General features: G+C 64.8%; 44 protein-coding genes and 1 tRNA gene (1 of these 45 running past the window's edge). 21 read left to right on the forward strand and 24 right to left on the reverse strand.

The window, feature by feature from the left end; translation table 11 throughout:
- Nucleotides 1-186: 186 nt before the first annotated feature.
- Nucleotides 187-1,281: an IS1249 family transposase gene (locus BPSG_RS08475; RefSeq protein WP_155266379.1), complete on the reverse strand. Its 1,095-nt coding sequence runs from the start codon at nt 1,279-1,281 to the stop codon at nt 187-189.
- 344 nt (nt 1,282-1,625) lie between these two features.
- Entirely contained in the window at nt 1,626-2,132 is a 507-nt protein-coding gene (gene mscL / locus BPSG_RS06440; protein WP_026643880.1) for a large conductance mechanosensitive channel protein MscL, read from the reverse strand.
- Nucleotides 2,133-2,407: 275 nt separating this feature from the next.
- On the opposite strand from mscL, the gene BPSG_RS06445 reads away from it, so the two are divergent.
- From BPSG_RS06445 to trhA, 3 genes are all read left to right on the forward strand, one after another.
- Entirely contained in the window at nt 2,408-3,688 is a 1,281-nt protein-coding gene (locus BPSG_RS06445; RefSeq protein WP_080699266.1) for an MFS transporter, read from the forward strand.
- A gap of 132 nt (nt 3,689-3,820) precedes the next feature.
- Complete coding sequence (gene gdhA, locus BPSG_RS06450) at nt 3,821-5,167, forward strand: NADP-specific glutamate dehydrogenase (protein WP_026643882.1); 1,347 nt, start codon at nt 3,821-3,823, stop codon at nt 5,165-5,167.
- Between the two features lie 109 nt (nt 5,168-5,276).
- Complete coding sequence (trhA, locus tag BPSG_RS06455; RefSeq protein ID WP_051592074.1) at nt 5,277-6,089, forward strand: PAQR family membrane homeostasis protein TrhA; 813 nt, start codon at nt 5,277-5,279, stop codon at nt 6,087-6,089.
- Here trhA and BPSG_RS06460 read toward each other — a convergent pair.
- The gene (locus BPSG_RS06460; RefSeq protein ID WP_157928607.1) at nt 6,064-7,155 is read right to left on the reverse strand and encodes a VanZ family protein; all 1,092 of its coding nucleotides are present in this window, start codon (nt 7,153-7,155) and stop codon (nt 6,064-6,066) included. The two genes, trhA and BPSG_RS06460, sit on opposite strands and share 26 nt — an antisense overlap.
- 153 nt (nt 7,156-7,308) lie before the next feature.
- Between BPSG_RS06460 and BPSG_RS06465 the strand changes: the two genes are divergently transcribed.
- A complete protein-coding gene (locus tag BPSG_RS06465; protein ID WP_157928608.1) occupies nt 7,309-8,319 on the forward strand; it encodes a hypothetical protein in 1,011 nt (336 codons plus the stop codon).
- Between the two features lie 368 nt (nt 8,320-8,687).
- On the opposite strand, the gene BPSG_RS06470 is transcribed toward BPSG_RS06465, so the two are convergent.
- From BPSG_RS06470 to dnaA, 7 genes are all read right to left on the reverse strand, one after another.
- A complete protein-coding gene (locus tag BPSG_RS06470) occupies nt 8,688-9,188 on the reverse strand; it encodes a DUF3566 domain-containing protein (RefSeq protein WP_051592079.1) in 501 nt (166 codons plus the stop codon).
- Nucleotides 9,189-9,316: 128 nt separating this feature from the next.
- Nucleotides 9,317-12,082, reverse strand: a complete 2,766-nt coding sequence (gene gyrA, locus BPSG_RS06475) for a DNA gyrase subunit A (protein ID WP_026643886.1) — start codon at nt 12,080-12,082, stop codon at nt 9,317-9,319.
- A 47-nt stretch (nt 12,083-12,129) separates the two neighbouring features.
- Complete coding sequence (gene gyrB, locus BPSG_RS06480; RefSeq protein ID WP_051592080.1) at nt 12,130-14,193, reverse strand: DNA topoisomerase (ATP-hydrolyzing) subunit B; 2,064 nt, start codon at nt 14,191-14,193, stop codon at nt 12,130-12,132.
- A 200-nt stretch (nt 14,194-14,393) separates the two neighbouring features.
- A complete protein-coding gene (locus tag BPSG_RS06485; RefSeq protein WP_026643888.1) occupies nt 14,394-14,900 on the reverse strand; it encodes a DciA family protein in 507 nt (168 codons plus the stop codon).
- Entirely contained in the window at nt 14,897-16,045 is a 1,149-nt protein-coding gene (gene recF, locus BPSG_RS06490; protein WP_033502326.1) for a DNA replication/repair protein RecF, read from the reverse strand. The genes BPSG_RS06485 and recF overlap by 4 nt, the downstream gene beginning before the upstream one ends.
- Before the next feature lie 8 nt (nt 16,046-16,053).
- Complete coding sequence (dnaN, locus tag BPSG_RS06495) at nt 16,054-17,178, reverse strand: DNA polymerase III subunit beta (protein WP_026643889.1); 1,125 nt, start codon at nt 17,176-17,178, stop codon at nt 16,054-16,056.
- Between the two features lie 498 nt (nt 17,179-17,676).
- On the reverse strand, nt 17,677-19,254 hold the full coding sequence (gene dnaA, locus BPSG_RS06500) for a chromosomal replication initiator protein DnaA (RefSeq protein WP_026643890.1): 1,578 nt from the start codon (nt 19,252-19,254) through the stop codon (nt 17,677-17,679).
- A gap of 328 nt (nt 19,255-19,582) precedes the next feature.
- Between dnaA and rpmH the strand changes: the two genes are divergently transcribed.
- The 9 genes from rpmH to BPSG_RS06540 all read left to right on the forward strand — a co-directional run bounded on the left by rpmH (nt 19,583) and on the right by BPSG_RS06540 (nt 26,721).
- Nucleotides 19,583-19,717: a 50S ribosomal protein L34 gene (gene rpmH, locus BPSG_RS06505; RefSeq protein WP_026643891.1), complete on the forward strand. Its 135-nt coding sequence runs from the start codon at nt 19,583-19,585 to the stop codon at nt 19,715-19,717.
- Between the two features lie 17 nt (nt 19,718-19,734).
- A complete protein-coding gene (gene rnpA / locus BPSG_RS06510; RefSeq protein ID WP_026643892.1) occupies nt 19,735-20,109 on the forward strand; it encodes a ribonuclease P protein component in 375 nt (124 codons plus the stop codon).
- Between the two features lie 20 nt (nt 20,110-20,129).
- A complete protein-coding gene (yidD, locus tag BPSG_RS08480; protein WP_054321385.1) occupies nt 20,130-20,414 on the forward strand; it encodes a membrane protein insertion efficiency factor YidD in 285 nt (94 codons plus the stop codon).
- Nucleotides 20,415-20,424: 10 nt separating this feature from the next.
- Entirely contained in the window at nt 20,425-21,429 is a 1,005-nt protein-coding gene (gene yidC / locus BPSG_RS06515) for a membrane protein insertase YidC (protein WP_026643893.1), read from the forward strand.
- Between the two features lie 196 nt (nt 21,430-21,625).
- Nucleotides 21,626-22,171 carry a Jag family protein gene (locus BPSG_RS06520; protein WP_026643894.1) on the forward strand — a complete coding sequence of 182 codons (546 nt, stop codon included), beginning with the start codon at nt 21,626-21,628 and terminating at the stop codon, nt 22,169-22,171.
- Between the two features lie 99 nt (nt 22,172-22,270).
- On the forward strand, nt 22,271-23,005 hold the full coding sequence (gene rsmG / locus BPSG_RS06525; RefSeq protein WP_026643895.1) for a 16S rRNA (guanine(527)-N(7))-methyltransferase RsmG: 735 nt from the start codon (nt 22,271-22,273) through the stop codon (nt 23,003-23,005).
- Nucleotides 23,006-23,324: 319 nt separating this feature from the next.
- A complete protein-coding gene (locus BPSG_RS06530) occupies nt 23,325-24,269 on the forward strand; it encodes a ParA family protein (protein WP_022857851.1) in 945 nt (314 codons plus the stop codon).
- A 2-nt stretch (nt 24,270-24,271) separates the two neighbouring features.
- Nucleotides 24,272-25,627, forward strand: coding sequence for a ParB/RepB/Spo0J family partition protein (locus BPSG_RS06535; RefSeq protein WP_026643897.1), 1,356 nt, complete (start codon nt 24,272-24,274; stop codon nt 25,625-25,627).
- Nucleotides 25,628-25,650: 23 nt separating this feature from the next.
- Complete coding sequence (locus tag BPSG_RS06540) at nt 25,651-26,721, forward strand: YdcF family protein (protein WP_033502325.1); 1,071 nt, start codon at nt 25,651-25,653, stop codon at nt 26,719-26,721.
- Between the two features lie 18 nt (nt 26,722-26,739).
- Here the strand turns inward: BPSG_RS06540 and trxB are convergent, their stop codons facing one another.
- A complete protein-coding gene (trxB, locus tag BPSG_RS06545) occupies nt 26,740-27,693 on the reverse strand; it encodes a thioredoxin-disulfide reductase (protein WP_026643899.1) in 954 nt (317 codons plus the stop codon).
- 113 nt (nt 27,694-27,806) lie between these two features.
- Between trxB and BPSG_RS06550 the strand changes: the two genes are divergently transcribed.
- From BPSG_RS06550 to BPSG_RS06565, 4 genes are all read left to right on the forward strand, one after another.
- Nucleotides 27,807-28,844 (forward strand): LacI family DNA-binding transcriptional regulator, encoded by a 1,038-nt coding sequence (locus BPSG_RS06550; protein ID WP_026643900.1) that lies wholly within the window; start codon nt 27,807-27,809, stop codon nt 28,842-28,844.
- Nucleotides 28,845-29,020: 176 nt separating this feature from the next.
- Nucleotides 29,021-29,977, forward strand: coding sequence for a nucleoside hydrolase (locus BPSG_RS06555; protein WP_026643901.1), 957 nt, complete (start codon nt 29,021-29,023; stop codon nt 29,975-29,977).
- Nucleotides 29,978-29,989: 12 nt separating this feature from the next.
- Complete coding sequence (locus tag BPSG_RS06560) at nt 29,990-31,438, forward strand: MFS transporter (protein WP_026643902.1); 1,449 nt, start codon at nt 29,990-29,992, stop codon at nt 31,436-31,438.
- A 98-nt stretch (nt 31,439-31,536) separates the two neighbouring features.
- Nucleotides 31,537-32,517, forward strand: a complete 981-nt coding sequence (locus BPSG_RS06565; RefSeq protein WP_026643903.1) for a ribokinase — start codon at nt 31,537-31,539, stop codon at nt 32,515-32,517.
- On the opposite strand, the gene BPSG_RS06570 is transcribed toward BPSG_RS06565, so the two are convergent.
- From BPSG_RS06570 to BPSG_RS06580, 3 genes are read right to left on the reverse strand one after another with little or no spacing between them, the layout of a single operon-like run.
- Complete coding sequence (locus tag BPSG_RS06570; RefSeq protein ID WP_026643904.1) at nt 32,514-36,419, reverse strand: murein biosynthesis integral membrane protein MurJ; 3,906 nt, start codon at nt 36,417-36,419, stop codon at nt 32,514-32,516. The genes BPSG_RS06565 and BPSG_RS06570 overlap by 4 nt on opposite strands.
- Nucleotides 36,416-38,686, reverse strand: coding sequence for a DUF6049 family protein (locus tag BPSG_RS06575; protein WP_026643905.1), 2,271 nt, complete (start codon nt 38,684-38,686; stop codon nt 36,416-36,418). The genes BPSG_RS06570 and BPSG_RS06575 overlap by 4 nt, the downstream gene beginning before the upstream one ends.
- The gene (locus tag BPSG_RS06580; RefSeq protein WP_026643906.1) at nt 38,650-39,411 is read right to left on the reverse strand and encodes an NUDIX hydrolase; all 762 of its coding nucleotides are present in this window, start codon (nt 39,409-39,411) and stop codon (nt 38,650-38,652) included. Before BPSG_RS06580 ends, BPSG_RS06575 begins: the two co-directional genes overlap by 37 nt.
- Nucleotides 39,412-39,518: 107 nt before the next feature.
- On the opposite strand from BPSG_RS06580, the gene BPSG_RS06585 reads away from it, so the two are divergent.
- Nucleotides 39,519-40,937 carry a CCA tRNA nucleotidyltransferase gene (locus BPSG_RS06585; protein WP_026643907.1) on the forward strand — a complete coding sequence of 473 codons (1,419 nt, stop codon included), beginning with the start codon at nt 39,519-39,521 and terminating at the stop codon, nt 40,935-40,937.
- A 16-nt stretch (nt 40,938-40,953) separates the two neighbouring features.
- Here the strand turns inward: BPSG_RS06585 and BPSG_RS06590 are convergent, their stop codons facing one another.
- The 8 genes from BPSG_RS06590 to BPSG_RS06625 form a co-directional block, all read right to left on the reverse strand.
- Entirely contained in the window at nt 40,954-41,580 is a 627-nt protein-coding gene (locus BPSG_RS06590; RefSeq protein WP_026643908.1) for a LytR C-terminal domain-containing protein, read from the reverse strand.
- Between the two features lie 103 nt (nt 41,581-41,683).
- A complete protein-coding gene (locus BPSG_RS06595; protein ID WP_026643909.1) occupies nt 41,684-42,571 on the reverse strand; it encodes a 4-(cytidine 5'-diphospho)-2-C-methyl-D-erythritol kinase in 888 nt (295 codons plus the stop codon).
- A complete protein-coding gene (rsmA, locus tag BPSG_RS06600; protein ID WP_026643910.1) occupies nt 42,568-43,473 on the reverse strand; it encodes a 16S rRNA (adenine(1518)-N(6)/adenine(1519)-N(6))-dimethyltransferase RsmA in 906 nt (301 codons plus the stop codon). Before rsmA ends, BPSG_RS06595 begins: the two co-directional genes overlap by 4 nt.
- Nucleotides 43,474-43,521: 48 nt before the next feature.
- Entirely contained in the window at nt 43,522-45,006 is a 1,485-nt protein-coding gene (locus BPSG_RS06605; protein WP_026643911.1) for an aggregation-promoting factor C-terminal-like domain-containing protein, read from the reverse strand.
- Nucleotides 45,007-45,442: 436 nt separating this feature from the next.
- Nucleotides 45,443-45,516 (reverse strand) — tRNA-Thr (locus BPSG_RS06610).
- A gap of 125 nt (nt 45,517-45,641) precedes the next feature.
- Nucleotides 45,642-46,601, reverse strand: a complete 960-nt coding sequence (locus BPSG_RS06615) for a DsbA family protein (RefSeq protein ID WP_026643912.1) — start codon at nt 46,599-46,601, stop codon at nt 45,642-45,644.
- An 84-nt stretch (nt 46,602-46,685) separates the two neighbouring features.
- On the reverse strand, nt 46,686-48,623 hold the full coding sequence (locus BPSG_RS06620; protein WP_026643913.1) for a serine/threonine-protein kinase: 1,938 nt from the start codon (nt 48,621-48,623) through the stop codon (nt 46,686-46,688).
- A 54-nt stretch (nt 48,624-48,677) separates the two neighbouring features.
- Nucleotides 48,678-49,580, reverse strand: coding sequence for a potassium channel family protein (locus BPSG_RS06625; RefSeq protein WP_080699269.1), 903 nt, complete (start codon nt 49,578-49,580; stop codon nt 48,678-48,680).
- Between the two features lie 255 nt (nt 49,581-49,835).
- Between BPSG_RS06625 and BPSG_RS06630 the strand changes: the two genes are divergently transcribed.
- Both BPSG_RS06630 and BPSG_RS06635 read left to right on the forward strand, forming a co-directional pair.
- Entirely contained in the window at nt 49,836-50,966 is a 1,131-nt protein-coding gene (locus BPSG_RS06630) for an ABC transporter ATP-binding protein (protein WP_026643914.1), read from the forward strand.
- Between the two features lie 173 nt (nt 50,967-51,139).
- Complete coding sequence (locus tag BPSG_RS06635) at nt 51,140-52,561, forward strand: DUF4032 domain-containing protein (protein WP_026643915.1); 1,422 nt, start codon at nt 51,140-51,142, stop codon at nt 52,559-52,561.
- 74 nt (nt 52,562-52,635) lie between these two features.
- Here the strand turns inward: BPSG_RS06635 and rlmB are convergent, their stop codons facing one another.
- A complete protein-coding gene (rlmB, locus tag BPSG_RS06640; protein WP_026643916.1) occupies nt 52,636-53,628 on the reverse strand; it encodes a 23S rRNA (guanosine(2251)-2'-O)-methyltransferase RlmB in 993 nt (330 codons plus the stop codon).
- 253 nt (nt 53,629-53,881) lie between these two features.
- Here rlmB and BPSG_RS06645 point away from each other — a divergent pair, with 253 nt between their 5' ends.
- Nucleotides 53,882-56,869, forward strand: coding sequence for a cation-translocating P-type ATPase (locus BPSG_RS06645; protein WP_026643917.1), 2,988 nt, complete (start codon nt 53,882-53,884; stop codon nt 56,867-56,869).
- Between the two features lie 215 nt (nt 56,870-57,084).
- Here the strand turns inward: BPSG_RS06645 and BPSG_RS06650 are convergent, their stop codons facing one another.
- Nucleotides 57,085-57,671, reverse strand: partial view of an alpha/beta hydrolase gene (locus BPSG_RS06650; RefSeq protein WP_026643918.1) — the 3' portion only. It continues 184 nt past the right edge of the window; the window shows 587 of its 771 coding nt (coding positions 185-771); the start codon falls outside the window, past its right edge — the gene reads right to left on this strand; its stop codon occupies nt 57,085-57,087.

Consider the following 57,671-nt stretch of genomic DNA (forward strand, 5'->3'; position numbering starts at 1 on the left):
CACGCCCAGACGCTTCGCGATCCGGGTTCGGGACACTCCCTGACGGTCGAGTCTTCTGATATCTTGCTGGATGGGCATCGGAATCGCCACTGTCCTTTCCTTCCCGAGAAGGGTCCGGCAGCCACCGGACCGGAAAACGTCGTTGCAACCCGGGAATCTACAGGCAGTGCGAACCGGTGCCTTTCCTCATCTCACATCACTGACTGCATGATGACGAGACCGGGGAAAACCATCCGCCCACACTGCGGAAAAATACTGATGAGCCTGCTGAAAAGACATTGAAGCAAAACACATGCCGCGGTGGTTGAGCAGCATGCGTTCGGGCGCGGCGTTGAGGCCGCCTTCGATCCGGTTGCTGTCACGCGGCATGGGGCCGAGGGCTGTGGGTCCGGGTTCAAGGAAACAGAACAGCGTGCCGTCTTGGAAGAGGCGTTCAAGCCTGAAGTAGGCACGGCGCAACGGCAGGTGGGTCCACCACCATCCGCCCTTGGAGGTGGCGGCCCTGGGGTCGTCAGGGTTGTCCTTGGCGTAGGTGCGTTCGGCCAGCATGCGCTTCCAGCGTTCGTGCCACGCGTCGGGTGCTTCGCCCCATCCGGTGGCGGCTTCGGCGTCGTGGATGCGGGTGAGCATATCAGCGAGTTTCTTGAGTTCCCTGCCGGCCTGCAGGCGTGGTTTGGAGGTCGGGTCGGCCCTGGTGTCGCGTTGCACGTGGATCAGGCAGCGTTGGACCCGGGTGTTCGGCCAGATTTGCGCGCATGCCTTGAGGATGCCTTTCATGCCGTCGCATACGAGCACGTCGGGCGGCGCGATTTGTTCGAACAGGGCCCGGTAGGCGGCGGTGCTCTCGCGGTTGCACCACTGCCAGGCGAGCACTTCGCCGTTTTGCCCGTCGACCGCGGCCAGCAGGCACCAGCCGTTCACCCAGGTGCCGTCGGCCATGACCACGCGGTGCACCACGCCGTCGGGTTCGATGCGAGGTTCGAGTTGCCAGCACCATGCGCTGCGTCGCCGGAAGGTGCGCGCATCGCAATCCAGCCGGCGCTGCGGGGCGGCCTCGAGCAGCCGGTCCAGAAAGGCGCGCAGTGTGGACGCGTGGCTTCTTGACGCGACGGTGGCGGCCGTCGTTGCGTTGCAGGCGTCGCATTGCCAGCGTTGCCGGCCGTTTCGGTCGTGCCCGTTCTTGCGCATCGGCCGGTTGCAGATGGGGCATTTGCGGGCCCGTTTCAATCGTGTTCTCATGGCCACAATCCAACGGCCCGGACCGGCACGAAACGCTGTCATTTACGGGAAAACCGTAAATAACACCCCGACACGCTTGCCGCCGCAACGGATAACCGCCAACTTAATCAACACATTTTGACCTATACGCCTTGAATTCCCATGTATCTCGGCTGGGGAGAGGGCTTTTCTTGCCCGATGCCACCTATGAGACGAGCATTCAAGCCCCTGATATCTGGGACCGGCCAAGAAAAAGCCCCCTCCCAGCCAGAATGCCCGAAGAACCACCACAGAAGCCATGCGGCCCACCCATTGCATGGCTTGCACAGCATGCAAAAGGCGCCCGGTTTCCCGGACGCCTTGCGCACGACCATGTGGTTTTCACATCACCAGTGCCAGAGCAGCAATCACTTGTTCTCCGTTGTCGAGGTCACGGCAGGAGCCGCAGTGGTTGCTGGTGCTGTGGCGGCCGCTTGCTGGGCTGCGAGCGAATTGCGGATGTCCTGCAGCAGGATGACCGTCTGCTCTTCCGGGCTCAGATCCGGCTCGGATGCGGCGACATCCTCATTGCCTTCCTTCTTGAGCTTCGCCATCGCCTTTTCGCTCATATCGCGCAGCTTGTTGATCGGCACGACGATGCAGAAGTAAACGGCGATCGCGATGATGAGGAAGTTGAGCAGCGCATTGAGCAGGGAGCCGAAGGAGATGACCGAGTTCTCCCCCGCCCAGTTCGTGATCGTCCAGTTCCAGGTCTTGCTCAGGTCCGGCTTGCCGAAGATCGCCGCGATGAGCGGGTTGATGATGCTGTCGACGAGTGCGTTGACGATGCCGGTGACGGCCGCGCCCATGACGACGCCGACCGCCATATCGACCATATTGCCGCGCGCAATGAATTTCTTGAATCCGTCCAACATGTTCCGACTCCTTTTCGATGTTTCCGACGGTGTTGCATTGCTGCCCGCTGCCCTGCCCCTGCCGTATTGAGCAACGCGCCTGGCCAACGAACATGTATTGCCATAATAAACGCATCGAACATGTGCAGATGGCCAAACAGGTGTTTTCCCGGGCACTTTCCACAACGCGCGCAACAATCGCCCGCCCGCATGCGTTCGCTCACGGCATCAGCACGCCCCACTCGCAATAGGGCCAGCCATACAATGGTCGCGGCCGCTAAGCGCACCAATCCCCCATGCCCGAAATCAGGAAGGAAAACGCCGTGCAACCGATGACCCGTGACGCGATCACACCGAAGGATTCATCGGAAGGCGGCGGGCCCAGACGCTCTCATGACCGGCTCATCACGCGCGACATCGCGCTCATCATGGCAGGCACATTCTTCTATATGACGAGCAGCATGATGGGCACGCCGATCATCGCCGGCTTCTCGCAATCGCTCGGCGCGAACGGCGCGATCATGGGCTTCATCGCGGGCGCGCTTTCGCTCAGCTCACTCGTATGCCGCCCGATCGCAGGCAATCTTTCGGACCGCACGAGCAAACGGCGGCTCGCGATCCTCGGCGCATCACTCTTCCTCATCGCGAACCTGTGGTATTACTTCGTGCCGAACACCGGCTGGCTGCTGTGCGCGCGCATCCTCAACGGCATCGGCTTCGCGTGCATCTCCGTGTGCATGTCCACGTGGCTGTCGATGCTGCTGCCGATTTCGCGCATGGGCGCGGGCATGGGCCTCTACGGCACGATGAACGCCCTCGCGCAGGCGGTCGGCCCCGACCTCGGCATCCGCGCCTCGCGCGCAATCGGCTACCGGCACACGTTCCTCATCGCCGCCGGGCTCGCCGCGTGCATCATCGTGTGCGTCCTGCTGATCAAGGACGGCGGCGTGCCGGTGCGCGAGCGCCTGGGCGCGCATGCAGGCGGCGGCAGGCACCGCCTCCACCTCGACTCGCTTTTCGAGCCGAAGGTCATTCCGCTCGCACTGATCTTCATGCTGTTCGCGATCCCGTACTTCGCGAACCAGGCGTTCATCGTCGAATACGCGGCGGCGAAGCACGCGCACGTGATCGTCTCGCTGTTCTTCCCGTGTTATGCACTCACGCTGCTCGTCTCGCGCATCCTCCTGCGCAATTGGTTCGACACGAAGAGCTTCCTGTTCTTCATGATCACGGGAACGGTGTGCCAGGTACTCATGCTCGGTTCGCTCGCCGCGATGGCGAACAACTGGTTCATCGTGTTCGCGGGCATCGCGACGGTGGGCGCATACGGCATGATGAGCTCCATCACGCAGGCGAAGGCGGTCGTGATCGCGGGCAAGGCGCGCAGTGGCATGGCGAACACCACGTATTACGCGGGCATCGACCTTGGCATGTTCCTGGGGCCGCTCATCGGCGGTTTCCTGTACGGCGGACTGCCAATCAGCTGGTTCTACCCGGCCTTGCTCGTCACGATGCCGCTCGCATGGGCTGTCTACATCCCATTCCACCGCATGCACGGCGCGCGAAAAGACATCTGACGCGACCAGTCGGCTGGCGCAAGGACAGCGTTGGCGAAAAGACCATCCACAAAATGAGTATGTGCTTGTGCGGGTGTTTTCGCTGTCTTTAGAATGATGCTGTTTTGTCCACACACACCAGAAAGAGGAACAATGCTCACCGATGAGTATGTGAAGCGCGTGTACGCGAAGGTCGAAGAACGCGACCCGGACCAGACCGAGTTCCTGCAGGCAGTGCAGGAAGTGTTCGAAAGCATCGAACCGGTGTTCGCGAAACACCCGGAATACGAGGCGGCCGGCGTGCTGCAGCGTTTCGTGGAGCCTGAGCGTCTGGTCAAGTTCCGCGTGGCTTGGGTCGACGACAACGGCGACGTGCAGGTGAACCGCGGCTACCGCGTGCAGTTCAATTCCGCGATTGGCCCGTACAAGGGCGGCCTGCGCTTCCACCCCACCGTCACCGAAAGCGTGATCAAGTTCCTGGGCTTCGAGCAGATCCTGAAGAACTCGCTCACCGGCCTGCCGATGGGCGGCGGCAAGGGCGGCTCCGACTTCAACCCGAAGGGCCGTTCCGACGCCGAGGTGATGCGCTTCTGCCAGGCGTTCATGACCGAGCTGCAGCGCCACATCGGCCAGTTCACCGATGTGCCGGCGGGCGACATCAACGTGGGCGGCCGTGAGATCGGCTACCTCTTCGGCCAGTACAAGCGCCTGCGCAACGAGTTCACCGGCGTGCTCACCGGCAAGGGCCTGCAGTTCGGCGGCTCGCTCGCCCGCACCGAGGCCACCGGCTACGGCCTGTGCTACTACACGCAGGAAGCGCTGCGCGTGCTGCGCGACGACTCCTTCGAAGGCAAGACCGTGGTGGTCTCCGGCTCCGGCAACGTGGCGATCTTCGCGATCGAAAAGGCCACGGAACTGGGCGCCAAGGTGGTGACCTGCTCCGATTCCAACGGCTATGTCTATGACCCGAACGGCATCGACCTCGACGTGGTCAAGGACATCAAGCTCGGCCACCGCGGCCGCATCAGCGAGTACGCCGAGCGTGTGGAAGGCGCCGAGTACCACGAAGGCTGCAGCGGCGTGTGGACCGTCAAGTGCGACATCGCGCTGCCGTGCGCCACGCAGAACGAGATCGACGCCGAGTCCGCACAGGCGCTCGTCGACAACGGCTGCACCGTGGTGTGCGAGGGCGCAAACATGCCGTCCACCCCGCAGGCCATTGAGATCTATCAGAAGAACAACCTGCTCTACGGCCCGGCCAAGGCCGCGAACGCGGGCGGCGTGGCGGTCTCCGGCCTGGAGATGAGCCAGAACTCCTACCGCCTGAACTGGACCTTCGAGAAGGTGGACGAAGAGCTCAAGGGCATCATGAAGAACATCGTGGCCGAGTCGCTCGCCGCCGCCAAGGAATACGACCATGAAGGCGACCTGATGTTCGGCGCCAACGTGGCCGGCTTCGTCAAGGTGGCCGACGCGATGGTGGCGCAGGGCATCTTCTGACCTGCGGCCGAACCTGTCGGATCCGAACAGCGCGCTCCCACCCGGGGCGCGCTTTTCTTATGGATAAAACACCGCCGCACACCCCGCGCGCTTTCTTATGCTGGGACGTATGGCAAAGGTGTATTCGAGGGGGCCGCATGCACACCAGCCGCGCATGGTCGGCACGGTCACGCGGCAGCATAAGCCACGGAAAGTGGTGACGGCGAAGAAACTGCGCGAACAGCAGGCGCGCACACAGCAGGTGAAGGAGAGCCGCACACTGCGCAAGATGCTGCGCAAGAAACCGAAACTGCGCGGCTGGCTGCACCTCATCGCCTTCCCGTTCTCCGTGGCTACGTCGGTGCTACTGATCGTGCTCGCCCCGGCTGGGTGGATGAAGGCCGGTGTGAGCATCTACGGTGCCACGATCATGCTGCTGTTCGGCGTGAGCGCCGCCCTGCACTTGGGGCACGGGCATTTCCCGCGGCTTGTGGACGAGGTGCTGTGCCGCATCGACTATTCGAACATCTTCCTCGTGATCGCCGGCACATGCACGCCGTTCCTGTTCGCGCTCGACAACTGGCCGGTGTGCTGGACGTACATCGGCATCATATGGATCACGGCGATTGTCGGTACGCTCGTGCACCTCGTCTACCCGGTGGGCTTGGACTGGCTGTTCACGATCGTGTACATCGTGCTGGGGCTCGCGCCGATCACGATCATCCACCTGTTCTGGAAATCGCCATACATCGGCCCGGTCCCCACGATTCTCGTGATCGCGGGCGGCGCGTGCTACATCGCCGGCGCTGTCTGTTTCGCGCTACGCAAGCCGAACCCCGTGCCCAAGTGGTTCGGGTTCCACGAACTGTTTCACTTGGGCACGATCGGCGGGTATGTGTGCCATGTGATCGCCCTGTTCATGACCGTGCTGGCGATGCGCTAGCGACGGGCCCGTCATTCGCGGGAATCATGTCCCACGGCATGCGCTTCGCGACGAGCCAGAACACGAGCAGCCCGAGCGTAAACCACCAGAACGGCCCGTTCGCGCCATCCACAAGTAGCAGGTACCATGCGCCCAGCGCCGCGGTGCGCGTCACGTAGAACGCCACGCGGTATGTGCCCACGCGCGGCGCGGCCTCCACGGTCATCTGCGTGTATTGGCAGCCGAGCGTCTGACCGCGGTGGCACCACGGGACCCACACTTCGAACACGGCGAACGCGCACACGGCCAGCAGGCGCGGCACCCACTCCACGAGCTCGGTGCCCATCTCGAACGCGCCGATGGTGAAGCGGCCGTTGTTGAGCGGCACCGCGAGCTTGTAGAACGCGTACATGAACGCGATGGAAATCGTGAACACGCAGATCTGCATGAGAATCACATCGATGACGAGCGCGATGGCGCGGTGCACAAATCCGGGGCGGGTCACCACGCCGCCCGTCTCGACCTGCTTCTTCGGCCAGACGAGCCCGACCAGTTTGGCGATGACGAAGCCGATCACCGCGCCGAGCGTATTGGTGAGCATGTCGTCCACGTCGAACTGCCGGTAGGCGCACGGGTAGAGGCCCCAGAAGCCGGTGAGCTGCGACGTTTCGATGAGCACCGAACAGCCGAACGAAAACGGCAGCGCAACCCAGAAGCGCCAACCGGCCCAGCGGCACAGCATGAACCCCATCGGCATGAAGAACACGACGTTCATCACGAGCTGCAGCACGCCGTACAGGCCCGTCTGTGCGTCCTGAATGAATTTGAGCAGGTCGAGCTGGGGGAGCAGGTGGTGCGTCGCGCAGAACCGCACGGGATCGTCCGGCATCGGGTACAGCGTGAACGCCACCAGACCGAGCGCGTACAGCACCGCCAGATATGCGGACAGTCCGGCGGCGAGGCGCAAGCGGTGGTCCTTGTGGTACAGCATGGCCAGGATCGGCAATGTGAGCACTGCGGACGCGAACGGCCACAGAATGATCGCGAGCGTGAACGAATCGCTGAATAATCCCAAATAACGAAGCACAAAGCCCAGTGTAGCGGCCGTGCCCGGTTCCGGTCTGAGCAAAGGGGAGCGTGGGTGCGCGCGGTCGCGCGGATTGTGGATAACCGGGGGCGTCGGTGCACATACACCTGCGCAGGTTGCGCGGCTGGATTCGGCGCCCGTATCCTCGCGTGCATGAGAGCACATACCCAAGCCGGCGAGCTCATGCACGCCGCGCAACAGCAGCGGCGGTGCGCGTTCGCCACCGACCAGTCCACGTATGCGGCGATGACGCGGCGCACTGCCGCCGGCGAATACGTCTCGCCGTACCAAGGGCTCTATGCGAACCGCACGCATTGGCAGACACTCACGGAGTGCGAGCGTTCGGCGTACATGGTGCGCGCGCTGCACTGCAAAAAGCCGCACTGGGGGTTCACGGGGTTCTCCGCGCTTGATGTGCAGGGAATCACGCATTCACGCTCTTCGCATGACGGCGCCGTGTGGATTGCAGACCACCAGCGCAACGCACACAAGCACAACTCGCCGCGCACGCCGTTGCGCAGGATCCATCTACCGAGTGACGTGGGCACGCGGATCATCGACGGCATTCCCGTCACCGCCGGCGCGGTGACCGTGGCCGTCAGCATCGCGCATCTGCCGTTCATGCATGCGCTGCCGCTTGTGGACGACGCCCTGCGCAAAGGCGCCACTGTGGAACAGCTCGAGGAATGCTGCCGGCAGTTGCGTGTGCTCACGCCGGCGCTGCGCACACTGCTGCATTGCGGCAATCCGAAGAGCGAGAGCGGGGGAGAGTCAATCGCCCGCGCGGCGATACGACTGCTTGGGTTCGCCGAGCCGCAGCTGCAGGTGGAGTTCCCCGACCTGCGCAATTCCGGGCATGTGATCAGGGTCGATATGCTGTGGCGGCTGCCGGACGGGCGCATGATCGTTCTGGAATTCGACGGCGTGCAGAAATACCTCGACCCGACGATGACCAAGCACCGCGATGTGCGCATTCTTGTGCAGACACAGGGGGAGCGGGATGAGTCGATACGCCGATCGGGTGTGACGACGATTGTGCACTGCTTCTACGAAGATGTGGTGAATCTCCGTGTCTTCGACCGGTTGCTGCGCAACGCGGGAGTGCCGTGGGTAGGTGTGCCCAATGAGTTGCAAGGTGAGCTGCGCATGGCCCTGCAGGCGTAGCGTCAGCTGACAACAACCAACAGCCGCCAATAGCCTGACCACCGACCACGGCAACCAGCAACTTCCCACAGACACCACTCGACCACCAACACCACCGATTTGCGTGCGAATTGTACGCAGAGAACAAGAGCCTGCGTACAATTCGCACGCAATCAGGTCTTGTAGCGCAAGAATTTTACGCAGATGACTCTAAAACGCGTACAATTCGCACGCTAATCCTTATGCAAGCGCAAGAATTTTACGCAACCTCCCATTTTCTGCGTACAATTCGCACGCTATCGAGCGAAGAAGATGACATTGCGCAGCCACAGCCACGCAGGATATGGAAAAAGCGCGGGGAGACCCGCGCTTTTTCCGGATGGAACGAATCAGTCGTCGCCGAGCGTGATGTGCACGCCGCCGACGAGGGCGCTGACCACGTTGTAGAGGAGCGCGAAGATCGTGATGAGGATTGTGATCAGCACGATTTCCGCAATCGAGAAGATCGTGACGCCACTGAGGATGGTGGGCAGCGAGAAGACGTTCGCCAGATTCACGCCACCGGCGTCAAGGCCGGCCGACGAGACGATCTGCGTCACCTGGTCGAAGACACCCACCACCTTGAGCAGCGACCACAGCAGGGCCACCGCGATAATCTGGATGAGGGCGCCCGCCACGGCGAGCATGAACGTGACCTTGGCCACCGACCATGCGTCCACGCGCGTGAGCGAAAGGTTCATGCGGCGGGCATGCGGCTTCTTGCCGCGCTGCTTGGGGCGCACGGGCTTGTTTTCGTCCGGGCGGTCCTTGTCTGCGATCAGAGGCTGGTTCGACGCGGAACGCGCCACGCGCGGTCCATGCGCATCGTGGCCGCCGGCCCCGCCCACCATGGAACGGGTCGTGTTTTCCAGCGTATTGCCGGGAGTGCCGCCGCTATTGTCGCTCATGTGCTGCTCCTTGAAATGGTCTGGCTCACAGTCGAGGGTACCAACGTTCGGGGACGTCGTGGCACGGCCGCTCAGGCCTCGTCAGACGCCTCGCCACCGCTTTCCTCGGTGCGTTCGATCGCTTCGGAATTCTCTGTGACGAGCGGCATGCCGCCCGGCTCCTCAGTGCTCACTTCGAACACGGGCTCGCCCTGCGCCGGCTGGATCGAACTGGCCGAGCCGGAGGACTCGGTCGTCGTCGTCTCGCCGTCGGCTTCGTCTTCCGCTTCGGCGTTGCGCGCGATCGAGATGATCTCGTCGTTCTTCTCTGGCTTCGCGAAAGTCACGCCCTGCGTGGTGCGGCCGGTGCGCTTGACTTCGTTCACATTGGCGCGGATGACCTTGCCGGACGTCATGATCGCCATCACCTGGTCCTCTTCGGAGACTACAAGGGCGCCCACAAGGAATCCACGGCCTTCCACGAGCTGCACGGCCTTGACGCCGAAGCCGTTGCGGCCCTGCAGTCGGTATTCGCTCAGCGCGGTGCGCTTGGCGAAGCCTTCGTTCGTGACCACGAACAGGTCCTTGTCGCTGTCGCCCCACACCACGTCCATCGCCAGCAGTTCGTCGCCGTCACGGAACTTCATGCCCTGCACGCCGGCGGTCTGGCGGCCCATCGGACGCAGCTGCTCGTCGTCGGCGCGGAACTTGAGGCTCATGCCGTGCTTGGAGACGAGGATGATGTCGTCCTCGGCGTTGCACAGGTTGGCGCCGATCAGTTCGTCGACCGTCTCGCCGTTCTCGTCGGTCATGAGGCGCACGGCGATCAGGCCGCCCTGGCGCGGCGAATCGTATTCGCTCAGGCGCGTCTTCTTGACCTTGCCGGAACGCGTGGCGAGCACGAGGTACTTCGCCACCTCGTAGTTCGGGATCGCCAGCACGGCCTGAATCGTCTCGTCGGGCGCGAACTGCAGCAGGTTCGCCACATGTTGCCCCTTCGAATCGCGTGAGCCCTCGGGCAGCTCGTACGCCTTGCAGCGGTACACGCGGCCCTTGTTGGTGAAGAAGAGCAGCCAGTTGTGCGTGCTCGTCAGGAAGAAGTGGTCCACCACATCGTCGTCGCGCAGCTTGGCGCCCTTGATGCCCTTGCCGCCGCGGTGCTGTGCGCGGTATTCGTCGGCCTTGGTGCGCTTGATGAACCCGGCGTGCGTGACTGTGACCACCACGTTCTCCTCGGCGATCAGGTCCTCCACGTTCATCTCGCCGGAGAACGGCAGGATGCGCGTGCGGCGGTCGTCGCCGTACTTGGCCACGATCTCGTCGAGCTCGTCGCCCACGATCTTGCGCTGGCGTTCCGGGCGGGCCAGGATGTCGGCGTAGTCGGTGATCCTGCGCATGAGCTCGTCGTGTTCGTCGAGAATCTTCTGGCGTTCGAGCGCGGCCAGACGGCGCAGCTGCATCGCCAGGATCGCGTCGGCCTGGATCTCGTCCACCGTGAGCAGGTCCATGAGGCCCGTGCGCGCGACTTCCACTGTGCGCGAGCTGCGGATGAGGTGGATCACCTCGTCGATCATGTCGAGCGCCTTGAGGTAGCCCTGCAGGATGTGGTCGCGTTCTTCGGCCTCGCGCTTGAGGTACGCGGTGCGGCGCGCGATCACGTCGAGCTGGTGGCTGACCCAGTGGCGGATGAACGCGTCGAGGCTCAGCGTGCGTGGCACGCCGTCGACGAGTGCGAGCATGTTCGCGCCGAATGTTTGCTGCAGTTGCGAATGCTTGTACAGGTTGTTGAGCACGACCTTCGGCACGGCGTCGCGCTTCAGCACGAGCACGAGGCGCTGGCCGGTGCGGCCCGACGTCTCGTCGCGCATGTCGGCGATGCCCTGGATCTTGCCGTCGCGCACAGCCTCGCGGATCGAGACGACGAGGCGGTCCGGATTCACCTGGTACGGCAGTTCCGTGACCACGAGGCACATGCGCCCCTTGATCTCTTCAGTATTGACGACCGCGCGCATCGTGATGAGGCCACGGCCCGTGCGGTACGCCTGCTCGATGCCCTTGTGGCCGAGGATTGTGGCGCCGGTGGGGAAGTCAGGGCCCTTGATGCGCTCGATCAGTGCGTCAAGCAGTTCCTCGCGCGTGGCTTCGGGGTGGTCGAGCGCCCAATGCACGCCGTCGGCGACTTCACGCATGTTGTGCGGCGGGATGTTCGTGGCCATGCCGACCGCGATGCCGGACGACCCGTTGACGAGCAGGTTCGGGAAGCGCGCGGGCAGTACGGTGGGCTCCTGCGTCTTGCCGTCGTAGTTCGGCACAAAATCGACGGTGTCTTTGTCGATGTCGCGCACGAGTTCCATCGCGAGCGGAGCCATGCGGCATTCGGTGTAACGCATGGCGGCGGCCGGGTCGTCGCCGGGGGAGCCGAAGTTGCCCTGGCCGTCCACGAGCAGGTAGCGCATCGACCAATCCTGCGCCATGCGCACCAAGGTGTCGTAGATCGCGGAATCGCCGTGCGGGTGATACTTGCCCATCACGTCGCCCACGACGCGCGAGCACTTGTTGTAGCCGCGGTCGGGGCGGTAGCCGCCGTCGTACATCGCATAGACCACGCGGCGGTGCACCGGCTTCATGCCGTCGCGCACGTCGGGCAGCGCGCGTTCCACAATCACGGAAAGCGCGTACGAAAGATACGACTGGCGCATCTCTTCCTGCAGGTCCACGGGCTGCACGCGGTTGCCCTTGAGCAGGCCGTAGTCGGTGTTGTCCGCTTCTTGCGGGCTGAGCGGTTCGAGTGCGCCGGCGTGCAGCGCGTTCTCGTCGTCGGCGCCGTCCGCGCCGGTGTTGGTGGGTTCGTCTGCCAATTGAAGTCCTTAACCTAGTGTTCCGTTCACATTCCAAAAACCGCGCGTCAGGCGTCGATCCAGCGGGCGTTGTGCGCGTTGCGCTGGATGAACAGGCGGCGAGGCTCCACCTCGTCGCCCATGAGCATCGAGAACGTCTCGTCGGCCTGCAGTGCGTCTTCGATGTGCACCTGCTTGAGCACGCGGTTGGCCGGGTCCATCGTGGTCTCCCACAGTTCCTGATAGCTCATCTCGCCCAGGCCCTTGTAGCGCTGGATGCCTTCGCCCTTCGGCAGCGTGCGGCCGTTTGCCTTGCCTTCGGCGAGCACACGGTCGCGCTCGGCGTCGGTGTACACGAAGTCGTGCGGGCCCTTGGTCCACTTGAGGCGGTACAGCGGCGGCATGGCCACATACACGTACCCCGCGTTGATCATGGGGCGCATGTACCGGAAGAACAGCGTCAGGTTCAGCGTGGCGATGTGCGCGCCGTCCACGTCGGCGTCGGCCATGATGATGACCTTGTGGTAGCGCACCTTGTCGATGTCGAAGTCCTCGCCGTAGCCGCCGCCGATCGCGGTGATGAGCGACTCGATCGTGTCCGACTTCATCATGCGGTCGAGGCTCGCGCGCTCGGTGTTGAGGATCTTGCCGCGCAACGGCAGGATCGCCTGCGTGATCGGGTTGCGGCCCTGAATGGCCGAGCCGCCTGCCGAATCGCCCTCGACGATGAACAGCTCGCACTCGCTCGGGTCGTTCGACTGGCAGTCCTTGAGCTTGTCGGGCATGCCGGCGGATTCGAAGATCGACTTGCGGCGCGTGTTCTCGCGCGCCTTCTTGGCGGCGATGCGCGCGCGTGAGGCCTCGATGGCCTTCTGGATGATGTTCTTCGCCTCGGTGGGGTGCGCATCGAACCAGTCGCCGAGCTTCTCGTTCATCACGCGCTGCACGAAGGTCTTCGCCTCGGAGTTGCCGAGCTTCGTCTTCGTCTGACCTTCGAACTGCGGGTTCGTCAGCTTCACCGAGATGACCGCGGTCAGGCCTTCGCGCACGTCGTCGCCGGAAAGGTTGTCATCCTTCTCTTTGAGGATGTTCTTGTCGCGCGCGTAGCGGTTCACCATGCTCGTGAGCGCCGCGCGGAAGCCCTCTTCGTGCGTGCCGCCTTCGGTCGTGGAGATCGTGTTCGCGAAGGTGTGCACGGACTCGGAGTACGCGGTGGTCCACTGCATGGCGATTTCGACGGAGATGCCGATCTGCAGGTCCTCCGACTCGATGTCGATCACATCGGGCTCGATCGGCGTGGCCTTGCGCAGCTTGACCATGTAGTCCACGTAGTCCTTGATGCCGTTCGCGTACTGGTACGTGACGGTCTGGTGCAGCTCCTCGGCGGCGTTGTCGCCGTCGCCGGTCACCTCGTCGCCCTGCACCTCGGTTTCGCGCATGTCGGTGAGCGTGATCTTGAGGCCCTTGTTCAGGAACGCCATCTGCTGGAAGCGGCTGCGCAGCGTCTCGAAGTCGTAGATCGTGGTCTCGAAGATCTTCGGGTCGGGCCAGAACGTGACCGAGGTGCCGGTCGTCTCGTCGTCGCGCATCGCACGGCCCTGCTTGAGCGGCGCGGTGGGGTGCTGGTTCACGTAGGTCTGCGTCCAGTAATAGCCCTGGCGGCGCACTTCGATGTCGACGCGCGTCGAGAGCGCGTTGACGACGGAGATGCCCACGCCATGCAGGCCGCCAGAGACCGCGTAACCGCCGCCGCCGAACTTGCCGCCGGCATGCAGCTTCGTCATGACCGTCTCCACGCCGGAGACGCCTTCGCCCGGCACTTCGTCGACCGGGATGCCACGGCCGTCGTCGACGACGCGGATGCCGTTGTCGGGCAGAATCGTCACCTCGATGTGCGAGGCGTAGCCGGCGAGCGCCTCGTCGACCGAATTGTCGACGATCTCATACACCAGGTGGTGCAGGCCGCGCGGGCCGGTGGAGCCGATGTACATGCCCGGGCGGATGCGCACTGCCTCAAGGCCTTCGAGCACGCGCAGATCGCTCGCGTCGTAATGGTCGGGCGAGAGGGTATCGTCGAGCTGCGCTTCGGTCAGCTGGTCGTTGGCTGGATCGCCGGACTCGGGGGATTCCATCTTCGAATCGTCCGCAAGATCTGTCACAGAGATTCCTTTCTGCGTTCGCCGTGAAGGGTTATGCGCAGGGCGATATGCCCTAGAACACAAATAAAACGCCCTTCTAGGCGTTTAGGTAGTCTACTAAGTATTCTACTTGCGCATAGGGACGTCTCCGCACAGCGGGCTCGCTGCGGATTTTCACGCGGATCATCGCCGCATCAACGCTCGCGCGGCGGCCTCATATTGTGTTGTACGTACAACCGTTTGCGCATGCCCGGCCCATGCGCCTGCGGCCCCACCACGCGCACGTCGTCCACGGTCAGCCCGGTGAGCGTTTTGCGCACTTTCTCGAGGATCTGCGGGCGCAGGAACTGCACCTGCTGGGTCCATGCGGGCGATTCCGTGCTGATCGTGAGCACGCCGTCGGCGAGCCGCTCCACGCGTGTGTGCGCGGCGAGCACATCGCCCACGATCGACGCCCAGTCCTCGGTCAGCGCGGCAATCTGCATGTGGGGGAGCCAGCCGGCACGCTGCAGGAATCCGGACATCACACCACCGAAACCGCGCACGTCACGCCCCGGTTTGCCGAAGTTCTCGCGCGCCTGCTCGCGCTTGATGCGCCGTTCGCGGATCAGCCCGGCGCGGTCGCTCAGCCGCTTGAACTCCTGCGCGCCGAGTTTGCGTTCGTCAAGGTGGAGCGCCACCACCACTGGTTCGCGGATCATGTATCCTCCCCGTGCTCCATGCGGGCGCGCAGATCGTGCACGTCGATCACGTGCGCGCCGGCGATCGGCGGAATGTCGGAAGCTGCGGCCACGGTGATGATCACCTGCCGCTGGGCCTGCGCGAATTCGAGGATCTGCGCGCGCCGAGTTTCGTCGAGTTGGGCGAACACGTCGTCGAGGATCACCACGGGCTGCGTGCCGTATTCCTGATTGAGCAGCTCGTAGACGGCCATTTTGAGCGCCAGGCCGAGCGTCCACATCTCGCCGTTCGACGCGAATTCGCGCGCGGGCATGCCGTTGAGCTGCACCATGAGCTCGTCGCGCTGCGGGCCGATCAGGTTCTGCCCGCGCGCCACTTCGCCCGCATACAGCCGTTGGAAGTGCTGGCTGATCCGCGCCGCCGGATCGTCGCCGTCGAGGACTTCGGCGAACGACGGCTCATACAGCAGCGACGCCTGTTCGCCGGCGCCCGAAAGCCGTGCCACGAGGTCCGCGAAGGGCCGCTGCAGGCGCTCCACGAGGTCGATGCGCGCACGCGTGATCTGCAGGCCGAGTTCGATGTATTGGCCGGTCCAGATCTCCAGACCGGTCAGCGCGGTGTCGCGGTAGGTGTCGAAGCCGCGTTCGGCCGCGCCGAGCTGTTTGAGCAGGGCCGCGCGCTGTTTGGCGACGTGCGTGAAGCGCTGCAGCTGGTCCGCGTAGCCGCGCATGAGCATCGACGCGGTCTGGTTCATGAACTGCCTGCGCGCGCCCGGATCGCCCGCCACGAGCCGCTGGTCGTCCGGCGTGAACGCGACGAGCGGGATCATGCCGGCGATGTCGCGCATGTAGCGAGACGGTCCGCCGTTGATGCGTGCGCGGTTGGCGCCTTTCGCGCGGATCGTGGCCTCGATTGTGGTGGGCGGCTCATCCGGTTCGTCGCTGACGTTCGCGCGGATCGTGGCCTGCGTGTGGCCGCGCTGCACGAGCGGCAGCGACGACGTGGCGCGGTGGCTCGACCCGGTGGCGAGCACTTCGAGCGCCTCCACGATGTTGGTCTTGCCCAAGCCGTTGGCCCCCTGCAGGATGGTGACGCCGGAGGCCAGGTCGAGCAGGCAATGATCCCATGACCGGAAGTGGTCGAGCGCCAAGCGCGAAACAACCATGATGCGCGTCAGTTGCCGAAGCGCATCGGCACGAGCAGGTAGCGGTAGGCGAGCGATTCCTCGGAATCGGCCTCCTGCTGGCCGTTGAATTCGACCGGCTTGATCGCCGTCGTCATTTTCATGCGTACGAACGGTTCGGCGATGGCGCTCAGGCCTTCGCGCAGGTAGTTCGGGTTGAACGCCACGGTGATGTCTTCGCCGTCGAGGTCCACGTCGAGGATTTCGTTCGCGGAGGCTTCGTCGGCGGCGCCGGCCGAGAGCGTGAGCTCCTGGCCGGCGAACACCATGCGGATGGGGGCGTTGCGTTCGGCTACGAGCGAGACGCGCTTGATCGCGTCGAGCAGCGCCTGCTTGTTGATGACGACGTGGATGGGGTAGGAGTCGGCATACAGCTTGTCCACGTTGGGGAATTCGCCGTCGATGAGCTGCACGGTGGAGATGCGGCCGGCGTTTTCGATGCCGAGGAGCGAGGGGTTCTGCGGGTCCAGGTAGACGATCACGTTCTGGTGCTCGTCGATGGAACGGGAGATGTCGCGCAGGTGCGAGCCGCCGACGAGCGCGATCGTGTTCAGGTCGTCGCTCTGCGGCGTCCACTGGAACGTGGAGCGCGAGAGGCGGAAGCGGTCGGTTGAAGACATGGTGACCGAGTCGCCTTCGAAGCGCATCTGGATGCCGGTGAGTACCGGGCGGCTTTCGTCGCGCGCCACTGCCACGGCGGCTTGGTTCACCGACTGCGTGAAGGTCTGCGCGTCCACTTGGCCGAGCTGCGGGGGCAGCTGCGGCAGATCCGGGTATTCGGTTTCGGGCATGAGCTGCAACGTGAACGTAGACTTGCCCGAGGTGATTTGTAGCGTGGATCCGTTGGTCTGCATGTAGGCTTTTTCGGAAGGCAGCGACTTGCTGATGTCGGCGAGCAGTTTGCCCGGTACCACCACGGTGCCTTCCTCATCCACACCGGCCTCCACATGGTCGCGGGCGGAAATCTCATAGGTGAACGCCGAAAGACGCAGCGTTCCCTCCGTTGCTTCCAATTTCACGCCGGAAAGGATTGGATTGGTGGGGCGTGCATTGAGCACACTGGTGGTCCATGCTACGGCGTCTGCGAATGAGGTGGAATTGACTTCGACTTTCATGCTGCTCCCTGCATTGGTGGTTGGCGGTGCTGTCTGAAGTTCATTCTAGCGAGTCTTCGCGGTTGTTCTCCCACTGCTTGGTGTGGATTGCCGCGCGGAGTTATGAAGATGGTGATGAGATTGAAGTGGGTAAGGAATAATCGTAATAATAACGGCTGTGGATTTGTGGATAACCTGCGAAAGCCTTTCCACCATGGGGATTGTGGACAACTTGCATATGTGGATAACCGCTGCGGATAATGTGGATAAATAGCCGAGTTATCCACCATTGCAAGAAGGCGGTCGGTTTATCCACATTTTTTGTGGATTCATCCACGGCGCATCCACGCGATTTGGGCAGTTTTCCACGGGTTATCCCCTGAAGTTACCCACATATGTGCATAACCATGTGGATAACTTTTTTCGCCGGAACACACCCGCCGGTGTGTCGCGCCGGCGGTGCGTCCACGGCGAACTGTGGATGGGCACACAAATCGTCCAGTATACGCCCGGCCTGCGCTATTCGCTGATGCGCTGGCGCAGCTGCAGCGTCAGCTCGGTGACGTATGTGTAGATCTGCGGGTTGTCTTTCATGCCTTCCGAGATGGTCTTGCAGTTGTGCATGACCGTGGTGTGATCGCGCCCGCCGAACACCTGGCCGATGTTCACGAGGCTCATGCTTGTCAGGTCGCGCGTCAGGTACATGGCGATCTGTCGGGCGATCGTCACGTTCTTGGTTCGGGTGGGGCCCACGAGGTCGTCGAACGTGAGGTGGAAATACTTCGCCACACGGCCGATGATGTCGGTCGGCTTGAGCTCGATGTCGGTCGAGAAGAAATCCTGCAGCGTCTGCTCGGCGAGGATGCGCGTGACCGGCTGGTTGTTGAGCGAGGCGAGCGCCGTCACACGGTTCAGCGCGCCTTCGAGCTCGCGGATGTTGTCGGTGAACCGCTCGGCGATCAGGTCGAGCACGTCGTTCGGCACATACGTGCCGTTCGTGGAGACGAGCATGCGCAGGATCGCGATGCGCGTCTCGAGGTCCGGCGGCTTGACGTCGACGGTCAGACCCTGCTCGAAGCGAGAGATGAGTCGTGCTTCGAAGCCCTTGAGGTTCTTCGGCGGCACGTCGGACGCGATGACGATGCGCTTGTTGTTCTGGTAGAGCGAGTTGAACGTGTGGAAGAACTGCTCGAGCGTCGACTCCTTGTCTCCCAGGAACTGGATGTCGTCGATGAGCAGCACGTCGATCTCGCGGTATTTGCGGTTGAACTCGTTGATGCGGCTTTCCCCACTCGCCTTGTCGGCGCGCAGCGAGTCGATGAACTCGTTCGTGAATTCCTCACTCGTCACGTAGCGCACGCGCGTACCGGGCTGCTTGAGCAGCGCGTAATTGCCGATCGCGTTGAGCAGATGGGTCTTGCCCAGACCCGACCCACCGTAGATACACAGGGGGTTGAAATCCTGCCCCGAGCCTTCCGCCACGGCGAGCGCCACGGTGCGCGCGAAGCGGTTCGAATCGCCGGGCACGAAGGTGTCGAACGTGTCGTTGCGGTTGAGGTGCGTCTCCGGGTCGAGTGACGGCTTGCGCTGGCGGTCCTTCATCGGCACCTGCGGGAACGAGCCGGTGGATGCGGGCATGTCGAAGTTCGTGCCGGGCATGATGTCTTCGAAGGTCTGTACCACGGCCTCGTCGTAATGCGTGGCGGGCTTGGCCGGGGCGGCGGACCCGCGCGGCGCCGCTTCGGCCGCGGCCGGTTTCGCACGGCTCGGCGCGCGTTCGGCCTCGACCTGCGCCCCGGGCGGCGTGGCGCGCGTGGAAGACTGCAGGATCTTGAACGCGGGGAACAGTTCGATGCCGCCGTTGGCCACCTTGAGCGCCTGCAGCAGCACGGAGTTGAGGTCGGTCTGCAGCATGCGCTGGGTTTCGTTGTTCTCCACGGCCAAAATGATCGTGGTGCCGTAGATCGCCTCGGGCAGCACGCCTTCGAACCACCCCTTCTGCCGGGCGGACAGTGTCGCGTTGCCGCGTAGAAGGGTAAGCGCGTTCGACCAGATCAGGGCTGATTGGGTGCCCGGATCGAGATTGTCTCCGCTCATAGCTGCATCTCCACTGTCATCAGAAAAAACCTAACAGCATATGTTTACTCCGACTGAAGGAAGTTATCCACATGCTTGCGTGTTGAAAACACTGGATTTGTGAATAACATTGGTGTAGTTTGTGGATAAGTCCCCGTGAGTTTCCCCATAGATTGCAACGATTCTGTGGATTTTCCGCCCCACGTATCCACCGCGGTTGAGGCTGTGCCGTAGGCTGACTTGGAGCCGCCCTCCCCGCGGGGTAGGGGTATCGGTAGATTAGTAGGGATTGTGTCAAGAAGCGCCATGCGTGAAACATGGCGCGTACGTTTTAACGGGAGCATCAACCATGAAGAGGACCTTCCAGCCGAACAACCGCCGCCGTCACATGAAGCACGGCTTCCGCGCCCGCATGCGCACCCGCGCCGGCCGCGCCATCATCAATCGTCGTCGTTCCAAGGGCCGCAAGACCCTCTCCGCCTGATTCCATCTGACGGCGAAGTGGAACGGCTCAAGAGCCACCGCGAATTCGTAGCCGTCCTGCGCCATCGCCGCCGCGTGTCAAGCCGCGACATCGTGTTGCATTACCGCATGCGCGCCGCAGATGAGCGCGCCCACGGCAACGTGGGGTCGGATGTGCGCGTCGGCCTGGCCGTTTCCAAGGCAGTGGGCAACGCGGTCACGCGCAACGCGGTCAAACGCCGCTTTCGCGTGCTCGCCCGGCGGTACGAACATGAGCTGCCCGGGCAATGCGACATCGTATTGCGCGCCAAGCCGAGTGCGGCGGGCGCGCAGTTCGCGTCACTCGACGCGCAGATGGCGCAGCTGTTCCGCGCGGTGCATACGAAGACGGATCAGTCGGCAGGCCAATCGTGACATTACATGCAGGGCAGGTGATGATTCGCTGCATCCGCTGGTACCAACGGCGGATTTCGGCGAATACCCCGCCCTCATGTCGTTATTACCCCTCATGTTCCAACTACGCGCTCCAGGCCATCGGCCGGTACGGGGCGTTCCGCGGTGGTCTGCTCGCCGCACTGCGCCTGCTGCGCTGCCGTCCGTGGAGTGCGGGCGGCATCGATGACGTGCCGCAGCGGTTCTCATTGTTCTACAGATTTTCCTGGTCACGCGCGCACGAAGAGCCGCGACTGACCCCATTGCCTCACGACGAGAAGGAGTGAACGGCCAGATATGTCGGATAATTTTCTTTTGGATAGCGGATTCTGGGGGTGGCTGTACAAGCTGCTGACCCCGGTGGAGTGGCTCATGACGCAGGTCATGTACTGGTTCCACAAACTGCTCACGCTCATCGGCATGCCGGCCGTGGGCCTTTCCTGGGTGCTCTCGATCATCTTCCTCGTGATCGTGGTGCAGGCCTGCGTCTTCCCGCTGTTCTACAAGCAGATGAAATCGATGCGCGGCATGCAGGCGATCCAGCCGAAGATGATGAAGATCCAGAACAAGTACAAGGGCAAGAACGATCCCGCGAGCAAAGAGGCGATGCAGCGCGAGATGATGAAGCTCTACAAGGACAACAACGCCAACCCGGCGGGGTCGTGCCTTCCGATGCTCATCCAGGGCCCGGTCTTCATGTGCATGTTCTACGTGCTTTCGGCCATTCCGTACATCGCGCGCGGCAAGCGTGCGCCACTGGGCGCCTTTGACGTGGCCACCGCGCAGGAGTTCTCCTCAACCACGTTCTTCGGCACCAAGGTCTCCGACACGTTCACCACTGCCGGCACAAGCGGCAAGATCGTCATCGGCATCTTCGTGTTCGCCATGTGTGCGTGCCTGTGGTACATGCAGTGGAACACGATGCGCCGCAACACCGCGCCCGCCTCGATGAACAAGCAGACCGAACGCATGCAGAAGATGATGCTGTGGGTGTTCCCGGTCATGTACATCTTCTCTGGTGTGGCCATGCCGTTCGCCGTGCTCGTCTACTGGCTCGCCAACAACATCTGCAACCTGCTGCGCTCGTTCTGGCAGCTGCACGAGTTCCCGACCCCGGGCTCGCCGGCCGCGGAGGACAAGGAGAAGCGCGACCACGACAACGAGAACAAGCGCCGCGCCGCCAAGGGCCTGCCGTCGATCGAGGAGGAGAAGCTCATCGAAGCCAAGCAGGAGGCCGAGCGCAAGGCCTCGCAGGGCCACCAGCGCCAGCAGCCGCAGCGCAAGAACCGCCGCAAGAAGTAAGCGCCGCGCCACTGCGAATCCATGCATATCCCCGCACACGTCACTCGATGGGTGCGGGGATTTTCGATACCGGTGCGTGTTGTTCCATACCGTTGTTTTACACTTGGGAACGACCTGTGTAAGTACGGGCGCCCGCGCACATCGCCCCGGGCGCGCCTGAAGGCCCCATGCCCGGGCTATGAACGAAGGAGCAGCTATGGTGCAGGACGACGAGAAGACGATCGAACAACTCAATGAAGAGGCGGACATTGCCGCCGACTACCTCGAGGGTCTGCTCGACGTGGCCGATTACGAAGGCGACATCGAGATGGGCGTGCGCAACAACCGCCCGATGGTGCAGATCGTGGCCGACGACGACACCGACATCAAGCACCTAATCGGCCGCAATGGCGAAGTGGTCGACGCGCTCCAGCAGCTGTGCCGCCTGGCCGTGCAACAGCAGACCGGCGAACGTTCGCACCTGATCGTGGACGTGGACGGCTTTTTGAAGCGCCGCCGCCAGATCCTGCGCGACATGGCGCTCGACGCGGTCGACGACGTGCGCGAGACCGGCGAGCCGGTGGATTTGAAGCCGATGAACTCGTTCGAGCGCAAGATCATCCACGACGTGGTGCGCGATGAGGGCCTGCGTTCGCGTTCGCACGGCGAGGAACCGAAGCGTTACGTGACCGTCTACCTCAAGCACGAGGCCGTGGACGACGACGAGTTCGAAGACGACGAGGAGTACATCGTCGAGGACTGACAATTCCGGTTTCACGCAAGGCGCCCCGGTGCATCTGTGCCGGGGCGCCTTGCTCCGTTGAGCGCGCCGGTGGTGCGCCGCGCGGTAGGATGGTGCGTTATGAGTGTTGAGATCCATACCGACGAGCAGCTCGCCGATTCGCCTGTGTTGCAGGCCGTGTTCGGTGAGGCGCTGCCGAAAATCGAGGTGTTTCACGGGAAACTGCAGGCCGAAGGCGAGGAGCGTGGTCTGATCGGCCCGCGTGACGTGAGCATCATCTGGGAGCGCCACCTGCTCAATTCCGCCGCGATTGTGCCGTTTGTGGTGGAAAAGACCGAAGGCCGCCAATTCAAGACCGTGGCCGACCTGGGCAGTGGCGGGGGATTCCCGGGGCTTGTGATTGCCGCGATGCTGGCCGACCGCATGGTCACCTTGATCGAACCGATGGAGCGGCGCATCGAATGGCTCAATGAATGCGTGGACGCCATGGAATTGGCCAACGTGAAGGTCGTGCGTGGCCGCGCCGAAGAGGCGATCGCCTCGCTGCGCATGCACAACGGCCAGGGCCGTGGCAAAGTTGCGGTGACCGATGACCTGTACCAGACGGTCACGCACCCGTTCGCCGTGGTGACATGCCGCGCAGTGGCGCCGATGACGAAGCTCGCCGGATGGGCGTTGCCGCTCGTGGAGCCGAAGGGCGCGCTTGTGGCGCTCAAAGGCCGGTCCGCGCAGGCCGAGATCGACAAGGCGAAGCCGATGATCAAGCGCTTCGGCGGCATCAAACCCCGTGTGGTGACCGCGCCGGTTGCCGATGGCTTCGAATCGACGCAAGTGGTGATCGTCGATAAGCGCTGAGTGGAGCGCCAGTGGCGTGAATGGTATGGCTTCACGTGAGTTATCCACAGGTTTTGTGTAGCCGAAAAAGTTATCCACAATCGGTGGGTGGTGGAGTTAAAGTGCTCACAATCCATTGAAATCATTATGATTTCACCTACCGTGCAATATACGGGTCACGCCGTATATCCACACATCATCCACAATTATCCACACCCGATCCACACCGGTGTGAAACCGTGAAACACCCGTGAATCTGTCCATACGAATGAAGAGACTGTAACGTATTGCGACTTAGAGGAGGTCCGTCTTCGTGACTCAGCAAGGGAACACCCCGGGCATGGAAAGCGCAACCGAAACCATCGCACGCATCTTCTCCGACGACCCCTCCGGCGTCGGTTCGGAGATCGCCGGGCTTTCGGCGCGCTACGAGCGCATCAACGAAGCCGTGTTCGATCCGCCGGCCCAGACACGGCGTATCGCCGTGGCGAACCAGAAGGGCGGCGTGGGCAAGACGAGCACCGCGGTGAACGTGGCGGCGGCGCTGGCCCTCGCCGGCATGCGCGTGCTCGTGGTGGACATGGATCCGCAGGGCAACGCCTCCACCGCGCTTGGCGCCAAGCACAACTCGGGCGACCCGTCCGTCTATGACGTGATCGAAGGCCGCGCCACGATCGCCGACGTGATGCAGACATGCCCCGAATTCGAGACGCTGCAGGTGGTGCCGGCCTCGATCGACCTTTCCGGCGCCGACCTTGAGCTCGCCGACATGCCCGATCGCAACAACCTGATGCGCAACGCGCTCGACGCGTTCCTGGAGCAGACGTCTGTGCATTACGACTATGTGTTCGTCGACTGCCCGCCGAGCCTCGGCCTGCTCGTGATCAACGCGATGTGCGCGGTCAACGAGATGCTCATCCCTATCCAGGCGGAATACTACGCGCTCGAGGGCCTGGGCCAGCTCATCAACACGATCGGCCTCGTGCAGTCGAACTTCAACCCGGAACTGCTCGTCTCCACGATGCTCGTGACGATGTTCGACCGGCGCACACTGCTCAGCCGCGAAGTGTACGAGGAAGTCAAAACGCACTACCCGAGCATCGTGCTCGACACGACGATTCCACGCACGGTCAAGATCTCGGAGGCGCCGAGCTTCGGCCAGAGCGTGATCTCGTACGACCCACGCGGCAAAGGCGCGGTCTCGTACCGCGAAGCCGCGTACGAACTCAACAGCCGGTCCACGGTGGTCCTGGAAACCCTTGCATCGAGGAGAAACGAGAACTGATTATGGCATCGAAATCACGTTTGGGCCGAGGGCTCGGTGCGCTGTTTCCGTCACTGCCGGGCGAAGAGCCGGCCAAGCCGGCCGCCGAAGCCGAACCGGCGGCACCCGCGCTACAGCCGGCGCGCAAGCGTGCGGCCGCCGCGCTGCCCACGCGCGCACGCAAGGCGCAGCCCGCCGAAGCCGACAAGCCGGCAGGCCCGATCTCGCCCCTCGAATCGACGATTCCGTCGATGGGTGAGATGACGCGCCATGCGGAGACCGTCTCGAAGCTCGCGGCGCCGATGACGCTGCAGCCGGAAGCCGCCGAGCACAAGCCGGTGGCGCAGGCGCCCGCCAAGCCGCAGGCCAAGACGCCGGCAGCCAAGTCCGCGAAGCGCGCCGCGATGCCGGCGATTGGCGACATGGCCCACCCGAGCGACATGTTCTTCGATGGCACGCCGATTGCGCCGAAGGCGGGCGTGGATGCGAAGCCGGCGGCCGAACCGCGGCTCAAGCCGGTCGAAGGCGGCTATCTTGTGGAACTCGAGACCGCGCAGATCGGGCCGAACCTGCACCAGCCGCGCACGGTGTTCAACGACGACGAACTGCGCGAACTCGCCGAATCGATCAAGGAAGTCGGTGTACTGCAGCCGATCGTGGTGCGCAAACGCCCGGTGGAGCAGATCCGCGCGGCGCATGCCCAGCCGCAGCAGGAGGGCGGCGACCGCTTCGCCGACCGCATGGACAGCGAATATGAGCTGATCATGGGCGAGCGCCGCTGGCGCGCGTCGCAGCTCGCCGGACTGTCGACGATCCCCGCGATCGTCAAGACGACCGCGGACGACTACATGCTGCGCGACGCGCTGCTCGAGAATCTGCACCGCGTGGCGCTCAATCCGCTCGAAGAGGCGGCCGCGTACCAGCAGATGATCGACGAGTTCGGCCTCACGCAGCTGCAGCTCGCGAAATCGGTGTCGAAGTCACGCCCGCAGATCGCCAATACACTGCGCCTGATGAACCTGCCGGCGAGCGTGCAGAAGCGCGTGGTGGCGGGGCAGATCTCGGCGGGCCATGCGCGCGCGCTGCTCGGTCTGCCGAGCGACGCGGACATGGAGAAGCTCGCCCAGCGCATTGTGGATGAGGGGCTTTCAGTGCGCAGCGTCGAGGAGATCGTCTCGATGCAGACTGCCGACCAGCCGAAGAAACCGAAGGCGAACAAGCACAATCCGTGGGCTGGTTCGCCGATTCAGCTCAATCTGGAGAAGCGCTTCGACACCAAAGTCTCCATCAAGGGCTCCGAGCAGCATGGGCGCATCGAGATCGTGTTCTCGTCGCCGGAGGAGATGGACCGCATCATCGCCCTCCTCGACCCGCAGTAAGCGGCGGCTGGAGGCATGCCTTGATGCATTCCGCGTGGCTGACGCCGCCATACGTGTTCCTCTGGGTCCCGCAGCTGTGCGCGCTTGCGTTCCTCGCGCTCATCGTGCGGTTTGACCGCCGCTCGCTGTGGTCGGGGTTCGCGCTGTTCGTGTTCATCATGACGGTCGGCGTGACCGCGGCGTGCCTTTATGTCGACACGATGGACCTGGTGCCAAGCCCGTGGATTCGCACGGTGATGCTGTGGATTGGGCTGCTTGCGGCCGCCGTCATCGTCGCCTTCCCTGTGCTCCTGGGCGTGTTCCTGACCGCGGAGGGCTGCCGTCTGCTGCGCAGGGAGGGTGTGTCGCCCGCCAATTGCCTTTCGCTTGCGGCCGGCCTCTTTGTGCTGTTGGACCTGACGCTCATCCCGTATCTTGCGTCGCTCGTGCGCAATGCGGTGGTCACGTGGCTGTTCGCGCTCGCGTCCGCGTGTGTGCTGTTCTTCTCCGCGCAGCTCGCGATCTACTGCCTGTCGGTGTTCGTCAATCTTGTGCACTTGGGCAAGCCGAAGGGACTCAAGCAGATCGTGGTGCTGGGCTCGGGCATCTTCGGGACGGCTGTGCCGCCGCTGCTGGGCAACCGCATCCGCAAAGGCATCCAGCTGCAGCATGACGCCCCGCACGCCGTGCTCATTCTGTCCGGCGGCCAAGGGCCCGGCGAAGACATCCCCGAAGGGCGCGCGATGATGGCGTGGGCGCTGGAGCACGGGGCGGACCCGTCGCGGACGATCGCGGAAGAACGCTCGCGCAACACCGAGGAGAACCTTGCATACTCGGCGCGGCTGTTCCCAGACCCCACCGGAAAGACGGCAATCGTCTCGACACGGTACCACGTGCTGCGCGCGCTGCTCATCTCCAAACGGCTGCATATGGACGCCGTCGGCTACGGCTCGGCGGCCACATGGTATTTCTCGCTCAACGCGATGCTGCGCGAGTTCATCGCGTTCGTCGTCATGACGCGCAAGCGGCAGATGGTCGTGCTGTGTGTGCTGCTCACGCCGCTCTGGCTCACGGCACTCGCCGGCGTGATCCAGTGGATCATGCCGGCGAGCTGAGCCACGCCGGCGGGTGTCCTACGCCTCCGCGGCCTCGGCCACAAGCGACTCGAGGTACGCCTGCACGTCGAGCGCGGCTCGGCAGCCGGTGCCCGCGGCGCTGATCGCCTGCTGGTAGACCGGGTCGGCGCAGTCGCCGGCCGCGAACACGCCCGGCACATTGGTGCGCGTGGAGGCGCCTTCGACGACGATGTACCCGTGGTCGTCGAGTTCGAGGGCGCCGCCAAGGAAGGCGGTCTGCGGCACCTGGCCGGCGGCGATGAACACGCCGTTCGCGGGCAGTTCGCCCGTCTCCCCGCTGACGACGTTGCGGATGCTCACCGAGGTGACGCCCTTGCCGTCGCCGTTGATGCGCTCCACCACCGTGTTCATCATCACGTCGATCGCCGGGTTCTCGAGCGTGCGGTCGACCATGATCTGCGAGGCGCGGAACTGGTCGCGCCGGTGCAGCAGCGTGACCGACGACCCGAAGCGGCTGAGGAACCCGGCCTCCTCCATCGCGGAGTCGCCGCCGCCGACCACGACGATCGGCTTGCCGCGGAAGAAGAAGCCGTCGCATGTGGCGCAGAACGAGACGCCCTTGCCGGAGTATTTCTCTTCGCCGGGCACATCGAGGTGCCGGTAGTACGAGCCGGTGGCGATGATCACGGCGCGCGCCTGGTAGACATCGCCGCCCGAACAGGTGACCGTCTTGATCGTCTCGTCGAGCCGCGTGGATTCGACGTCGTCGAACACGATCTCGGCATTGAAGCGTTCGGCCTGGCGCTGCATGTTCTCCATGAGGTCGGGTCCCATGATGCCGTCGGGGAAGCCGGGGAAGTTCTCCACTTCGGTGGTGTTGACGAGCTGGCCGCCCGGGGTGAGCGCACCCGCCACGACGAGCGGCTTGAGGCCTGCACGCCCCAGGTAGATGGCTGCGGTGTATCCGGCGGGGCCGGATCCGATGATGATGACGTCGCGAATTTCACTCATGCTCCCACAATAGGCGCATCGGCATGGGTATTCCGCGGTTCCACTCATAGCTCATGCGCCGTTCCCTATAATGTGGGTATGGCTGCACACACCGCGCGGCGGAAGGAGGAGCCATGGCGCATCGCACGACCCTGCGCGACATCGCGCACGAAGTGGGCGTTTCGGTCACCACCGTCTCGCTTGTGCTCAACAACCGGCTGGCGCGCGTCTCCGACGAGACCCGCGCGCAGATCCTCGAAACCGCCAAACGGCTGCGGTATGTGCCCAACCAGAACGCGCGCAGCCTGCTCACCAAGCGCACGATGCTCATCGCGCTCATCGTGCCCGACATCGAGAACCTGTTCTTCGCCGCGCTCGCACGCTGCCTCGAGGAATCATGCCAGGCGGCCGGCTACGAGCTTGTCATCGCGAATTCGAACGACCGGCGCGCGGTGGAGCGCGACCTGCTGCAGCATGTGGTGGCGCGCGGTGTGGACGGCCTGTTCCTGATCCCCGCGCGCGAATCATACGCCGACGAGGTGGGACTGCGCGAAGACGTGCGCCGTGTGCCGTGCCCGGTGACGCTGATCGACCGTCTGGTGTCCGCACAGTGGTGCGACGGCGCGGGGTTCGACAATGTGCTCGGCGGTGCACTGGCCGCGCGCAGACTGCTTGAGGCCGGACATACGCGCATTGGGTGCATTTCTGGCGATGGGCGCGAAGGCAGCGCCAACCGCCGTCGGCGCGGGTTCGCCGACGTGCTCGAGCAGGCCGGCGAACCGCTTGAATCGGTGCTCGACGTGGCCGGTGACTACCGCTTTGACGGCGGGTACGCAGCCACGGCCGCCATGGTGGACAACGGCGCCACGGCGGTGTTCTGCTGCAACGACCTGATGGCGATGGGCCTGCTGCGCGGTCTGCGCGAACGCGGGCTTTCCGTGCCCGCGGACATGTCGGTGATCGGCTACGACAACATCATGGAACGCTTCGGCATACAGATCGAGGTGACAACGGTCGAGCAGGATGTGGCACAGCTTGCGCGCGCCGCATGGGAGCTGCTCTCGGCGCGCATCGGGGCGCCCGGCGAGGGCCACCCGTGGCTCGCCGAGCCGCGCACCCGGGTGCTTGCGCCGTGTCTTGTGGACAAAGGCAGTGTGCGCGACCTGCGCTGACCTTTGTATGGCGTGTGTAGCGCATGGCTGTGCCGGTGGGGTGTGCGACACGCTGACAGCTGACGGATTTTGACGGGCCCCGTGAAAGGGATATGATGAAGTCAACACAGTGATAAAACGTTTTATCACTCGGACCGGCTCCGCCGGATCCACTTCAATGAGGAAGGAACGGACCCATGAAGAAGATGATTCTTGATCTGGACACCGGCGTCGATGATGCGCTTGCCATCTCGTACGCGCTTGGCAGTCCGGAAGTGGAACTCATTGGCATCACCGGCACCTACGGCAATGTGCTGATGGAGCAGGGCGTGCGCAACGCGCTCGCGATTACCGAACTGCTCGGCCACCCCGAAGTCAAGGTCTACCGCGGCCTTGACCACTCGAGCACCACGGATTCGTTCCAGGTGCTCGAGATCTCGAGCTTCATCCACGGCCAGAACGGCATCGGGGAAGCGGTGATCGCGGACTCCACGCGCGACGCGGAGGATACCCCGGCGGTGGACTTCATCATCGATGCGGCGAAGACCTACGGCAAGGACCTCGTGTACGTGCCGACCGGCCCGCTGACGAACCTCGACGCTGCGATCGCCCGTGCCCCCGAAATCGTCGATGAGATCGGACGCGTGGTACTGATGGGCGGCGCGCTCACCGTGCCCGGCAATGTGAATGCCTGGACCGAGGCGAACATCTCGCAGGACCCGGACGCCGCCAACCGCGTGTTCCGCTCGGGCATCCCCGCCACTATGGTGGGCCTCGACGTGACGCTGCAGACGCTGCTCACCTACAAGGAGACGCAGCGCTGGCGCGACCTGGGCACCCCGGCGGGCGCATTCCTGGCCGACATGACCGACTTCTACATCAAGGCCTACGAGACGACCGCCCCGCATCTGGGCGGCTGCGGCCTGCACGACCCGCTCGCCGTGGGCGTGGCCGTCGACCCGACGCTCGTGACCACGCTGCCGATCAACATGAAGGTGGACGTGGAGGGCCCCACCCGCGGGCGCACAATCGGTGACGAGACCCGCCTCAACGACCCCGTCAAGACGATGGACGCCGCCGTCGGTGTCGACGTGCCGCGCTTCCTCGACGAATTCATGACCCGCATCTCCACGTTGGCCGCCAACGCCGCCTGAAAGGACAGTACGATGACCACCGCAACCACCAAGGGTGCCATCGACCCGTATGCCGATCCGGGCACCGCGAGCCGCACCGCCGTCAAGGCGCTCATCATGCTGCTCATCACGTTCATCATGGGCACGTTGTGCCTGCAGGGGTTCAACCTCGTCTTCGTGCAAATCGGAGCCGACGTGGGCGCCGCCGACCAGGCGTCGTTGATCACCGCCATCCCGAGCATCGTGCTCGGCATCGTCTCGTTCATCTACGGGTCGCTCAGCGATTTCGTCTCACTGCGCCGCATGGTCGTGTTCGGCGTGCTCACGCTGTTCGTGGGCTCCGTCTTCGGCTTTGTGGCCTCGTACTTCATCAACGGTGGCCTGTGGGTCGTCATCATCGCCCGCATGTTGCAGACGATCGGCGGCCAGGTGGCCGGCTCGGTGTACCTCGTCATGGCCACCAAGTACCTCGCCACGCACCTCAAGGTGATTTTCTTCGGCCTGTTCACCGCCGGATACCAGCTCTCCGCGGCCATCGGCGTGTTCGCCGCCGGCCTGCTCAGCTCGGTGGCGTGGCAGTACCTGTTCCTGATCCCCGCCGTCTCGATCGTGTTCCTGCCGTTCCTGATGAAGTGGCTGCCTGGCCATAGCACGAGCGGCGACCGCATCGACTGGGTCGGCTTCACCGTCTTCGGTGTGGCCGTGGCGTTCCTGACGCTCTTCTTCTCGTACATGAGCTGGTGGATGCTCATTGTGGCCGCGGTGCTGTTCATCGCGTTCGGCATCTACATCGCCAAGGCCCGCAACCCGTTCATCACGCCGTCGTTCTTCAAGAACGTGCGTTGGCTCCTCGCGATCAGCCTGATCCTGCTGTTCTACTTCACGAACTACTGCATCTCGCCGATCTTCAATGCGATCGGTGCGGACGTGTACGGCATGAGCACCGGCCAGGTCTCCGCGTACATCGTGTGGGCCTTCGTCGTGGCCACCGTCATGGGCACGAGCTCGGGCGCCATCGTCGGCCGTATCGGCCAGACCGCCTCGATCGTGATCGCCGCGTGCCTCATGATCGCCGGGTTCGTCGGATCCGCATTCGCAGTCAACGCCGGATTCTGGGTGCTCACGCTGTGCGCATGCGTCTACTACGCCGGCTGCGGCCTCATATATTCGCCGCTCGTGGCCACCGTGCTCGACACCCTGCCGGTCGACCAGTCCGGCCGTGGTGTGGGCATGAACGACCTCGTGATGAACGTGACCGCCTCGATCGGCATCGCCATCTTCGGTGGACTCATGACCACGCAGGCGCTCGCCGGCTCCTCGTTCACCGGCGCCTCCGGCTCGTCCGCCGGCTACGCCAACCTGCTGCTCATCGGCGGCATCGTGATCGCCGCCGGCCTCGTGGTCTTCCTGCTGATCCGCCGCAAGGTCTACGCAGGCGAGACGAAGGCCGAAGAACACGAGTCAGGCCCGGTCGAAGCCTGACCCCACGGGCCCGCGCGGTACCCACTGCCGGCGCGGGCCCACTCGTCTTCCGCACCATTGCACCTATTCACCCGCCACCCGAAAGGACGCGCACCACCATGGACACCACATCATTCCCCCTGCAACTACTGGAACACATGCACGGCACCGTCGCCGTAGTCGGCTCCATGAACGTGGACTACACCATCACCACCGCGCGCCTGCCCGAACCCGGCGAGACGGTCGCCGGCGGCCCGCTCGAGCTGCTGCCCGGCGGCAAATCCGGCAACCAGGCCGCGGCCGCCGCGCTGCTCGGCGCCGACGTGCGCATGTTCGGCGCTGTCGGCTCGGACAGCAACGCCGACTTTCTGCTCGGCCATCTGGCCGCAGCCGGCGTCGACACGTCGCATGTGCGGCACGTGGACGGCCCGAGCGGCCTGACCGTGATCACCGTCGACGCCTCCGCCGAAAACACGATCGTCTATTCCGCCGGCTCGAACGCGCAGGTGAGCGTGGACTACGTGGAATCGAAAATCGGCGAACTGACCGGCGCCGACGTGCTCGGCCTGTGCCTGGAAAGCCCGATTGAGACCGTGACGGCGTGCGCGCGCATGTGCCATGAGGCCGGCGTGCGCGTGCTGCTCAACGATTCGCCGTTCACCGCCGACCTGCCCGCGGAGTTGATCGAGCACACCGACATCCTGCTCGTCAACGAGATCGAGATGGCGCAGCTGCTCGACCTGCAGGCGCCCGCGGACGACGACTGGTCCGCGTTCGACTGGCCGCTCGCGCTCGAACGCCTTAAGGCAATCGGCATCCGGCAGGCCGTCGTGACGCTCGGCGCCGACGGTTCGGTCGTGCTCGACGCCACCGCCGACGAACATGTGACGCGCATCGCGCCGGTGCGTGTGGACGCCGTCGACACGACCGGTTGCGGTGACTCGTTCATGGGCACCGTGCTCGCCGGGCTCGCGTCCGGATGGTCGCTCGCGGCCTCGGCGCGTGCCGCCGCCTACGTCTCCGCCTATGCGGCCAGCGGACGCGGCGCGCAGGCCTCGTATGGCACGCCGGCGCAGATCCGCGCCAAGTTCGAGGCCTAGAAGGCCTGCACCGAATCGATGAACAGCTGGTTGCCGGGCAGGCTGTCCATCGGCACCCACATCACGATGTCCTGCGTGTCGACCGGCTTGGTGAATTTCACCTCGGTCGTGCCGCCGTCGGCGAACGTGAACTCGGCCACCTGTTCGCCGGCGGTCGGGTCGCCGGCCGTGTTGACACGCACATACCCCTTGCCGCCGGAGGATCGGATCTTCACGACGATGCGCGAGACGTCCTCTTTCTTCTCGAGGTGCAGGTAATAGCCGTAGCCCTGCTGGCCGTTGGGGCGGTCCAGGAAGGTCTGGCTCGCCACCGGGTATGCCGTGGTGTTCTGCGGCTTCGGCGTTTCCGTCTTCGTCTCGGTGGGCTCCGGGGTCGCGTTGTTCTGCGGCGACTCCACATCGTTGCCCTTGTGCTGGCCGAACGGCACGTCGTCGAGGTCCATGTTGGGCCAGTAGTTCTGCTGCTGGCGGTTGATGCCGAACAGCGAGCCGGTCGTGGCGATGCTGTGCACGGCGAAGCCGAGCGCCACAACCACCGCCACGATGACCACGATGATGGCCGCTTTCTTCGTCTTCGACGATTTGCGCTCCTCGAACGCCGCCTTGTCGGCGATCGAAGGCTCATGGTTGTTCTGCGGCGCGAAGCTCGGCGGCAACGCCGGCGCGCCCACCGCATACGTGGCGTCGATGTCGGCGCGCTCCTGCTCGAGCGCACGCTGCGAGGCCGAGCCATCGGGCACTTCGTTGCCCTGGCTGTCGATGATCGGGATGCGCCCGGTCGCGCTCACGCCGTCAGTCGGGTCGGCCGACCCGTCGCGCAGCTTCGACACGTCGATCGGTACGGTCATGCGCTGCGGTTGCAGCGGCGGCTCCAACGGGTTGTTCGGGTCGAACGCCGAGAACATCTCGGTGGCGTCCTCGGGCTGCAGTTCCGGGATCTGGCTCGAGGCGCCCGTATAGTCCTCGCCTTCCATGAGCGCCTTGCTGTGGCTCCACAGCGCCTTGAGCGAGCCGGCGCTGAGCGCCTGCGTCTGCGCGCCGAGCTCCTCGTCCTCGATGTCCTCCTCGTCGGCCACATCCATATGCGCGAACGGGATCGTGGGCAGTGTCTGCGACGAGGCGAGCGATTCGGGGATTGGCAGGATGTCGGCGGGCAGGGCGGGGCTGATCATCGCGCGCACGATCGAACATGCACCCTCCACGCCCGTCAGGCGCAGGTCGTGGCGCGTCAGCACCGGGAACTGCTTGACCGGCCCGAGCAGCATCTCGAGCTCGGCGAGCGTGACGAGCGGCACCGTCGGCGTGCTGTCCTCGGGCAGTTCGAGCCCGCGCTTGACGATGACGCGCAGTTCGGTCGGTGTATCCGCCGGCAGCGCGTTGAGCGAGAACTGCGGGTTCATTGTGGATGGCGTGCGTGTGAGCATGCCGTACAGTACGCCCGCGAGCTGGCGGATCGCGCGGCGTGCGGGATTGTCGCCCGGCTGCGCGTTCGATGTGTCGGCGAGCGCCTCGCTCACCGGCGTGTCGGCGAGCTGCACGCCGCTGCGCGTGAGGCGCACGGTGTCGGTCGACAGGGCGTGGTGTGTGAGGCTGTCCGCCTGCAGCGCCTTGATGGCGGCCGTGGCCTCGGCGATGATCGTGCGCATCGCCTCGTAGCTCAGCGGGCCGTGGCCGTGCATGTATTCGGTCAGGGAGACGCCTGCGTCGAGTTGCGTCAGCACTACGGCGATCTGGCCGTCGTGCTGCAGTTGGATGACCGGGGTGAACCGTGCGTCCTTCGACGAGGCGAGGGTGCCGGCGAGCGCGTTCGTGCTGTCGAGCACGGCCTTGTTGTTGACGATGAAGAGCTGGCAATCGCGCGAGAGCACGCGGTCGTTGGCTTTCCATGCCTGCAGACCCGCCTCCTCACGCAACGGCGACACCAACGTGTACCTGTTGAGAACGGTATCTCCTAAGTGCGGCCTCATAGTCTCCCCTGATATGTACGGCATGGACGATGCTCCCGCCATTCTACCGGCCGCACTGGTCGTGCGCGGCGCTTCGCTGGCGCCGTTGCCGGTGAGCGCAATCGGTGCTTCGGCGAGTTCGCTCGGCACTGGCGGGTCGAGCTGTTCGAGTTCGTTGATCGGCTGGGGCAGTGGGATCACACGCGTCTCGTCGGGGTCGTCCACGCCCGCCACGGCGGCGATCGGCGCGATGACGCGCGTGTCGTCCGGGTCCTCGGCCTGCGCGGGTCCACCGGCGGGCGCGCGGTGCAGGCGGCGCCTCAGGGCGTCGACGATCTGCAGCAGTTCCTGCGAGCGCACGATCCACAGTGTGGCGATGTACGCGATGAGGACCAGCACGCCCAGCACCACGGCTGCGAGCACGTTGCGCAGCCATGCGGCGATGCCCGACTGACCGGGGTCGGTCACGTGCAGCCACGCGTAGACGGGGATGCGCGCGCCGAGGCCGACGACGACCGCCACCACGGTGGCGGCGATCGCCTTCGCGTAGGTGGCGGCGATGCGTTTGCCGTCGAGCGAGCCGTCGAAGCGCCGGCGCAGCATGCGCACGAGCGGGATGAACGAGATCAGGTAGGCGGCGGATACGCACACGGCGATCATGCCGGCCCATTGCGTGGGCGGCAGCAGGCGTGTGCCGGTGAGGATCAGCCCGAGCTGCAGCATGTACATGATGAGCATGAACGTGAACGGCGAGCGGCCGTCTTCGAACGCGTAGAACGTGCGCTGGATGATCAGGTACGCGCTCGCGAGCGGCAGGCAGACACTCAGGCCCATGAGCGGCCCGCACATGAGGATCGCCTGCGGCACGGCCACGGTCGGCAGCAGCGAGCGCGTGATCGCGAGCGGCATGACGATGAACGCGGCGGTGAAGAAGCACATGATCGTGCCCACGGTGCGCAGCGCGCGGCTCAGGTCGTCGCGCGCGCCCGCCATGTCGCGGTTCGCGAGCGCCTGCGATATCTGCGGGAAGATCGCCGTGGCCACCGAGACGGCGATGAGCGAATACGGCAGCATGTAGATCGTGTACGCGTTCTGGTAGGTGGCGTTGCCGGCCACGTCGAACTGGTTGAGGTGCATCGTGCGTTCGGCGAGCGAGGGCGCGCCGGTGAGCACGCGCGTCGTGATGATGTTGGCGATCTGGTCGATGACCACAATGCCGAGGCTCCATGCGGCGATCGGGCCCATCGTGCGCAGGCCGATGCCGCGCACGCCGAACTTCCAGTGGAAGCGGAAGCCGAGTCTGAACAGCGGGATGAACAGGATGATCGCCTGGAACGCCACGCCAAGCGTCCATGCGCCGGCGGTCAGCGCGATCTTCGGCGTGGTCCACTGGCCCGCCGACAACTGCGCATGGTTGCCGAAGATCACGATGAACGCGGTGAAGCCGATGCAGCTGATCACATTGGCGCCCACAGAGCTCCACGCGTAGGCGCCGAAGCGGTTCTTGACGGCCAGGATCTGCCCGAGCACGGTGTAGAGCCCATAGAAGAAGATCTGCGGCGTGCACCACAGCGTGAACGCGCATGTGAGCGAGATCAGCTCGGGGCTGCCGTTCACGTACAGCCGTGTGATCCACGGGGTCAGCACGCCCATCAGCACGGTCACGGCGGCCAGCAGCGTCACGGCGAACGTGACGATCTTGTTGAGCTGCTCTTCGGCGTTGTCGGCCTTGAGCGTGCGCACGATGTGCGGCACGAGCACCGCGTTGAAGATGCCTCCCGACACAAGCGTGTAGATGACCTGTGGGATCATCGAGCCCGCTTGGTAGGCGTTGGCGGCCAGACCGGTGGTGCCGATCGCCGCCGCGAGCAGGATCGTGCGGATCTGCCCGGTGATGCGCGACGCGGCGGTGCCCGACGCCATGATGAGCGAATTGCGGCCTACGGAAGAACTCATTCGTCAGGATCCTTCTTGCGGTGGAACTGGCGCCACAGGCCCAGCAACCCAAGCACGACCGCGAGCGCGATGATCGCGATGCCGCTTTTGTCGCTCAGCTGCAGCGAACTGGTGATGGTGGTCTGCTGTACTGCGCCGAACGGCTGGTCGTGCCGGTCGAGCAGTTGTTCGCGCGCCACCGTGGTGCCGGACGTGGAGACACGCACGACGAACGACGTCTGGGCCTCGCTGTTGGGGGCCACTTCCACATCGCTCAACCGCGATGTGACGATCTCCATCGAATCGGTGAGTGACGAGACGCGCACACTGATCGGGTAGGGCAGTTTGTTGCTCACCGTGACGGGCATCGACGCCGTTTCGGAGACGACGTTGAGGCTGCCCGAAGGCACGAGCGTGATGCGGCTCAGCAGCGCGTCGGCGAAGCGTTGCGCGCCGTCCACCATCGCCGTGCGCGCCGAGGCGTGCGGCGAGAGCGCGGGCAGTGCGAACGCGTCATGTGCCTGCAGCAGGTACTGCGCCCACGCGTCCGCGCTGAGTCGGGCACTGGCCTGAGCGGACGCGGATGGGGAAGCGGATGGCGGCGACTGCGGGCTCGCCGTGCCGGACTCCTGCACAGCAGCGGACGGGCTCGACTCATCGGCCGCCTGCGCGGACTGCCCGGCGACGAGGATCGACGTGTTGAACCGCTCGATGTCGTCGCGGCTGCGGGCCAGCGCGTTGAGCGCCTCAAGCGCGGTTGAGACGGCCGGCATCTGCTGGCCGACGTATTGATTGATCAGGCCGGGCATCTGGCTGGGCTCGATTGCGGATTCGGCGGTCGCGAGCTCGTCGATCGAGGCGAGATGGACCCAGCTCGCGCTGTTGAGCGCGGTCATGAGCGAGGTGACGAACGTGCTGTTCGTGGATTCGCCAAGGCAGACCAGCAGTGACCGCGACTCGTATGGCTGTTCCATCTGGTAGAACGCGGACTGCGCGATCAGCCGCTGCAGACGCCCCGCATCGGTCTGCTCGGCGCTCGCCTGCGCGCTTGTGGGCTGTTGTTGCGCGAGCGCGGACAGCGTGGATTGCGCGGTCAGCACCGTCACCTCGCCGTGGTCGGTCGGTACGCGGTAGGTCTCCGTCGTGGCCGTCGCGTCGTCTTGCAGCGCGAAGTCACGCGTGGCCACAACGGTCTCGTAGCCTTGCGCACGCGCGGTGTTCAGCGCCTGCATCGTCCAGCTGCCCTCGCCCTGCCATGCGATCGCGCGCGTTTGGGCGCCTTCGTCGCCGAGGGCCGAGCGCAGCAGGTTGACGCCGGTCCCGGCACGCCAACTCTGGTCGCTGATGCCGGCGCGCGTGTAGGCGCCCGCATCCCCGACGCGCGCATACGTCGTCACGTCGAACATGCCCGGCTGGCTGATCGCCTGCACATGCGGCGTGCCGACCGCGCGCAACACGAGCGGGTCGCCCACGATCTGCAGGTGTTCGAAGCGCGCGGCCAGCTCGTCTTTCGCCTTCAGCGCGCGCACATCGTCGGTGCCGAGCGTCACCGCGTCGCTTGGGCGCACGCTGCCCGAGCCAGAGGAGAGCAGCCCGTCCGTCACGGCGGTGTTCGTCTTCCAGTCGTGCGACGTCAGCGGCATCGCCACGGTCAGGTTGATCGCGGGCGTGCGCTCGCCGTGCAGGCCCGCCTGGCTGCGCGTCAGGAACGTCTGCAGGGGGGTGGTGCCGGGCAGCGGACCGCCGTCCTCGCCGATGAGCTCAAGTGTGAGCGGGCGTGGGCCCCATGCGGTCAGCGCCCGCAACTGCCCGGCGTCCGCGTGCAGTTCGCCGTGCACGGTGCGCACGCCATCTGCCTCGACCGTGCCCACGTCGAGCGTGAGCAGTTCGTCCGGGGTGGGGATCATCGCGGCGCCTTCGGCCCACGCCTGCACGTCGGAGCGCGAGACGAAATTGTATTGGGCGTTCGTGCGCACGGCGAGACGCGCGTGCTCGATGGCGGTCGTACCGTGGTTCTCTATGGTGACGCGCACGGCGAATCCCGAAGAATCGGTGACGACGGGCGTGATTTCCTCAATCTGCAGCGCCACAGGGGAGGCGCTTGGCTGCGTGACGCCATCGGTGGGCTCCTGTGCCCACGCGGGCGCGGCGCCGAGCGGCGCGAACAGTGTGAGCAGCACCGCGAGCAGCACCGCAATGGTGCACCCGACACCGCCGTAGATGCGTCCAGTGGTGTGCGGATGGTTCACGGTCAGCCCTGCCTGTTCAGTTTCCTTGCGTACAGCCATGCAATCTTACGCTCATTGGGGTAACTGAGCACGTCGTCGAGGTCAGCGAAGTCCACCCAGATGGCGTCTTCGGCCTCATGGTCGGGGTCGCCTTCCACCGTGAGCTCACCGCCAATCTGCCGCAGAGCGAAGTGGTGCACGAGTTTGTGCACGCGCTGGCTGGTTCCAGTGAACCAATAGTCTATCGTGGCGATCGAATCGACCACCTCGCCCAGGATGCCCGTCTCCTCGTGCACTTCGCGTACGGCGGTCTGTTGCGGCGTCTCGCCCTTTTCGATGTGCCCCTTCGGCAGGCACCATTCCAAGTGGCCGCTGCGCGAATGGCGCGCGATGATCGCCACACGGCCGTGGTCGTCGAACACGAGGCCGCCAGCCGAGTATTCGCGCACCACGGGCAGTTCCTGCGCGTCGAGCGAGGCGAATGTGGTGGGGCGGTCGCTTGTGCGTCTGCGCGGCATCATCGCCGGCGTCGGCGTGGCGCTCGCGGCATCGGCCTGGGCGTGCGGGCCCGGCACGGCCGGCTTCGCGTGCGCGGCCGCCGCGGCCAGGCGCTCGCGCAACTGTGCGGGTGTGGGGATCGAATTGCCCAGGGATTCACCCTGAGGCAACCCCGCCGACTGCGAGGTGTACAGCAGTTCGTCCGGTTCGAGCGGATTGGCCTCGTTCGGGGTATGGTGAACCGCAGCGTTGGCATGCATGCGTGCAACGTCTGCGGGTGTAATCATGTACTCCACCTTACTCATGTTTTTATGCAGATGGGGTAACGGTATGCTTGAAGGGCAGAAAAGCAGCGCGGCACGCGTGTGTGATGCGAGAGCACGAAAGGGAAACCGTGGATTTCGAAGTGTGGCCAGAAGCCATTGAGCTGGGAGAGATGTTCGCCGAGGAAGGCTACGAACTGGCGCTCGTGGGCGGGCCGGTGCGCGACCTGCTGCTGCACCGCCGTTCGCACGACCTCGATTTCTGCACTTCGGCGCGCCCCGAGCAGTTCGAACCGATTCTGCGGCGTTGGGGGCACGACGGCTTCTGGGACATGGGGCGCAAATTCGGCACGCTGGGCGCCATGCGCCGCCGCCCCGACGGCACCGAGGTGCAGGTGGAGATCACCACATACCGTTCCGACGCATACGACCCGGACTCACGCAAGCCCGAGGTGAGCTACGGCGATTCGCTCGAAGGCGACCTGTCGCGCCGCGACTTCACCGTGAACGCGATGGCGTTGCGCGTGCCCGACCTCGAGTTCGTCGACCCCTTCGGCGGCGCGAACGACCTGTCGAAGCGCGTGCTGCGCACACCGGTCGACCCGCGCCAGTCGTTCGACGACGACCCGCTGCGCATGATGCGCGCCGTGCGCTTCGTGGCGCAGCTCGGCTTCGGCATCGAACCCGAGACGGCCGAGGCGATCTGCACGATGGCCGACCGCCTCGGCATCGTCTCCGCCGAACGCGTGCGTGACGAGCTCGTGAAGCTGCTGTTGAGCGACCGCCCGCGCGCGGGCATCGAGGCGTTCGTCGACTCGGGCCTCGCCGACGTGGTGTTCCCCGAGATCCCCGCGCTGCAGCTCGAGATCGACGAACACCACCGCCACAAAGACGTGTTCGAGCACACGATGATCGTGATCGACCGCGCGGTGGCGCTCGAAACCGGCCCCGACGGACCCGTGCCGGCGCCGGACCTGACGTTGCGCCTCGCCGCGCTGATGCATGACATCGGCAAGCCGAAGACGCGCCGCTTCGAAGCGGGTGGCAAGGTCAGCTTCCACCACCACGACGCCGTGGGCGCCAAGATGACGCGCAAGCGCCTCAAGGCGCTGCGCTTCGACCACCATGTGGTCGACGACGTGAGCGAACTGGTGAACCTCCACCTGCGCTTCCACGGCTATGTGGACGAACCGTGGACCGACGCCGCCGTGCGCCGCTATGTCAAGGACGCGGGCCCGCTGTATGAGCGGCTCAACCGCCTGACACGCGCCGACGCCACCACGCAGAACCGCCGCAAGGCGCTTGTGTTCAAAACCGCGATGGACGAGATGGAAGAGCGCGTGCGCGCGCTCAAGGAGCAAGAGGACTTCAACGCGATCCGCCCCGACATCAACGGCAACGAGATCATGCAGGAACTCGGGCTCGAACCCGGCCCGCAGGTGGGCGCCGCGTACCGCCACATGCTCGATTACCGGCTCGACAACGGGCCGGTGGGGCGTGAGGAGGCGCTCGCCGAGCTGCACCGCTGGTACGACGCCCAGCAGCAGTAGAAGATGAGCCTACAGGTCAGCCGACCGGCGTGTGCTCCGGTGCCTTCGATACGTTGGTGAGCTGGTCGGCCGGCTTGCAGCCTTCCACGTTCGGGATCTCCGAGCCGGTCTTCGGCAGCTGGTCGGTCTCTTCGAGGTCCTTGAACGTGGCGCCGAGGATGATGTCGACGAGCTTGTCCTCACGGTCGTCCATCACCAGCTGCGCGTCGGGGAAATTGCTTGCGATCGTGTATGCCTGCACGATCGCGTTCTTGCCGAACACGATCTGCGTGCGCTCCACCTTCGCGCTGTCGTAGTTGTCAACGCCCTGCACCACGAACTCGCGATTCTCAAGCGCCTGGCCCACGGCATTCGCGAACCCCGTGAACTTCGTGCCGTTGAGCACGCGCACCGTGACCGCGCGGTTCTCCGGGTACTTCGGCTTCGAACCGTCCGCCGCTGGCGAGACGCACGGCGCCGTGCGCCCGTAGTTCGCCTCCACGGCCGCCGATTTGACCTCGCCGAGGCCGCCCACATGGAAGAACACGAGCAGCGACGCCACGAGCGCCGCCACCAAGACGACGCCGCAGATGCCGAAAACGACTGTCTGACGTTTGCGCACATAGCGTTTGCGTGCTTCACGCACCTCGTTGTTCTGGGCCATACCTGTTCCTTGTTCGCGAGCTGACTAGAGACGAGCATAACCCATATGGCTGACGCTCCGCCCCTGTTTTCCGCCGCTGAAGCACCCCGCGCGAGGCGGTGCGTCAGGCCGCTTCTGCGCGCACGACTGGCCGCGCCGGGGCGTCGGCGCAGTAGATGCGGTCCACCGCGTCCGCCTGCAACCATGCGCGCTGCACCGCCTGCGCCGCCGGCTCATTTGGCACGAACGCGATGACCGAGGGACCGGAGCCCGACACGAACGCGGTGCTCGCACCGGCGCCGAGCGCCGCGTCAATCGCCACGCCACTGCGCGGGTGCAGTGAGATGGCCGCCTGCTGCAGGTCGTTCGGACCACCGCCGGGGCCGAGCACGTCGAACGCCGCGTAGACCTCGGGCGTGCTCAGCTGGGCGCGGTAGGCGCCCACGAGCACGCGGCCCGTGCAGCCGCTGGCGCGCAGTGCCTGCATGCGCGCGTCGTCTTCGGCGAGCGGTTCGATGCGTTCGCCGAAGCCCGTGCCGAGCGCGGTGCCGCCGCGCAGGCAGAACGGCATGTCGGCGCCGAGCGTCGCGGCGATCGGGCTCAGCCGCTCCACCGGCCAATGCAGGCCCCACAGCTCGTTGAGCGCGAGCAGTGTGCCGGCGGCGTCGGCCGACCCGCCGCCGAGACCCGCGCCAACGGGGATGTTCTTTTCGATGCGGATGCCGGCGTCCGGCTCTACGCCCGCCGCCTGCGCGAGCGCGAACAGCGCGCGCACGGCGTGGTTGCGGCGCATGTCGCTCGCCGACGAGGCGAGGTCGCCCAGGTGCTGCCCGGCGAGTTCGAGCGAAAAGCCGGCGCCGGGGTGTTTGCCGGTCACGATGACCGTGTCGTAGAGTCCGATCGCGCAATACACCGTTTCGAGCGCATGCCGGCCGCCCCATTCCTCGTGGCGCGCGCCCACATGCAGCGTCAGGTTCGTTTTGGCAGGGCACTGCACCTGCACCGTGGTCATGCCCGTGCCCCCTCAAGCGCGGCGGCGAGCTGCACGAACTCGTCGATCGACAGTGTCTCGCCGCGGCGCGTGGCGTCGATGCCGGCGCGATCGTACGCTTCGGGCGGCACAATCTTCTTGAGCGCCGCGTGCAGCGTCTTGCGGCGCTGGCCGAACGCGGCGTCGACCAGGCGGAACACCGTCTCGCGGCTCACACCGGCGCGATCGGCCGGCGCAGCGCCCGCCGGGTGGCGGCGGAACAGCACAAGCGCGGAGTCTACGTTCGGCGCGGGCCAGAACACGTTGCGGCCGATTGCGCCCACGGTCTGCGCGGTGCCGTACCACGCCAGTTTGACGCTTGGGGTGCCGTAGATCTTGGTGCCGGGCTGGGCGGCTAGGCGGTCCGCCACCTCTTTCTGCACCATCACCAGGAACGTATCGAGGTTCGCAAAGCGTTCGAGCAGCGTCAGCACAATCGGCGTGGCCACGTTGTACGGCAGGTTGGCCACGAGCACAAAGCGGTCGTCGCCGTTGAAATCGGGCAGTGACTGCGGCGTGAGCGTCAACGCGTCCGCGTTGACGACACGCAGGCGGTCCGCGGCGTTGGGCATGAATTCGGCGACCGTGCGCGGTAGGCGTTCGGCCACCGGCGGGTCGATCTCGACGGCCGTCATGCGCGCGCCGGTCTCCAGGATCGCCAGCGTGAGCGAGCCGAGGCCCGGGCCCACTTCGAGCACATGGTCGGTGGGCTGCACACCGGCCTCGCGCACGATGCGCCGCACGGTGCCCGGGTCGATCACGAAGTTCTGGCCGAACTTCTTCGTGGGGCTGATGCCGGCATCTGCGGCGATGCGGCGGATGTCGGCCGCGCCAAGCAGCCTGCCGGCGGCTTGGGCGGGAGTTGGCGATGCGGGTTCGGTCATGGTCGGTCCTTGTGGTGGGTCTGTGGGTGTGCGGGGCGGGCGGCGGTTCTAGTACCAGCCGTAGTGTTCCGAGTGTTCCCAGGCCTTGTTGGGTGAGCCGTAGCGGCCGGCGATGTAGCTCAGGCCCCAATCGATCTGCGCGGCGGCGTCATCGCGGTAATTGGCGCCGAACGCGGCCATTTTGCTCGGCGGCAGCGACTGCGGAATGCCGTATGCGCCCGACCACGGGTTCTCCGCGTTCCAACGCCAGCCTGATTCGCGGTTCCACAGGTTCACCAGATTCTGCCAATTCTTGCCGGTCCAGCCGTATTGCGCGGCGGCGCCGGCGGCGTATGCCTGCGCGGCGGCGGCCGTCGGCCGGTACAGGCGGCTTCCTGCGGCCGGATTCGACGGTTGCTGGGTTGGTTGCTGTGTCGGCTGTTGGGTCGGCATCGGTTTCTGCGTCGGGGTCTGGGTCGGGGCTTGCGTTGGCTGCTGCGTTGGCTCGCTTGTGCTCGGTTCCGGATCCGGTTCGGGCGTCTGCGTCTCGCTCGGCTCGGGGCTGCTTGTGCCCGCTGTGGGGTCGCCTGTGCTGTCGTCCGTGGCGTTGCCATCGTCACCGCTGTTGTCATCCACGGCGCCGTCATCGGCGTCATCGCCGGCGTTGGCGCCGGTGTCCGCGTCGTCGTCGGTCTTTGCGGGGGCCTCAGGCCCGACCGCGATCACCTCGTCGAGCGCGACCTTCGTCACCGTCTCGTCGGTCTGTTCGCGCGTCTGCGCCTTGCCGTCCACATACGTCACACGGTAGGTGATTCTCTTCTCGCCGTTCACGCCCGCCTGCTCCACGCGCGTCTCGCCCGGCGCGAGCGAGGCGTCGGTCACGAGGCGCGTGACGTACGGGATCGATTCGGTCGCGGTCTCGTCGCCGTAGGTCACGCGTTCCACGCGCAGGACCGTTTTACCGCCGTCTTTTTCGACGCTCACGCGGTCGTCCTTGCCCAGCACGATGCTCTTGGAATCCAGGATCGACGCGGCGGGCAGTTTGCCGTTCGGAGCCACCGAGGTCTTGCCGTCGGCCACCACGGTCACCGGGCCGTCCGCGTTGACTACGAACCCGCCGGTGAGTTGGTTGTAGACGTTCCTGATGTCCACGCGCACGCGTGAGGCGGCCACCTCGTTCTGTTCGAAGAAGCTCAGCAGTTGTTCGGCGCTGTCGGCCACGGTCCAGAAGGGCACTTCCTGGCCATCGATGCTGATGGTGGTCTGGTAGGCGCTTTTCACCGTGACCACATCATGGTTGGTCAACGCGCCGGCGGATGTGGATTGCACCAGGTCGTGCGTCTTGACGTCCACGCCCTGCTCGCGCAGCAGGCCGGTCACTGTGGTGGCGTAGGTCGTCACATGCCGTGTCTCGCCGTTCACGCTCAAGGCCACGGCCTTGCGTGTGGTGCACAGGAAGAACGTGGCGCACAACGCGAACGTGGCAAGCGCGCAGATCACCACGCGGAGCCGCCGCAGGGCAGTGAATCGTTGCGGAGTCCATCGTCTGGCCATGGTTCCCCCTTGGGTTGTGTGAACAAAACAGCTGTCCTTAGATTGTACGCAGGCGCTGCGCCAACCCACCGCCCGTCTCATCGGCCTGTCCACGCCCGGTCAGCGGCTCGTCCGAAATCCTGAGTCGGCAATAATTCTTAAGGGTCGTCATCCAGGGGTGGCAGTGATTTTGGGACAGTTAGATATGTAGATATAACGGCTGTCCACAATCATTTGGCGGGGTAAGAAAAGAAGGGGGTGGGGGCGGAGAGAGAAGGGGATGTTCTCGCCCCCGGCGGGAGGAAGCTGGTTGGGGGGATGCTTCTCCCGCACCAGAAGGCTTAAGTTGGGGGAGCCCTCTGGATTTACTTACTCAGAGGTAAGAATCATATTGCTGTTGAATTATCAACCATGCACGGCAAATAGTGTACACGGAGAATCGAGTCAACGCAAATCGAGCCTCCTGTCGGGATCGAACCGACGACCTGCCGCTTACAAGGCGGCCGCTCTGGCCATCTGAGCTAAGGAGGCATTGGACTTCGCCGCTCACGTCTGTTGCACACAGACGAAAGAACAGCATAGCAGCTTATGTGGAACGGTCAAGGCGAACCGCGGAAAACCCGCGCGTTTTCCGCGGTTCGCCGTCCGTGGCCATGCTATTCGGCGATCGGTTTGCCTTCGGCGCCGATTGACGGCAGGTCGCCTTCTACGCCCACCTGGTCGGGCTTGAGGCCGATCGCATCGAGCAGCGCGTCGAACATCGTGCCGCCGCTCGCCGAGTTCATGTCCCAGCGGTAGCCGTTGATTGTCACGGTCGGCGTGGACATCTGCCCTTCGGAGTTCTGCAGGTTCTCCTGGTGAGGCGTGTAGCCGAACACCGCGTTGAGCCAGTCGTCATAGCTGCGTGTGGCGGCCTTGCCGGCCACTTCCTCGGGCACGCCGGCGTTGGTGAGCTGTTCCTTGATCTGCTCGTCGCTCACCGGCACATACGCGCTGCCCTCCTGCGGCTGGAAGCCTTCGGCGTACAGGTTCTGCACGGCGTGCAGCAGGTGGTCCGGGTTGCTGTCGTGGTCGCTCACGTACAGGATCGCGTTCGCCGCACGCGACGAGTAGTCGTCGGTCGAGAAGCGGTCCATGAACGCCATGAAGTGCAGGTCGAGGTTGATCTGCCCGGCGTCCACGAGCTTCGTCAGGTTGGCGTCGAGCTGGCGGTTCACGCTGCCGCAGCCCGGGCAGATGAAGTCCATGTAGATGCCGATCGTCGGCACGTTCTCCACGGCCTTGCCGTAGCCGTCCTTCGAGATGAGGATGCCGCCTTCGTCATCGGCGTTGGTGGGGCGCGAATCGAGCGTCTTGAGCTGCTCGTGCGCCTGCTCGACCGTCAGGTCGGTGCCTGACGATTCGCCGCCCGACGCCTGTGGGTGCAGGCTGCGGTAGACCGCCACGCCCGCTACCGCGAGCAGGACGACCACGACGGCGATCACAATGACGCCGATGATCGTCTGCTGTTTGCGTTCCTTTGCCTGCTGTTCGGCGCGCGCCTGCGCCTTCGCCCGCTGTTCGGCGCGGCGCTCGGCGTGCGTCTGCCTGTGCGGCTCCTGCGATTTCTGTGCCATCGGGTTCCTTTCCTAAATCCTGTTAGGCAGTGTATGCGCCCGCCGGGTCATTGGCACCCGCATGGGCGAACATTCACGCAATGCTCACCATGTGGGCAAGGGGAACCAGTCCATCACCGGCGCCACCTCGAGATTGACGGCCGCGGCGAGCACGCACGCCACCGTCACGGCGAGCCAGACGAACTGGCGGTGATTTGCGCGCGCGGACCCCGTCAATGTGCTGTTCTGGCGCCGCGTCAGGCCGATCGCCCAGCCGGCTCCCAGCCGCAGCTGCTGCGACTTCGGGCCGAGCGCGCACGCGAGCCACGACACCGCCATCACCGCCGCTGCCGCCGCGCCCGCCGCCGACTGCGGCACGTCGTAGGGCACTGGCACCTGCACGGTCCAATCCCACAGCGCCACCGCGATGTCGGTGGTTGGCAGACCGGCGCCGACTGTGGCGAGGGCGAGCATGAGCGCATAGACGAGCCACATCGCCAGCATGCGCGGCAGGGCGAACGCGGCCGCTTTGAGCGCGTGCCACGGCAAGGTCAGGACGCGCAACGCGCCGTCCGATGTGCGCGTCTGGCCCGCGCGGCGCAGCACGCGCATGGTCTGGGCGCTCGCGTCGAGGCCGAAGGCGATGAGCAGCCACATGAGCATCGACGCGGCGATCAATGCGATGAGCGGCATCGACGCCGCGCACAGCGCGAGTGGCACCGCGAGCGCCGCGCATGCGAGCCTCCCGCGCGCGGTGAGACGCGGGCGCGGGTCGACGAACGCGGCGGCCAGTGGGTCGGGCTGCGCGGCCGGAAGCGGTTGCGCGGGGGCCGCCGTCGCGGGCGCAACCGCCGCGTTCGCCGCATCATATTGTGGCTGTAACCGCTGCAACGGCTGCGCGGGTGGCAGTGGTGGCGCGAAGACCTGGGTGCGCTCCTCGGGCTGCTCCTGCGGCAGGGCCTGCGTGGCCGCTTCGGCCGGTTGTGCAGATGGTGCAGGCACCGCGACCGTCGGCACAGGATCCTCGATTTCGCCTTGCGCCGGCGCGGATGCGTGCAGCTCGGCCGGATCGTAGCTGATCATCGCCGTCGGCATCGATTGCGCGCGCCACAGGCGGCGCGGATTGTCTACATACTGGTTTTTCCTCAGCGCCGCTCCGCTCATGGGAGCGGGGGAATCAAAAGGGGGCATCGGCTCCGGTGTCTGCCATGCGTCCGCTTGGATGGCCTCGAGCAGTTGCGCCGGCGTGCACCGCTGGCGCGGATTCGGGTCGAGCGCCGCGCGGAACGCCTGCAATGTGCGCGGGGGCAGCCCCTGCAGGTTCGCGTTGCCGGCGGCCTCGCGCTGCAGCACCGCCATCATCGGCTGCGTGCCGAACACTGGCGCGCCCGTTGCGGCGAATGCGAGCACGGACGCCGTGGACCACCAGTCGGTCGCGTCGTTCGCCTCGGTGCCTTCGATGATCTCCGGGGCGATGAACCCTGGCGTGCCCATCACGAGGCCTGTGCTCGTCACGTGGCTTTCGCCTTCGCCCATCGCGATGCCGAAGTCGACGAGCACCGGCCCCGTCACCGAGATCATCACATTGGTCGGTTTGATGTCGCGGTGCACAATGCCCGCCGCATGCACCGCGCGCACGGCGTCGATCAGTTTCGAGGCGAGCCGCTCGAGGTCCTCGCCCACATACCGGCCATTCTGCATCACGTCTTCGCGCAGGTTCTTGCCTTCGATCAGTTCGGTCACGATGAACGCGAGCGCGTCGTCGATCTCCATGTCGACGATGCTGCACACCCCCGGGTCCTTGATGCGTTTGAGTGCCATCGCCTCGCGGCGCAGGCGCTCGCGGGCGGTGGCCTGCGCGCGTTGCGAGGCGGTGTCTTCGTCGTCGAGCGAGTCGCGCAGGATCTTCATCGCGTAGTTCGTGCCGCCGCCGTCCACAACGCGCCACACCGATCCCATCGCGCCCCTGCCGAGGCGTGAGACGAGCGTGTATCCACCGACGATGTCGCCGGGCTCCAGATTCAACGCGTGCAAATCACTCATAATGTTCTATCGTACGATTTGCGCGCACAATTGCGCGGATTGTTCACGGTGCGTTCACTGATCCTGGTCTGTGGCGGTGTTCGTGGCCGTGCCTGCGCTGGCCTGCGGTGGCGTTGGGGTGTCGAGCGAGGGGTCGAGTTCGTCGAGCGGCGTGGTGCGCACCGGCAAAAGGCCGTCGTGGTGCGTCAGCTTGTGGATGTGGTGTTTCTTCGTGGTGATGCGGTGCGTGCGCTTGAGCTCGGCGTTGAGCTGGCTCACCGAGTCTGCCAGACGCAGCATTTCGGCGCGTATGAGGCGCATCTCCGCGCCGTTGAGCGACGACGAGGATGTGGAATCGTCGTTTGGTTTCTTCGTCACGTTGACTTGGTCGATGATCCACGACGAGATCATGGCGCTCACGATACCGATGAGGGCGATGCCGGTGAGCATCAGCCCCACGGCCACGATTTTGCCGGTGTCGGTCACGGGGTAGACGTCGCCGTAGCCCACTGTCGTCACCGTCACGAACGCCCACCACAGCGAAAGCGGGAACGTCGTGATCGTGGCGTTCGGCGCTAGGTGCTCGGCGGAGTATTCGGCGAGCGCGCCCACATAGATGAGCATGAGGATGGCGCTCGAGGCGTAGAGCGTGATGCGCCCGCGGGTCATGGCGCCGGCGCTGCGATTGAAGATGTGCAGCATCGGGATCAGGCGCAGCATGCGCAGCGGGCGGAATATCGGCAGCGCGAGCGTGAGCAGCAGCAGGATGTTCCTGCGGAACCACAGCCATTTGTCCTGCGCTAGGAACAGCTTCACCAGATAGTCGATGCCGTATACGGCCCACACCGTGTTGATCGCGATGAGGCAGCCCTGCTGATGGGTCTGTGCGAGGATCTGCCATGAGTATGCGAACAGGAACACCGCCGACAGGATGAACAGCGGTATGTTCGTGATCCGTTCCCATTCCTCAAGAGTCATACTGTCGATTGTACGGGTGAACAGGGGCGCGGGCGGGCGAAACTCCGGGGCGATTGACAAGTTCGGCCCCTCGTGTAAACTGAGCCAGCAGCTCGTCATGGTAATTCATGATGGACATGGAGAATCCATGATGGGCGAACGTAGAAGTTTGTTGCCGCGTCGATGTCGACGGCTGCAGATGGAAACACCACAATACAAGTAGTCCCCTCACAACGGATCGTTCGGCACGTACCTGCCGATGAAAGGATGAACAAAATGGCAGAAGTCATTTTCGATCATGTCACGCGTATCTACCCGGGCAACGACAAGCCGTCGGTGGATGACCTGAATCTTGATATCAAGGATGGCGAGTTCCTCGTGCTCGTCGGTCCTTCCGGCTGCGGCAAGTCGACCACGCTCCGCATGCTCGCGGGCCTCGAAGAGGTCAACAAGGGCCGCATCCTCATCGGTGGCAAGGACGTCACCACGATGCAGCCGAAGGATCGCGACATCGCCATGGTGTTCCAGAACTATGCGCTGTACCCGCACATGACCGTCGCCGACAACATGGGCTTCGCCCTGAAGATCGCCGGCACCCCGAAGGAAGAGATCCGCAAGCGCGTCGAGAAGGCCGCTGAGATCCTCGACCTCACCGAGTTCCTCGACCGCAAGCCGAAGGCCCTCTCCGGTGGCCAGCGCCAGCGCGTGGCCATGGGCCGTGCAATCGTGCGTGAGCCGAAGGTCTTCCTCATGGATGAGCCGCTGTCGAACCTTGACGCGAAACTCCGTGTGCAGACCCGTACCCAGATCGCAGCCCTGCAGCGCCAGCTGGGCGTCACGACCCTGTACGTGACCCACGACCAGACTGAGGCCCTGACGATGGGCGACCGCATCGCCGTCATCAAGCTCGGCATCCTGCAGCAGGTCGGCGCCCCGACCGAGCTGTACGACCGCCCGGCGAACGTCTTCGTCGCAGGCTTCATCGGCTCGCCGTCCATGAACCTCAACACCCACCCGGTGGTGAACGGCAAGGCTCAGATCGGCGCCGACACCATGGACCTGCCGAAGGAAGCCCTCGACAAGCTGACCCCGGAAGACAACAACGAAATCGTCGTCGGCTTCCGTCCGGAAGACGCATCCCTGGCCGCGCCGGATGAGGCGAACGCCTTCTCGCTCAAGGTCGTGAACGTCGAAGACCTCGGCTCCGACGGCTACATCTACGGCAACATCATCACCGACGACTCGGTGGCCGCCGAGCAGACCTCGATGATGTCCGACCAGAACAAGCTGACCACGATCCGCGTCAACCCGCGCGTGCTGCCGAAAGTCGGCGACATCGTCAAGATCAAGGTCAACCCGGCCAAGATGCACCTGTTCGCTCCTTCTACAGAGCTGCGTCTAAACTAGTCTTGGCGGGGATTGCTGTGCCCCGCCAATGAACAACACAAGGTCCTTTCTCTCTCTTGTCACCTTGTGACCGAGCCCCGCGTTGCAGCGGGGTTTCGGCGTTTTATGGGACCAAGGACCGAGTGGTGCGTGGCGCGTGCGCGCCGCACACATAGTGAGGTAGAGTAGCGACTATGAGTTTGAGCGACAACAACGGCCATTTGGACCCCCGTGCGTTGAAAGCTACGTCGGTCAAAGCCACCGACCCCGCATCGCCGGCGGACGAACCCGCTTCGCTGAAGATCACGTCCGCGAGCGCCGACCCCAAGATGTTCATGCTTCCATGGGAAAAGCCGCTCGCCACATGGCCGTCCGACCTGCTCGTCAACCTGCCGCGAGGCATCTCCCGCCACATCGTGCGCTTTGTGCGCGTGGGCGACCAGGTGTACGCGATGAAGGAGATCACGCGCAGTGTCGCCGAACGCGAATACGAGCTGCTGCGCCAGCTGCAGAAGCTCAACCTGCCCACCGTGCAGCCGATCGCCGTGGTGACCGGCCGCCACGACGACCAGGGTGAGCCGCTCGAGGCGATCCTCGTGACGAAGCACCTGCGCTTCTCGATGCCGTACCGTGCGCTGTTCGCACGCACGCTGCGGCCCGACACCGCCGAAAAGCTCATCGACGCCCTGGCCGTGCTCATGGTGCGCCTGCACCTCGCCGGTTTCTACTGGGGCGACGTCTGGCTGTCGAACGTGCTGTTCCTCAAGGACGCCGACGCGTTCTCCGCGTTCCTTGTGGATGCCGAGACCGGCGAACTGCAGATCAACCTGACCGAAGGCCAGCGCGAATACGACATCGACCTGGCGCGCACCAACATCATCGGCGAACTCATGGATCTGAGCTCGGGCCAGCTGCTGCCGCCCGACGTGGACGAGATCGAGGTGGGCAACCGGCTCGTGGACCGCTACCACTCGCTGTGGAGCGCGCTCACCGACACCGACAACCTGAACCCGAATGAGATGTGGAAGATCGAGCAGCGCGTCAACCGCCTCAACGAACTCGGCTTTGACGTGGACGAGCTCGAGATGAACACGACCGACGACGGCAAGCGCGTGCTCGTGCGCCCGCGTGTGGTGGACGCGGGCTACGCGAACCGCAAGCTGCTGCGCCTGACCGGCCTCGACGTGCAGGAGAACCAGGCGCGCCGCCTGCTCAACGATCTGGACGCCTACCGTGCCTCCACATGGCGCGACGGCGAGGATCTGGAGATTGTGGCGACCGACTGGATGCGCGAGGTGTTCGAGCCCACGGTGCGCATGATCCCGTCGGAATACCGTGCGCAAATCGACCCCGCCCAGTTCTTCCACGAGGTCCTCGACCACCGTTGGTATATGGCGGAGAAAGCCGGCCACGACGTGCCGATGCCAGTCGCGGTGGAAAGCTATGTGCGCGACATTCTGCCCACGCAGAAGCTCGATTCCAAGGAACTCGACGAGCTCAACGCCGAAGCTGACTCCGGTGTGATCGACGAGCAGTCCACCTACGGCGACGACACCGCGCACGACGACGATTACAATCCCGAATACGATCAGGACGCCGCCGTCTGGGCGCAGTGATTCCGCCCGCATATGCGAATGGCCGTCCGCACTGGTGCAGTGCGGACGGCCATTTCGTTATCTGCGCGCGTACCTCACTCGCTTGCCGCGGCTTCGCGGCGCGCGCGGTCCGCTGCGTACATCGCGATGCCGGCGGCGACCGACGCGTTGAGGGACTCCACCGCGTTCGACATGGGGATGCCGGCGATGCAGTCGCACGCCTCGCGCGTGAGGCGGCTCAGGCCCTTGCCTTCCGACCCGAGCACAATGACGAGCGGGTCGGTCTCGAAGCCGGTCTCGCCGACGAGCGCGTTGCCGCCGCCATCGAGCCCAACGCTGTAGTAGCCGCGTTCCTTGAGCGCCTCGATCGCCTTCGTCAGATTGACGACGCGTGCCACCGGCATGTGTGCGGCGGCGCCCGCGGACACCTTCCACGCGGTCGCATTGACCGAGGCGGAACGGCGTTCGGGCAGGATCACGCCATTCGCGCCGAATGCGGCGGCCGAACGGATGACCGCGCCGAGGTTCTGCGGGTCGGTGATGCCGTCGAGCGCGATGAACAGCGGGCGCGCGGCGATGCGCGCCGCCGCCGAGTTCGCCGCCTCCATCGCCTTCGCCTTGCGTTCGGCGCGTTCGGCGAGTTCGATGAGCGACGAATACTGGAAGGGCTGAGCCTTCATGATCACGCCCTGATGGTTCGTGGAGCGCGCGATGCGGTCCATCTCCAAGCGATCCGCCTCGAGCAGGTTCAGGCCGTTCGTGCCGGCCAGACGTACGATCTCGCGCGTGCGGTCGTCATGCTCGAGCCGCGACGCCACATACAGCGTGCTCGCCGGCACGCCGACGCGCAACGCCTCGAGCACGGCGTTGCGGCCGATGACCAGATCGTCGGAATCCGACGTGAACTTCGCCACGCGGCGGCGGGCCGCCAGACGCGGGTCGGAACGCTGGCGCTTTTCCGCCTGCCTCTTGGCCTTGAACGCCTTGTGGTACACGCGGTCCTCGGCCTTGGGAGTGGGGCCCTTGCCCTTGAGTTTGTTACGATGCTTGCCGCCCGACCCCTTGGTCGGTCCTTTCTTGCTAACCATGCGTCCAATTCTTTCAGCACCCCGCGCCAAAAACGCCGCCATCCACGCACGCAATGGCGCAGATTGTGCATATAGAGTATAGGATGCGGCCGTGTCCGCTTGTAGACAAACGGCTATGGAATAATGGCAACCGAATGCGGCACCGCGGTTGCGGGGCCGTGCCAATAACCGCGCAGTCCTGTAGCGGCCACCGGCTTGTGTTGCGCCGACGACTCGACTGACTACTCCGCGGCTGACCGAGGAGAATACCATTATGGATGATCGCATCATAGATCCATCCGCTCTTTCGCGCGAACCCCACGTGGAACCAGAGGATGCCAAGGAAACCCAGGAGGTGAAGGCGCAGCAGGCTCTGCTGAACGACGTCGATCCGTCGCTCACCGACGCCGACCAGGTGGCGCAGGCGCTCAATGTAGACCCGCGCACCGGCCTGAGCTCCGAAGAAGCCAAGCGCCGACTCGACAAGTTCGGCCCCAATGAGCTGGCCAGCGCACCGCCGGTCCCCAAGTGGAAGAAGTTCCTGCAGCAGTTCCAGGACCCGCTCGTCTACCTGCTGCTCGCCGCCACCGCCATCTCGCTTGTGGCATGGATTATTGAGAAGGTGAACGCGGCGCCGGGAGCCGAAGGCGAGGCGCTGCCGTTCGACTCCATCGTGATCGTGCTGATCCTGATCGTCAACGCCATTCTGGGCTACATGCAGGAAGCGAAGGCGGAAGAGGCCGTCAACGCGCTTTCCGAGATGACGGCCCCGACGTCCAACGTGCTGCGCAACGGCCGTGTGGAACGCATCAACACGACCGACATCGTGCCCGGTGACATTCTGGTGCTCGGTGAAGGCGACACCGTGCCGGCCGACGGCCGACTGCTCGCCGCCGCGAGCCTGCGCATCGCCGAGGCGTCGCTCACCGGCGAATCGGTGCCGGTGGGCAAGAAGCCCGCCACGCTCGACAGCGCGAAGGCGCTCGGCGACCGCGCGAACATGGTGTTCAACGGCACGTCCGTGACGCAGGGCACCGGCCGCGCCATCGTGACCGGCACCGGCATGAACACGCAGGTGGGCAAGATCGCCGACCTGCTCCAGTCCACCGAAGACGAGGCCACGCCGCTGCAGAAGGAGATGAACCACGTCTCCAAGATCCTCGGCATCGCCGTGTGCATCATCGCCGTGGTCGTGCTGCTCGCGCTCGCGGTCCTCGAAGGCTTCCACAGCGTGCACGACGTGATCGATTCGCTGCTGCTCGCCGTGTCGCTCGCCGTCGCGGCCGTGCCTGAAGGCCTCGCCGCGATCCTGACCGTGGTGCTCGCGCTCGGCGTGCAGCGCATGGCCGCGCACCACGCGATCGTCAAGAAGCTGCACTCGGTGGAGACGCTGGGTTCCGCTTCGGTGATCTGCTCCGACAAGACCGGTACGCTCACGCGCAACGAGATGACCGTCGAGCGCGTGGTCGTGCCGTCGGGTGAAGTCGAACTGACCGGCACCGGCTATGCGCCGGAAGGCGACATGGTCTCCATCGACGGCTCCGCGGTCCCCGAGAACGTGGCGAACGAAGTCCTCGCCACGCTTGGAGCGGGCACGCTCGCGAACGACGGCGAACTGCGCGAGGGCGAGAAGCCCGGCACCTGGGAGATCGTGGGCGATCCGACCGAGGTCTCGCTCGTCGTGGCCGCCCGCAAGACGCACGCGGACAAGAAGTTCGCGCACTTCGACCGCGTGGCCGAAATCCCGTTCACGTCCGAACGCAAGCGCATGTCCGTCATCGCGCGCAACGCGACCGACGCCGGCAAGCTCACCGTGTTCGCGAAGGGCGCGCCGGACGTGCTGCTGAGCTACTGCGATCGCATCTACGTGAACGGCGCGATCCGCAAGCTCACCGAAGGCGACCGCCAGGACATCCTCGACACCGTCGAGCGCCTCTCGCGCGAGGCATACCGTACGCTCGGCGAGGCGTTCCGCCCGCTCGAGACCGATTCGCTCGCGCAGATCCCGGGCATCCGCACGAACTCCGCCGGTGAGATCTCCGACATCTCCGAGCAGGCCGAGGCGATTGAAGCCCATCTGGTCTGGTGCGGCATGGTCGGCATCATCGACCCGCCGCGCACCGAAGTGCGCGATGCGGTCGCCGAAGCGCACCGCGCGGGCATCCGCACGGTCATGATCACCGGCGACCACCCGCTCACCGCCGCCCGCATCGCCTCCGACCTCGGCATCATCGCCAAGGACGGCAAGGCGCTCACCGGCGACGAGCTCGACGCGATGGACGAGGCACAGCTCGACAAGGCGACCTCCGAAGTCTCCGTGTACGCGCGTGTGGCTCCTGAGCACAAGCTCAAGATCGTCGAATCGCTGCAGCGCCAAGGCAACATCGCGGCCATGACCGGCGACGGCGTCAACGACGCCCCGGCCGTCAAGTCCGCAGACATCGGCGTGGCGATGGGCATCACCGGCACCGAGGTGACGAAGCAGTCGGCGAAGATGATCCTGGCCGACGACAACTTCTCCACCATCGTGGCCGCCGTGCGCGAAGGCCGCGGCATCTTCGACAACATCCGCAAGTTCCTGCGCTACCTGCTCAGCTCCAACGTGGGCGAGGTCTTCACCGTGTTCTTCGGCGTTGTGTTCGCCGGCTGGCTCGGCATCAAGAACCCGGAGTCCGTGGGTGTGACCGTGCCGCTGCTCGCCACGCAGCTGCTGTGGATCAACCTGCTCACCGACGCCGCCCCGGCGCTCGCGATGGGCGTCGACCCGATGACCGAAGACGTGATGAACCGCAAGCCGCGCAAGCTCACCGACCGCGTGATCGACGGCGCGATGTGGGGAGACATCATCTACATCGGCATCATCATGGCGATTGTGACACTCATCGGCATGGACATGCACCTTACCGGCGGCCTGTTCACCGACCGCTCCGTGGATGCGATGGGCCACGACGCGCAGATGGTGGAGGCCCGCACGATGGGCTTCACAATCCTCGTGTTCGCCCAGCTGTTCAATGCGATCGCCTCGCGCAGCCACCTGCAGAGCGCCTTCGTGGGCCTGTTCTCGAACAAGTGGCTGTGGGGTGCGATCGGCCTGTCGATCGTGCTGCAGCTGCTCGTGATCTACGTGCCGTTCCTCAACACCGCGTTCGGCACCACGCCGCTGCCGCCGATGGCATGGCTCGAGTGCATCGGCCTGGCGTTCTTCGTGCTCGTCGCCTCGGAGATCCGCAAGATCTTCCTGCGCATGCGTGCAAAGAAGTGATTCGGCCCTACTGAATGACAATGGGGGTTCGGTTCTGCGTGAACCGGACCCCCATTGTGCTGTGCCAGCGAGAGTGCCGCCGCTATCTTTGGGGGAGATTCGCCGTTACGGTCACCGTTTTCGCTGTTTTCGTCACTTTTTGGCCTGATTTATGACGAAAACAGCGAAAACGGCGACATAAACGGCGAAAACAGTGACCTGCACGCCACTGCCGCCTATATCATGCCGGAGGCGATGTTGTGGTCGAGGAGCCACTGGCGCAGGTCGGCGAATTCCTCGAGGCTGACCGAATGGTCGAGGCCGCGGTAGGCGTGCGCGGTGAGCCATGTGTGCTCTTCGAGCCATGCCAGCGTCTCGTTCACCAGGAACTTCGGGATCACCGTGTCGTTCGTGCCATAGCCATAGAAGACGGGGATGTCGAGCGAGGCGAGGCGTTCGTCGGCCGGATGCGTGCCCGGCACCATGCCCGGCGCCACAAAACCGGAAAGGCAGATTGATGCGCGGTAGCGTTCCGGGTGCACGCGCAGCAGTTGAGTGGCCAACAATCCGCCCTGAGAGAAGCCGATTGGCACCACGTCGCGCTCCGCCGGCACATTGTCGGCGACCCATGTGTCGATCGCCTGCGCGGCCGCATAGGCGTCGTAATCCAGATCCTCACCGCTCGGCACGGCGTCGTGCAGCCACGAATACGCGCCAGGCTGCGCGAAGAACCCGCCGTTGGACGGCTCCTGCAGCGTGATCGGCGCACGCAGCGACACGAAGTCGTTGTAGGGCGCCACATATTGCATCATGCCGGCCAGGT

It is taken from the genome of Bifidobacterium pseudolongum subsp. globosum (assembly GCF_000741295.1).
Lineage (GTDB): Bacteria > Actinomycetota > Actinomycetes > Actinomycetales > Bifidobacteriaceae > Bifidobacterium > Bifidobacterium globosum.

Excerpts from the sequence above, each read along its gene's own strand:
- BPSG_RS06560 (WP_026643902.1), top strand. The coding sequence starts at position 29,990 with ATGACCACCGCAACCACCAAGGGTGCCATCGACCCGTATGCCGATCCG.
- BPSG_RS06485 (WP_026643888.1), bottom strand. The coding sequence starts at position 14,900 with ATGATCCGCGAACCAGTGGTGGTGGCGCTCCACCTTGACGAACGCAAA.
- recF (WP_033502326.1), bottom strand. The coding sequence starts at position 16,045 with ATGGTTGTTTCGCGCTTGGCGCTCGACCACTTCCGGTCATGGGATCAT.
- BPSG_RS06635 (WP_026643915.1), top strand. The coding sequence starts at position 51,140 with ATGAGTTTGAGCGACAACAACGGCCATTTGGACCCCCGTGCGTTGAAA.
- yidD (WP_054321385.1), top strand. The coding sequence starts at position 20,130 with ATGATTCGCTGCATCCGCTGGTACCAACGGCGGATTTCGGCGAATACC.
- BPSG_RS06615 (WP_026643912.1), bottom strand. The coding sequence starts at position 46,601 with ATGGCACAGAAATCGCAGGAGCCGCACAGGCAGACGCACGCCGAGCGC.
- BPSG_RS06575 (WP_026643905.1), bottom strand. The coding sequence starts at position 38,686 with ATGGCTGTACGCAAGGAAACTGAACAGGCAGGGCTGACCGTGAACCAT.
- BPSG_RS06595 (WP_026643909.1), bottom strand. The coding sequence starts at position 42,571 with ATGACCACGGTGCAGGTGCAGTGCCCTGCCAAAACGAACCTGACGCTG.
- trhA (WP_051592074.1), top strand. The coding sequence starts at position 5,277 with ATGGCAAAGGTGTATTCGAGGGGGCCGCATGCACACCAGCCGCGCATG.
- BPSG_RS06550 (WP_026643900.1), top strand. The coding sequence starts at position 27,807 with ATGGCGCATCGCACGACCCTGCGCGACATCGCGCACGAAGTGGGCGTT.
- dnaN (WP_026643889.1), bottom strand. The coding sequence starts at position 17,178 with ATGAAAGTCGAAGTCAATTCCACCTCATTCGCAGACGCCGTAGCATGG.
- BPSG_RS08475 (WP_155266379.1), bottom strand. The coding sequence starts at position 1,281 with ATGACAGCGTTTCGTGCCGGTCCGGGCCGTTGGATTGTGGCCATGAGA.
- BPSG_RS06580 (WP_026643906.1), bottom strand. The coding sequence starts at position 39,411 with ATGATTACACCCGCAGACGTTGCACGCATGCATGCCAACGCTGCGGTT.
- rsmG (WP_026643895.1), top strand. The coding sequence starts at position 22,271 with ATGAGTGTTGAGATCCATACCGACGAGCAGCTCGCCGATTCGCCTGTG.
- rpmH (WP_026643891.1), top strand. The coding sequence starts at position 19,583 with ATGAAGAGGACCTTCCAGCCGAACAACCGCCGCCGTCACATGAAGCAC.
- trxB (WP_026643899.1), bottom strand. The coding sequence starts at position 27,693 with ATGAGTGAAATTCGCGACGTCATCATCATCGGATCCGGCCCCGCCGGA.
- BPSG_RS06555 (WP_026643901.1), top strand. The coding sequence starts at position 29,021 with ATGAAGAAGATGATTCTTGATCTGGACACCGGCGTCGATGATGCGCTT.
- gdhA (WP_026643882.1), top strand. The coding sequence starts at position 3,821 with ATGCTCACCGATGAGTATGTGAAGCGCGTGTACGCGAAGGTCGAAGAA.
- mscL (WP_026643880.1), bottom strand. The coding sequence starts at position 2,132 with ATGTTGGACGGATTCAAGAAATTCATTGCGCGCGGCAATATGGTCGAT.
- BPSG_RS06470 (WP_051592079.1), bottom strand. The coding sequence starts at position 9,188 with ATGGTGGGCGGGGCCGGCGGCCACGATGCGCATGGACCGCGCGTGGCG.
- BPSG_RS06445 (WP_080699266.1), top strand. The coding sequence starts at position 2,408 with ATGCCCGAAATCAGGAAGGAAAACGCCGTGCAACCGATGACCCGTGAC.
- BPSG_RS06630 (WP_026643914.1), top strand. The coding sequence starts at position 49,836 with ATGGCAGAAGTCATTTTCGATCATGTCACGCGTATCTACCCGGGCAAC.
- rsmA (WP_026643910.1), bottom strand. The coding sequence starts at position 43,473 with ATGACCGAACCCGCATCGCCAACTCCCGCCCAAGCCGCCGGCAGGCTG.
- BPSG_RS06620 (WP_026643913.1), bottom strand. The coding sequence starts at position 48,623 with ATGAGTGATTTGCACGCGTTGAATCTGGAGCCCGGCGACATCGTCGGT.
- gyrB (WP_051592080.1), bottom strand. The coding sequence starts at position 14,193 with ATGGAATCCCCCGAGTCCGGCGATCCAGCCAACGACCAGCTGACCGAA.
- yidC (WP_026643893.1), top strand. The coding sequence starts at position 20,425 with ATGTCGGATAATTTTCTTTTGGATAGCGGATTCTGGGGGTGGCTGTAC.
- BPSG_RS06625 (WP_080699269.1), bottom strand. The coding sequence starts at position 49,580 with ATGACTCTTGAGGAATGGGAACGGATCACGAACATACCGCTGTTCATC.
- BPSG_RS06520 (WP_026643894.1), top strand. The coding sequence starts at position 21,626 with ATGGTGCAGGACGACGAGAAGACGATCGAACAACTCAATGAAGAGGCG.
- rlmB (WP_026643916.1), bottom strand. The coding sequence starts at position 53,628 with ATGGTTAGCAAGAAAGGACCGACCAAGGGGTCGGGCGGCAAGCATCGT.
- BPSG_RS06465 (WP_157928608.1), top strand. The coding sequence starts at position 7,309 with ATGAGAGCACATACCCAAGCCGGCGAGCTCATGCACGCCGCGCAACAG.
- BPSG_RS06570 (WP_026643904.1), bottom strand. The coding sequence starts at position 36,419 with ATGAGTTCTTCCGTAGGCCGCAATTCGCTCATCATGGCGTCGGGCACC.
- BPSG_RS06605 (WP_026643911.1), bottom strand. The coding sequence starts at position 45,006 with ATGGCCAGACGATGGACTCCGCAACGATTCACTGCCCTGCGGCGGCTC.
- BPSG_RS06645 (WP_026643917.1), top strand. The coding sequence starts at position 53,882 with ATGGATGATCGCATCATAGATCCATCCGCTCTTTCGCGCGAACCCCAC.
- BPSG_RS06535 (WP_026643897.1), top strand. The coding sequence starts at position 24,272 with ATGGCATCGAAATCACGTTTGGGCCGAGGGCTCGGTGCGCTGTTTCCG.
- BPSG_RS06590 (WP_026643908.1), bottom strand. The coding sequence starts at position 41,580 with ATGGCCCAGAACAACGAGGTGCGTGAAGCACGCAAACGCTATGTGCGC.
- dnaA (WP_026643890.1), bottom strand. The coding sequence starts at position 19,254 with ATGAGCGGAGACAATCTCGATCCGGGCACCCAATCAGCCCTGATCTGG.
- BPSG_RS06530 (WP_022857851.1), top strand. The coding sequence starts at position 23,325 with ATGGAAAGCGCAACCGAAACCATCGCACGCATCTTCTCCGACGACCCC.
- BPSG_RS06540 (WP_033502325.1), top strand. The coding sequence starts at position 25,651 with ATGCATTCCGCGTGGCTGACGCCGCCATACGTGTTCCTCTGGGTCCCG.
- BPSG_RS06565 (WP_026643903.1), top strand. The coding sequence starts at position 31,537 with ATGGACACCACATCATTCCCCCTGCAACTACTGGAACACATGCACGGC.